We start from the raw sequence: 57,671 nt of genomic DNA, 5'->3' as shown, positions 1-57,671 counted from the left end.
TCGAAGCGCGACTTCAGGCCACGCAGGATCGCGATCGTCTGTTCGACGGTCGGCTCGTTGACGTCGACCTTCTGGAACCGGCGCGACAGCGCATGGTCTTTTTCGAACACGCCGCGGTACTCGGTGAAGGTGGTCGCACCGATGCACTTGAGCTGGCCATTGGCCAACGCGGGCTTGAGCAGGTTCGATGCGTCGAGCGTACCGCCCGATGCTGAACCGGCGCCGATGATCGTGTGGATCTCGTCGATGAACAGGATGCCGTTCGGCGTGTCCTTGATCTGCTTGAGCACGGCCTTCAGGCGCTGCTCGAAATCGCCGCGGTACTTGGTGCCGGCCAGCAGCGCGCCCATATCGAGCGAGAACACGACAGCGTTCTGCAGGATTTCAGGCACGTCTTCCTGGACGATGCGCCATGCCAGGCCCTCGGCGATCGCGGTCTTGCCCACGCCCGCCTCGCCCACCAGCAGCGGATTGTTCTTGCGGCGACGGCACAGGATCTGGATGACGCGGTCGACTTCTTCTTCGCGCCCGATCAGCGGATCGATCTTGCCATCGGCCGCAGCTTTGTTCAGGTTCTGCGTGAACTGGTCCAGCGGGCTTTCCTTGGCCTGGCCTTCGACCTGCGCTTCCTCGACGCCTTCCGGCGCCTTGGACGTGTCGACCTGCTGGTCCTTGCGCACGCCGTGCGAGATGAAATTGACCACGTCGAGACGGGTCACGCCCTGCTGGTGCAGGTAGTACACCGCATGCGAGTCTTTTTCGCCGAAGATGGCCACCAGCACGTTGGCGCCGGTGACTTCCTTCTTGCCATTGGACGCCGATTGCACGTGCATGATCGCACGCTGGATCACGCGCTGGAAACCAAGGGTCGGCTGTGTGTCGACCTCGCCCGTGCCAGGCACGGTCGGGGTGTTATCGCCGATGAAATTCGTCAGGGTCTTGCGCAGGTCTTCAATATTGACCGCGCATGCACGCAGGACTTCGGCGGCCGAAGGATTGTCGAGCAGTGCCAATAGCAGGTGTTCCACGGTGATGAACTCGTGGCGTGCCTGGCGTGCCTCGACAAAGGCCATGTGTAGGGATACTTCAAGTTCCTGCGCAATCATACTTCCTCCATCACGCACTGCAGGGGATGCCCTGCCTTGCGTGCATGCGTTAAGACAAACTCCACTTTGGTACACGCTATATCTTTGGAAAACACGCCGCACACTCCTTTGCCGTTCTGGTGTACCGACAGCATGATCTGCGTGGCCGTTTCCCGATCCTTGTTGAAATACTCCTGGATCACGGCCACGACAAACTCCATCGGCGTGTAATCATCGTTCAGTAGCGCCACCTGGTATAGCGGAGGCGGTTTGACGGTCTGCCGCTCTAGCAGTTGTTCAGTATCGTGCTTCGTTGCCATGGGGTATTCTAATACTTCCGAGGTTAGTGCCAAGCGTAAACATCAGCCCGTTTTTCTGTTGTTTCCATCTTACGCGTTTTCGGATAACTGCGCAGATGGCGTTTCGATTGCCGAAATCAAGTCCACTGCACAGGAATACGATGAAAAATTTGACAACCCCCGCCCCAAACCTCTTGACTTGCGTGATTATTCCACCAACAATGCAGTCATCGACTTTGTACTTATGTACTCGTTGATACGCAGTTAGCAGGCTGAGGAGGGCAAGAGGTTTCTTGCTTTTATGGCTCGTGTGATTTGTTAAATTTGAAAGTTCTTTTATGGCAACTGGTACTGTTAAGTGGTTCAATGATTCCAAAGGCTTTGGCTTCATCACGCCTGATGACGGCGGCGAGGATCTGTTCGCACACTTCTCCGCAATCAACATGAACGGTTTTAAGACCCTCAAAGAAGGTCAAAAAGTCCAATTCGAAGTCACGCAAGGCCCTAAAGGCAAGCAAGCTTCCAACATCCAGGGTAACTAATCATTCCCCTACCGGAAGTGAAAAGCCCCACTCTCGCAGTGGGGTTTTTTTTCGCCCGTCGGCACTGCGACGACGGGCTGCACGTCACATCTGTTCGATCAGCACTTCACCAAAGCCCGAGCACGACACCTGCGTTGCCCCTTCCATCAGGCGCGCGAAATCGTACGTCACTTTTTTCGACACAATGGCCTTGCCCATCGCTGCGATGATCAGGTCGGCCGCCTCGCTCCAGCCCATGTGACGCAGCATCATTTCGGCTGACAGGATCAGCGAGCCGGGATTCACGTAATCCTTGCCGGCGTATTTCGGTGCCGTGCCGTGGGTCGCTTCGAACATCGCCACCGAATCGGACATGTTCGCGCCCGGCGCGATGCCGATGCCGCCGACCTGGGCCGCCAGTGCATCGGAAATGTAATCGCCGTTCAGGTTCAGCGTGGCGATCACGCTGTATTCAGCCGGGCGCAGCAGGATCTGCTGCAGGAAGGCGTCGGCGATCGAGTCCTTGATCATGATGTCGCGCCCGGTCTTCGGATTTTTCAGCTTGCACCATGGGCCGCCGTCGAACAGCTCGGCGCCGAATTCCTTCTGCGCCAGCGCGTAACCCCAGTCGCGGAAGCCCCCTTCGGTGTACTTCATGATATTACCCTTGTGGACCAGGGTCACCGATGGCTTGTCGTGATCGATCGCGTACTGGATCGCCTTGCGCACGAGGCGTTCGGTGCCCTCGATCGAAACGGGCTTCAGGCCCAGGGCCGACGTGGCCGGAAAACGGATCTTCGACACGCCCAGCTCGGCTTTCAGAAACGCGATCAGCTTTTGCGCGCCTTCCGACCCGGCCTCCCATTCGATACCGGCATAGATGTCTTCGGAGTTTTCACGGAAGATCACCATGTCGGTCTTTTCCGGCTGCTTCAGTGGCGACGGCACGCCAGTGAAATAGCGCACCGGGCGCAGGCAGACATACAGGTCGAGTTCCTGGCGCAGCGCGACATTCAGCGAGCGGATGCCGCCGCCGACCGGCGTGGTCAGCGGACCCTTGATCGAGACGACGTACTCCTTCAGCACGTCCAGCGCTTCGGCGGGCAGCCAGACATCGGCGCCGTAGCGTTTGGTCGCCTTTTCACCGGCGAAGATCTCCATCCAGGCGATGCTGCGCTCGCCACCGTAGGCCTTGCGTACCGCCGCGTCGACCACCTTCTTCATCACCGGCGTGATATCCGCGCCCGTGCCGTCACCCTCGATATATGGAATGATCGGCGTGGCCGGCACATTCAGGCTGCAGTCGGCATTGACGGTGATCTTCTGGCCCGCAGGCGGGACGGTGATATGCTGGTACATCTAGTTCTCCAGGTAGGTGGCGAAAGGCGAAGCGAACGACGTTATGAACTACGTTACGAACTACGTTACAAACTCGCCTACAATGTCGCCGTGGCCAGCGTCAGCCGAGGGCTGCTCTTCATTATGCCCCAGTATTTTGCCATATTGCCACGCTACCGGCTGGCCGCCCTTTCATTCGTTTCTCTGCACCTTCATGTCCCTGATCCTCTTCAATAAACCGTTCCAGGTCCTGTGCCAGTTCTCGTCCCAGGAAGGCCGCGAATGCCTTGCTGACTATCTCAAGATTCCCGGCATCTACCCCGCCGGCCGGCTCGATGCCGACAGCGAAGGCCTGATGCTGCTGACCGACGACGGCCAGCTCCAGCACAAGATCGCCCATCCCGATCACAAGGAAGCCAAGACCTACCTGGTGCAAGTCGATGGCGTGCCCGATGCCGCCGCCATGGCGCGCCTGCAGGCGCCGCTTGACCTGGGCGACTTCGTCACCAAGCCGTGCCGCGCCGCGCGCATCGCCGAGCCCGAGTGGCTGTGGCCGCGTAATCCGCCGATCCGTGCGCGCCAGGACAAGCCCACCAGCTGGCTTGCCATCACGCTCGAAGAAGGCAAGAACCGCCAGGTGCGCCGGATGACGGCGGCCGTGGGCTTGCCGACGCTGCGCCTGGTGCGCAGCAGTATCGGCCCGTTTTCCCTGAGTACGCACCCATTGCTGCCAGGCGAATTCATCGACGTCCCAGCCTACTCGCGCCACGCGGACGAATAAAAAACCCGCCGACCTCTCGGTCGGCGGGTTTCAGTTACAGCAGCCGTTCAGATCAGGCGAACGAATCGATCGCCGCATTGAAGGTGGCGCTCGGACGCATCGCGGCCGTCACCTTGGCTTCATCCAGCTTGTAGTAACCACCGATATCGACCGGCTTGCCCTGCACTGCCAGCAGCTCGGCGACGATGGTCGCTTCGTCGTCGGCCAGTTTCTTGGCCAGTGGCGCGAACGTGGCGGCCAGTGCGGCGTCGTCAGTCTGCGCAGCCAGCTCCTGCGCCCAGAACAGCGACAGGTAGAACTGGCTGCCGCGGTTGTCGAGCTCGCCGGTCTTTGGCGATGGCGACTTGCGGTTGTCCAGCAGCTTGCCGGTGGCAGCGTCGAGCGTCTTGGCCAGTACCTTGGCCTTCTCGTTGCCGGTTTTCAGGCCCAGGTCTTCCAGCGACACGGCCAGCGCGAGGAACTCGCCCAGCGAATCCCAGCGCAGGTGGTTTTCTTCGACCAGCTGCTGCACGTGTTTCGGGGCCGAACCGCCGGCGCCCGTTTCGTACATGCCGCCACCGGCCATCAGCGGCACGATCGACAGCATCTTGGCGGACGTGCCCAGTTCCATGATCGGGAACAGGTCGGTCAGGTAATCGCGCAGGATATTGCCGGTCACCGAGATGGTGTCCAGGCCGCGCCAGACGCGCTCGAGCGTGAAGCGCATCGCGCGCACTTGCGACATGATCTGGATATCCAGGCCGCTCGTGTCGTGGTCCTTCAGGTAGACCTTGACCTTCTTGATCAGTTCATTTTCGTGCGGACGGTACGGGTCGAGCCAGAACACGGTCGGCATGCCCGAGTTGCGCGCGCGCGTCACGGCCAGCTTGACCCAGTCGCGGATCGGTGCATCCTTGACCTGGCACATGCGCCAGATATCGCCCTGCTCCACGTTTTGGCTCATCAGGACTTCGCCGGTGGCGAGGTCGGTGATGTTGGCCACGCCGTCTTCCTGGATCTCGAAGGTCTTGTCGTGCGAGCCGTATTCTTCGGCTTGCTGGGCCATCAGGCCGACGTTCGGGACGGTACCCATCGTCTTCGGATCGAAGGCGCCGTGCCATTTGCAGAAGTTGATGATCTCCTGATAAATGCGCGCGAACGTGCTCTCCGGGATGACAGCCTTGACTTCCTTCAGGCGGCCATCGGCGCCGTACATCTTGCCGCCGGCGCGGATCATCGCTGGCATCGACGCGTCGACGATCACGTCGTTCGGCGAATGGAAGTTGGTGATGCCCTTGGCCGAATCGACCATGGCCAGTTCAGGACGGTGTTCCTGGCAAGCGTGCAGGTCGCGGATGATTTCTTCGCGCTGCGACGACGGCAGGTCGGCGATCTTGTTGTACAGGTCGGCCATGCCGTTGTTGACGTTGATGCCGAGGCTCTCGAACAGCGCGCCGTGCTTCTCGAATGCTTCCTTGTAGAACATGCGCACGCAGTGACCGAAGACGATCGGGTGCGACACCTTCATCATCGTTGCCTTGACGTGCAGCGAGAACAGCATGCCGGTGGCGTGTGCGTCTTCGATCTGGGCTTCGTAGAAGGCCAGCAGCGACTTGCGGCTCATGAACATCGAATCGATGATTTCACCGGCCAGCAGCGAGACCTTTGGCTTGAGCACAATGGTCTGGCCGCTCTTGGTGACCAGTTCCATCTTGACGTCGCGCGCAGCCTCGACCGTCATCGACTTTTCGCCGTGGTAGAAGTCGCCTTCGGTCATGTGCGCCACGTGGGTGCGCGATGCTTGCGACCATGGTGCCATCGAGTGCGGGTTCTTGCGCGCGTATTCCTTGACGGCGCGCGGGGCGCGGCGATCCGAGTTACCTTCGCGCAGGACCGGGTTCACTGCCGAACCGATGCACTTGCCGTACTTGGCCTTGACGGTTTTTTCTTCGTCGGTCTTCGGGTCCGACGGGTAGTCAGGGATGTTGTAGCCCTTGTCCTGCAGTTCCTTGATCGCGGTGGTCAGCTGGCTGACCGAAGCGCTGATGTTCGGCAGCTTGATGATGTTGGCGCTCGCCTCGAGCGTCTTCTTGCCCAGCTCGACCAGCGAATCCGGCACGCGCTGCTCGGGGGTCAGGTTTTCAGGGAACGCTGCCAGGATACGGGCCGCGACCGAGATGTCGCTGGCCGTGACGGTGATGCCGGCCGGCTTCGTGAAGGTGCTGACCACAGGCAGGAAGGCGTGGGTCGCCAGCAGCGGCGCCTCGTCGGTCAGGGTGTAGATGATGGTCTGATCACTGCTCATGCACATTTTCCTCGGTAATCGCGACAACGTCGCGCGTAGTAAAAACTGACAATTGGCCACGGCCCATCAATAGATGAGCCGCGGGCACTGGGCGCCGATGCCGGACATTCTACCCCTGTCTGCGACGGGAGGGCCAGAGCGCACCGGCGTACATTCCGTTGGTTGGGCGGCCGCGCCGTGCAAGGCCGCGAAACCTGTCTTCAACACTAGTCTTCTATAAGACATAAGACGCGCCATATTATGCCCCACCTTTGCGGCGGACACCAGTTTTTACGTTATCGCTAACGCCGTCATGCATTCCGGATGGAAAAATGGGAGCGCCAAGCAAAAAAACCCGCCAGGACCGAAGTCGGGCGGGTCTTTCCACTGCACAGAACTTGCCTGCGCGGCCCGGAGGCCGCACGCACGCGGGCTTTACGCCGACAGTGCTTTCAGGGCTGCAGCCAGGCGGCTCTTGTGGCGCGCTGCTTTGTTCTTGTGGATGATTTTCTTGTCAGCGATGCTGTCGATTTTCGACACGGACTGCTGGAAGATCAGGGTCGCGGCTTCTTTGTCGCCAGCCTGGATGGCTTTGCGAGCTGCCTTGATTGCGGTACGCAGGGTCGAACGCTGCGACGAGTTGTGCGCGTTTTGCTTAACTGCTTGACGAGCGCGCTTGCGCGCTTGTGCGGTATTTGCCATGGAATTTCCTAAATCGGGGTCAAGTTGCGTTTGCAAACATTAGCGACTGTTAAACCGGCGCAGGAGCCTGCCCAACGATTAGTGTCTGCTAACAGAATTCAGTACAGCCCATGATTATAGCGAAGCTTTCAAGTCTGGGCAATTCAAAATTCAAAGATTGTCGGCCGGATGTCTGTACCGGTCGAGTTGCACCAGTATAATCTCGCGCCATGAACCTGCTCAGAACCCTCGCCGCCATCTCCAGCATGACGATGCTTTCGCGCGTCACCGGTCTCTTGCGTGAAAGCCTGTTTGCGCGCGCTTTCGGCGCCTCGGCGTATACCGATGCCTTCATCATCGCGTTCCGCCTGCCCAATCTGCTGCGGCGTCTGTTTGCCGAAGGGGCGTTCTCGCAAGCGTTCGTGCCGATCCTGTCCGAATACAAGACGCAGCATGGCGACGTGGCCACCAAGACGCTGGTCGACCATGTCGCCACGTCGCTGCTGTGGGCCACGGTGCTCACCAGCATCGTGGGCATCATCGGCGCCCCGCTCCTGATCATGGTCCTGGCCGGCGACCTGCGCGAAACGCCCGGCGCCTACAACGCGTCGGTCATCATGACGCAGATGATGTTCCCGTACATCGCCTGCATGTCGTTCGTCGCACTGGCCGGCGGCATCCTGAATACCTGGCGCCAGTTCAAGATCCCTGCGTTCACGCCGGTGCTGCTGAACCTGTCGTTCATCTTCGCGTCGCTCGTGCTGGTCAATTACCTCGAGCAGCCGATCTACGCGATGGCGATTGCGGTCTGCGTGGGCGGCCTGCTGCAGGTGGCGATCCAGATTCCGTCGCTCGTGAAAATCGGCATGTTGCCGCGCATCTCGTTCAATCCGATGACGGGCCTGCGCGACGCCGGCGTGCGCCGCATGCTCAAGAAGATGGGCCCGGCCGTGTTCGCCGTGTCCGCAGCGCAGATCAGCCTGTTGATCAATACCGGCATCGCCGCCAGCCTGGCCGCCGGCGCCGTCTCGGCGCTGCAATATGCCGATCGCCTGATGGAGTTCCCGACCGCGATGCTGGGCGTGGCCCTGGGCACGATCCTGTTGCCATCGCTGTCGAAAGCCAATAGCGAAGGCGACACCGCCGAATACGCGGCGCTGCTGAACTGGGGCCTGCGCCTGACCTTCCTGCTCGCGCTGCCGGCCGCCGTTGGCATGGCCACACTGGCCGTGCCGATGATCGCCACCCTCTTCCACTACGGTAAATTCGACGATGCGGCCTTGGTCAATTCTTCGATGCCGCTGATGGCGTACAGCGCCGGCCTGCTCGGCATCATCCTTGTCAAGATTCTGGCGCCAGCGTTCTACGCCCGCCAGGACGTCAAGACGCCGGTGCGCATCGCCGTTGGCGTGCTGGTCGCCACGCAGTTGATGAACCTGATCTTCGTGCCGCTGATGGGCGTGGCGGGCCTGGCGCTGTCGATCGGCCTGGGCGCCTGCATCAACGCGACCTGCCTGTACATCGGCCTGCGCCGGCGTGGCATCTACACGCCGCAACCGGGCTGGGGGAAATTCTTCCTGAAGCTTGCCATCGGCGTGGCGGTCATGGGCGCCGTGGCATGGTTCGGCCAGGCGCAGTTCGACTGGGCCGCCATGAAGGTGACGCCCGGCCTGCGCATCGGTGCGCTGTTCGGCATCATCGTGGCCAGTGCCGTGACGTATTTTGCGATGCTCGCGCTGCTGGGGTTCCGGCCACGCGACTTCCGGCGCCGCGCGGCCTGAACGCTGCTTAGCCTGCGCCACCCCGGCGCAGCGCCGCGATCCGCGCCACGGCGTTGCGCTGGTTCGGATCGGCCGCGACGGCTTTTTCGTACGCCGCAATGGCTGACCTGGTGTCACCGAGCGCTTCATACGCCTCGCCTTCACTGTCGAACGCGTTGGCGTACTTCGGCTCGAGGAACGTGGCCAGCTTGAAAAGCTCGACAGCGCCGCGCGCGTTCTTTGCCCGCAGCAGCTGGTAGCCCAGCGTATTCATGCTTAAGGGGCTGAGCTTGAAGTCGGGCGAGCGTGCCACCATCCCGGCATGGATCGACTGCGCATCCTTGTAGCCGGCCTTGGCGAACGCACGCAGGAAGTCGCCTTCGCCAAGGAGTGCATGCCGGGCCGGCGTGAATGCCATCGACATCACCTGCGGGCCGATACCATGGCGCGCCGGCGACTGCTTCAGCCATGCAAGGGCGTCGGTGTCCTGCTTCAGATACGCGTCCAGGAACCGGCGCACATACAACGCGCCGCTGCGATACGCCTGCAGCACATCGGCACGCGCATAGTCGCCGAACGCCGCATCATCGGCAAAGCGCACATGCCACGCGCTGAAATCCGGATGCGTCATCGGCGGCAGCGTCGCGACATACACGTCGGAATACGTCATCGTGTTAAGGTAACTCTTGCCGAGCATGTCCTTGCGCTCCATGACTTCCGCGGACGGCGCACGCGCGCCCAGGTACAGCATCGGCACCGCAGTGCGCGCTGGCTGCACATAACCCGCCGCGCCCCATACCTTCGGGTGATACCGGATGGAGCCATCCAGGCTGACCAGCGCCTTGATGCGGCTGGAACGCGCCGCGGCAAACACATTGGCCATACCGCCCCAGCTGAAACCTGCCGCCGCCACATTGCCGATGTCGGCCTGCGGCAGCGTCTGCGCGTAATTGGCAAGGAAGGCGATATCGGCAGCCTGCGCCTCGACGCCGTCGACGTCGTCGGTCATCATGACCGAGCGCGCGCCCAGGCTGCGGCTGGCAAGCACCACATAACCATGGCTGGCCAGGTATTCGCACAGGTCGATGTTTTCATGCGCTTGTGCGGCAAAGCTGGGCGCGTAGATCACCACCGGAAAGCGGCCTGCGGCAGCCGCCGCGTCACGCACGGCCAGCGTCGGCGCGCGGTACTGCGCGCGCTGCGGCCCTGACACCCAGTCTGCCCGCTGCCTCGTTGCTTCGGCGGCCGGCGCGGTGAAGTCGACATCATTCAGGCTGGTTTGCTGATAATCTGCGGCCAGCATCGGCGCGCCGCCACCACGCCTGGCTGGATACCAGACCAGCATCTGGATTGGCCGGCCAGGCGCAGCATTGCCGGCCTTGCCGAACGCATCGACCTGCGGCTCGAGCAGCCGGCTGTAATCGTATTGCTGGATGACGCGCAGGCCGACGGCATGCGGGCCAGCCTCAGGGATCAGATTTGGCGCGGCAGGCGCCGGCACGCCTGCGCTGACACTGACACTGACACTGACACTGGCGGCGATGGAGAACAAGATCAGGACGGGACGCAGGCTCATTGGCGATTTCATTGACGACTTCATTGGTTGTTCACTTGGCTGGTGCGGCCGATGGTCGGATCGGCGTGTAGTGCGCTGACACCAGCTTCCAGGCGCCGTCCTGCTGCAGCGCCACGAAACTCGAGCGCACCGCGGCTGTGCGGGTTTGCCCGCCAACCGTCATGACGTAAGACATCTTCGCGAGCACGATGGCGGTATTGCCCAGCACGCGCGGCATGATCTCGTCGACGGTGATTGCCGGCAGCGGCTTGTCGTCATGCTTGACATAGAACGACAGCATCTTCGCGCGCGGGTCGACCTCGCCGATTGGGGAAATCTCGGTATAGTTCTCTGCCGTCAGCGCTTCCAGCGTGGCGCGGTCGAACGTGCCTTGCGCCGTGGCAAAGCGCTGCACCAGCTCGCTGACCGACTGTTCGGGTGTGGCGGCGTGGGCGGGCGTGATCGACAGGCAGGCAAGCGCGCCCGCAATGCATAGCGTGTTGTTGCAACGGTGCGACAGGGAAAAGACCATGCGACTCCTCGTAAAGTTGGTCAACGCCGGCAGCGGCGTCACGGTGACGGTCGATCATAGCAATCCGCGTTATTGTTGCCTATTAAAAACGGATGCATATGACTGCTGGGTTACTGTGGCGTGCAAATGCAATTCGCCACCACACGGGAAAGTCCGCTACAGCAACTGCAGTCTGTCAGCGCTCGCGCAACTTGTTCCGGGGACGGCAGGAACGTACACTGAGCAATGCTGACGATCTGCTTTCGGCCAAAGCAGCCAGTCGCAGCAGTCAGTTGGACAAAAAGGTGCGCATATCGCCTGCCCCGATTCTCATATTTTTATTAGAGAGTAAACGATTTTATGGGGCCGATCCGCATCCGCACTCTGCAGCCAATTGATGCTGAGCCATTACTGAAACTTGAACTGGAAAATCGTCAATGGTTCGAACGTCACATTGACGCACGCAGCTCCGCCTTCTACTCACTCGAAGGTGTTACCGAACATATCGCCTCTTATTTGGCAGGTCTTGATAACGGAATCTGGCACCCGCTCGTTATCGAAGATTCTGAAGGAAAAATAGTGGGCCGAGCGAACCTGAAAGATATCAACGTTTTGGAAAGATCGGCAGAAGTCGGATATCGGATTGCCGAGAGCGCTTGCGGGCAAGGATTAGCAACACTGGCGGTCAGGCGGTTGATCCAGGAGGCGCGGTCACATTGGAACCTCACTCGTTTAGTCGCCAATGTATATGCTGGAAATATAGGTTCGGCAAAAGTGCTCCAACGGTGTGGATTCTCGCTCAAACACGTGATTCTCCAGCAAGAGATAGAGCGCGTTTATCAGTTTGTGCTTTCAATCAACGACTCCAGCCTGTACGAATCGGCAATGTCAGACCTACCCTGCCCCGCTTGACCCCGCCCTGCTACTGCGTGCGAGTCATCATTCCGCACTACGCAAAGCCCTTGTCGCGCATTCGATACCCCATGCTACCAAAAAGTAACTTCCCAATTCCAATTAATCTTTTTAATTACGACAAGTCTTGTAAATAATTGACGGAATTTGATATTTCGCGCATTTCTGCAGATATTGGAGTTGTAGACTGCTATTGCTTTCCCTGACAGGCCAGGCCTTCAATGGAGCGGCGATTAATGTTACAAAGCATTTAAAAAAAGTCGACCATACGACGATGTTTCAATTTGCGAGGAGTGATAATGGCTCTTGCAGTGGGAATTATCTTTCTTGTTGGAGGTGCTTTCGGCCTGTATTGGACTGGAAAGCGGGCGTTTTATCGGCGCAATTCTGCTGGAATTCAGGAGTTCAGTAGCTATAGCGGAGCGCTCGTAACCAACGCGTTAGAGGGCATCGTCAGGATAGGATCGCTGATTGGTATCGTGCTGGGCGTTATGATGATTTCTATGTGGTTCATGTTTGGACGCTAGTCTGTAAGTTTTGCCAAGAGTGCGGCCATCGGACTGCCCATCAGATCGCCCGCCTCGCCTGCCCGAAGACGCTTCAGCCACGAACAAAGTCTGGTACCGACTGCGGCGAGCGCCAAGCTGGAGTCCGGGCTTTAACCTGCAAGCACGGGCGCGCGCTATGGTAATTGTCGCCCACACCTACCCGTCTTCAGGCGGCTTTTCTGGCGAAGCTTCGGCTTCCGGTTCGGGGGCATTCACCGGCGCAGGTTCCGGGACGGTATCCGGCGCGGTATCCGGCACGGTATCCGGCGCGGTATCCGGCACGGGATTCGACTCCTCTGTCGCCTCTGCCGGCAGCACATCTGCGGGCGCCGCCGCAGGCAGGCCAAGCGGCGCTGGTTGCGCTGGTTGCGTAGTCGGCGTTGATGGCGCAGCAGACAGTGGCTGCCCAGGCGCCTGCCCCAGCGCCGGATCGCGCGCCTTGAACCGCCACGCCGAAATCGTATCCGCATTGTCCAGGCCCGCAAACCGGCTGTCGAAATTGGCGACCTTCAGCGGCCTGGCCGTCGACAGACTATGCACTGCAACGACGCCCGTCGTGCCATCCCCGAGATACACCACACCCCACTCGGCCTTGCCCGTCAGCGGGTCGACGAAGATCTTGCGCAGGTGCCGGCGCACGCCCGGCACGCGCGGGTCCTTCAGCAATTCCTTGAGCGATGGCGGATACGGCGACGCGCCTTGCGGCGTCGCGGCCGCGTAGCTGTCCAGCGCCGCGCTGAAGGCAGCGCCAATGTCCAGCAGTTCTTCTTCGGCCGCCGCCCGTTGCAGCAGCGCGCCGATCTTGAGCGTGGCCGCGCCTACCAGGCCGATGATGGTGACAAAGATGATCAGGCCCAGATAGGTGAACCCGGCCTGGCGCCTGCGGCGTATCCCTCCCCGAACTACCATTCCAGATAGGGCCGGCCGCGCCGGTCGTTGCCCGGCGCCCCGCTGCGCAGATTGGCAAAGCCGCCCTGCTCCCCTTCGTGCGGCGCTTCGAGGATCCACGTATCGCGCGCTTCGGTGACCGGGTCGAGCGGGATTTCGCGCAGGTAGCGCGCCTCCACCAGTTGCTCGAGCGACTCGGGATAGCGGCCGGTATCGGAGCGGTACTGATCGACCACCTGGCGCGTGTTGCGCAGGTTATCGGCCAGGATGGTCTCCTTCGCGCTGTCGATGCTGGGGAAAAAGCGCGGCAGCGCCACCGTCAGCAGCAGCGCGATGATCCCCAGCACCACCAGCAGTTCGATCAGCGTGAAGCCGCGGCCTTTTACATGCATGCGCATCGTGCTCACCTTGTTCTCACCATTTGTTGTAGGGGATGCCGTTCAGCCCCACGCGCGTGGAGCGCGAATACACATCATAGACATCGTCGCCTTCCTGCGGTTGATCCGGCTCGCTGGCATAACTGCGCTTGCCCCAGGTGGCGGCGTCATCGAGATCGCGCTCAGGCGTAAATGGGTCGCGCGGCAGGCGCCGCATGAAATAGATCCTGGCCTGCTTCGGGCTGCGCAGGTCGGGCACGCCCTGCACCAGCAATTCCAGCCGCGCCGGATAGCCGCTGGCGTCGGCGGCCTTGGCCACGCGGCCTTCGTCGGCGGCCTTCTTGTAGGCATCCAGGCCGGCGCGGATCTCGCGCAGGCCGCGCCGCAGTTCCTGTTCGTCACGGCGCTGCACCGTGACTTCGGCCACCGGTAGCACCAGGGTGCCGAGCAGGCCCAGGATCGCGAGCGTGACGAGCAGCTCGATCAGCGTGAAGCCGTGCCGCGCGCGCATGCCCGGCTGTGTCATCGCTGCGGCACTGGCGGCGACACGCCCGGCGGATAGGCGGCCGGCTGCGCCATGGCCTCTGGCGCAGATGCAGGCACGGATTCAGGCACCGCCACAGGCTGACCGGGCGGCGCCGATGGCGGCGAGCCCAGTTGTGGCGTGGCCGGCAAGGCCGACGGCGGCACCGAAAATGACGTCGCAGGTTCCTGCGCCGGTGGCGGCGCAACGGGCGTCGTGACCGTGGTCGTGGTGACCGTCACTGGCGGCGCCAGAGCCGGCGTGGCAGGCCGCACACCCGTCGTCGGCAGCGCTACCGGTGCGCGCACGGCATTGTCGGGCCGGCGGCGGAAGCTCGCCTCGGTGCCTGCGCCGAATTCGGACGCCGACGCGGGTGGGCGCTGCACCGCGCGCACGATGCGCGGCGTGATCGACAGCAGGATCTCGGTGCGTCCGTTGCTGTCGGTCTGGCTGCCGAACAGGCGCCCGACGATCGGCAGGTCGCCCACGCCCGGCACCTTGGTGCCACTGCTGCGGTCTTCATTGCTGATCAGGCCAGCGAGCACCTGGTTCTCGCCATCCTTCAGTTGCAGCATGGTGGTCGCCGAGCGGCTGCCGATGCGGTAGGCCACGGTGCCGTTACGGGTTTCGACGCGCTCGCCCAGCGTGCTGACCTCGAGGTTGATGCGGATCGCCACCTCGTTGTTGAGGTAGATGGTTGGCTCGACGTTCAGCGTCAGGCCCACGTCCAGGTACGTGATGTTATCGGACGCGAAGCCGCCGATCCCCGACGACACCGTTGCCGAGATATTCGGGATCTTGTCGCCGATGACGATCTTGGCCTTTTCCTTGTTGCGCACGCGGATGCGCGGATTGGCCAGCGTCGTCGTGTCGCCGTCGGTCTTGCTGGCGTTGAGCGTGGCGCTGATCGGGCCCGTCGTGATCGTGCTGCTGTTCAGGCCACGCAGCTGGTCGATGGTCAGCACATTGCCGTCGAACGACGTCAGTGGCGAGAACCCGAGCGATGTCGGCCAGTTGATCCCCAGGTCCATCACGCTGCTGCGGTTGATCTCCAGCACCTCGACGTCAAGCATCACTTCGGGCTCCGGCACGTCCTGCAGCGCGACCAGCTGCGTGGCGATGCGGATCGCTTCCGGATTGTCGCGCAGGATTACCAGGTTCAGTTTTTCATCGACCACCACGTCGCGGCTCTTGAGGATGGTCTTGAACGTGTTGGCGATCGACTTGGCGTCGGCATTCGCCAGGAAGAACGTCTTGACCGTCATTTCCTGGTACTCGCGCAGCTTGGCCGCGACGTTCGGGTAGATCAGGATCGTGTTGCCGTCCATGACCTGACGCTCGAGCTGGTTCGTCATCAAGAGGTAGTAGACGGCCGCTTCGACGGTGCTGTTCTTCAGGAAGATCGAGGTGCGGGTATCGGCCTTGACGTCCTTGTCGAAGATGAAGTTCAGGCCCGAGTGGCGGGCGATGATCTCGAATACCTGCTTGAGCGGGGCGTCGCGAAATTCGAGGCTGATGGGCTTGCGGTAGCTGGCCGCCAGCGCCGCCGGGCCGGACGGCGCAGCCGCTGCCTTCTCCTCAATCTCCAGCAGCAGCAGGCGCGCCGCCTCGTGCGCCGGGCGCTCGGTCAGCACGGCCGCGAGCTTGTTGCGCGCCGTGTCGATATCGTCCTTTTCAAAGGCGGCGCGCGCCTCGATCAGTGCGGCCGCATGGCGCCGGTCCGCCTCCACCTGGCGCAGGCCAGCGCGGGCGCGGTCGTTGCCCGGATCGATGGTCTGCACGCGCCGGTATTCGTTGCTGGCCACATCGATCTGGCCGGCGGCCAGCGCACGGTCGGCTGCTTCGACCATGCGCACGACGGCGCCGTCGCGCGCGCGCAGGTAGGCCGCCTTGTATTCGGGGTTGCCGGGGTCGGAGGCCAGCGCCTCCTGGTACTTGGCCAGGCCGGCGCCGACCTTGTCCTGGGCCACCAGTGCGTTGCCCTCCTGGTAGGCGCGCTGCGCCGCGCAACCCGCGAGAAGAAACGGCAACAGCAGCAGGGTCAACCCCTGCATCGGCAAACGAGCCATCAATCGAATACTCCAATATTGAGCTGCTGGACCTGGTCCAGCGGCAGGTAAGTCAGGGTCAGCGTGGGCGGACGGATCGCGTCGACGCGGTAGGCGCCGTCGATCGTCGCGCCGTCGCGCACGAGATAGGTACGGTCGTTGCGGGCCAGGTAGATTTCCCAGACGCCGTCCTGGAGCGACTTGCCGATGTACGTGAACGGCAGCGGTGGCGCCACGGGCGGCGGCGGTGGCGGCGGCGGTGCGTTCGATGGCGGTGGCGGTGGCGGCGTCCAGTCGTGGCGCGCGAACAGGCCCTGCCCGCCCTCGCCGAAGCGCTCGCCGTCGGCGCCGATCAACTCGTCGCGCGGGACGAGGCGCACGATCGCGGTGTCCGCGACCGGCTTGGCGACCACCGCGACCGTGCTGCGCGCAGGCGCAGTGGCGGCAGTCTTTGCCACGCGCTCGGCCGGTTCGGCCAGCGTATCGTCAGGCGTGTTGTCGCCAAAAACCACCAGGCCGGCGGCCAGCGCCAGCGCGCCACCCATGGCGATGTGACGGGGCTTCATCGTGCTTCTCCCGGTGTGGCGCTGCGCTCGGCGAGATAGAAGGTCAGGCGCAGCCGCGCATCAACGCCTGCCTCGCCAATCGCGTCGCGGCGAAACGCCACGTCGTCGAGCGAGGCATGCGGGACCGCGCGCAGCACGTCCATCGCGAACTGCCAGATCGCCGCGTAACTTCCCTTGACCGGCAGGTTGACCTGGTAGGCAACCAGCCGGGCATTGCGATCGACCGTGGTGCGGTACTCGCCCTGCTCCAGCGTCAAACCATGGCGGGCGGCCAGTGCGAACACCGCTTTCAACTGGCGCTCAACACTGCGTGCATCGCCCAGCGTCGCGTAGAACTGCGCCAGGTTCTGGTCGCTGCTCGGTGGCGGCGCGCTTGGTGCCGGGCGTGGTGGCAGCGGCGTGCGTGCAAGGCGGCGCGCGGCCTCGTAGTCTGCTTCGAGGCGGGCGCGCGCCGGCACCAGCGCGACCTGCACGGCTGCACCGGCCACGATCAGTATCAAGACAAGCGCCATCAGCGGATTGACGCGCGCGAGCAGCAGGCGGGCGCGCAATGGCAGGGTCGCGAGCGTCATGGCGTCCCCCATTGCACACTGACCTGGAAACGCAGTGGCCGGTTCGGGTCTTCCTGCATCACTTCATGGCGCATCAGTACCACACTCGTGAACCATTCCTCGGCCTGCAGGCGGGTGATGTAGGCCAGCATGTCGTCGCTGTTCTTGGCCTCGGCGCTGATGCGCAACGTACGCCGCTTCGCATCGGGTTCCAGCGCCAGCAGCGCGATCGAGGCTGGCGTGGCGTCGGCCAGCGCCGCCGCAAGGTCGCGCCATGGCAGGTTCAGTTGCTGCACGGCGGCGTTGACGGCGGTGACCTGCGCCGGCGCCAGGGTCACCTTGGGCGCGGCGGCCACCACGACGGGCGGCGGCGCACTGCGCACGGCCAGCGCCGCCTGCAAGTCGGTCAGCTCCTGCTGCTGCTCGACGTAGCGCTGGGTCATGAACCCTGCGGGCACGCACATCGCCAGCACGGCGGGCAGCATGAAGATCAGGCGCGGCGGCGTGCGAAACAGCGTGCGGCGCAGGCCCGGCGGGGCGAAATCGATGCGGGTGCGTTTCATGCCGGCGCTCCCGTGCGCGCCAGGCGCGCCAGGTCGGACCAGCCGTCGCCGGCGTTCTGCTCCAGCAGGCTGCACGCGAACTTCAGGCGCCCCGGGCTGCTGCCCCAGGCGGCCGGCGCGGCGCCGCACAGTTGCAGCCGTTCGGGCCGCCCCACGCCCACGCGCAGCGCTTCGCGCGCCACGTGCGATTCCAGCCAGTCGCGATCGGCGCCGGCCGGGATCGGGCTGCTGCGCACGGCCATCAGGAGCGCGCCGTCGTAGGCTGCAAGCGACAGCACGCCGCCATGCACCTGGCCGAACCACGCCCCTGCCCTGCGCGCCTGGCGCCATTGATTGAGCGCGGCGACAAATTGCGGCCGGATGTCGACCAGGTGAAAGCGGTGGGTCTCGGCGGCCAGCTGCAGGCCGTCGAGCAGATTGAGCGGCGCAGCGCTGGCCAGGAACGGCTTGGCGGCATCCCAGTCGGCGCGGATCACCCACTCGGCAGGCGGCGCCCCGAACAGGTGCTGGAAGCGCAGCGCGGCCGCCCCTTCGAGGTCGCCCATGCGCGTGGCGCCTTGCGGCGGCGTGACCTGCCACAGGCGGATCAATTCATCGGCCAGCACGACACTCACCGTCCAGCCGCCAGGCGCATGGTCGGCGAACAGCGCGGAGAGGCCCGTGGCCAGCGCATCGGGCGCGAACAGGTCGAGCCGCTGCTCGGCCAGCAGCACGGGCGCGCGGCCGAACAGGCGGTCGATCCTGACGAGGGCCAGGCCGTCGCTGGCAATGCCCAGGCGCAGGGTGTGTCCAAAGCGCAGATTGGTCCGCCTAAGCATGCAGGGTCACCCGCTTGATTTCATCGATGGTGGTGGCGCCGCGTCGCACCAGGTCGAGCGCAGCCAGGCGCAGGCTGCGCGTGCCGTTGGCGTGGGCCGCGGCCTTGATGCGGCGGATCGGCTGCTTGTCGACGATCAGTTCGCGGATCTCGTCGTTCAGGGTCAGGATTTCGGCAATCGAACGGCGGCCCTTGTAGCCGGTGCCGCGGCAATCGCCGCAGCCCTTCCCGCGCATGAACAGGTAGTCGCCCACCTCGGCACGCTCCAGGTGCACCGAGGCCAGTTCGAGATCCGTCGGATCGTGCTGCTCGCCGCAGCGCGGGCAATTCATGCGGATCAGGCGCTGGGCCCAGATGCCGTTCAGGGCCGAGACGAACGCATACGGATCGATGCCCATGTGCGTAAAGCGTCCGAACACGTCAAACACATTGTTGGCGTGGACGGTCGTCAGAACCAGGTGACCGGTCAGCGCCGACTGCACCGCGATTTCGGCGGTTTCGCGGTCACGGATCTCGCCCACCATGATCTTGTCCGGGTCATGCCGCAGGATCGAGCGAAGGCCCTTGGCAAACGTCAGGCCCTTCTTTTCGTTGACCGGGATTTGCAGGATGCCGGGCAGCTGGTACTCCACCGGGTCTTCGATCGTGATGATCTTTTCGCGGCCGTTGTGGATTTCGGTCAGCGCCGCGTACAGCGTCGTGGTCTTGCCCGAGCCGGTGGGGCCAGTCACCAGCAGCATGCCGTAGGCTTCCTGCGCCAGGTGGCGCAGCGTGACGAGCGATGGCGCATCGAATCCCAGCGCTTCGAGCGTGAGCGAGCCGTAGGCTTCGATCATCGCGCGCTTGTCGAGAATACGGATCACCGCATCTTCGCCGTGAATGCTCGGCATGATCGACACGCGCAAATCGATGTCGCGCCCGGCCGCTTCGACCCGGAAACTGCCGTCCTGCGGCACGCGGCGCTCGGCGATATCGAGTTCGGCCAGCACCTTCAGGCGCGAGATGATGTGCTCGGCCAGCTCGATGCCACCCACGGTCGTGGCGTGATCGAGCACGCCGTCGACGCGGTATTTCACGGCCAGGCCGCCGGCCGTGCTTTCCAGGTGAATGTCCGAGGCGCCGGCCTTGAGCGCGTCGTACAGCGTGGAGTTGACCAGCTTGACGGCCGGGCTGCCCGCTTCGGACACCGAGGCGAACGACAGCACGGTGCCGATCTTGCCGTCGCGCCGGCCGTCGGCTGCCCCACCCACGAGCGAATCGACGGCGCGCGCCGATTCTTCCTGCTTGGACAGGTAGGCCTGGATGTCGGCCTGCTGCGCCAGACACAGTTCGAGTGGCCGGCCAGGTGTGGCGCGCGCCTGGGCGCCGAGCCACGTCTGCAGATCGAGATCGAACGGGTCGGCCACCACGCCAACGAGGCGTCCGTCGGCGTGGCGCAGCAGCGCGCAGTGACGCGACAGCGCCTGCGCCAGCGGCAGCAGGTCGAACGCCGGCGCAAGCAGCAGCATCTCGCCCGTTTCCATGACGGGCAGCGCAAACAGCCCGGCCAGGTCGTCGACCAGTTCACGCGCGTCGCGCCCGGTCAGCGCTTCCAGCTCGGCCACGAGGCCCCGGCGCGATACGTTGGACGCTGCTCTGGCCTGCGCCAGGATGGCGGGATCGAACGGCGCGGCGGTCACGACATGTCTCCTGCCAGATCGAAGATCGGCATGTACAGCAGCACGACGATGGCGCCGACCACGAGGCCGATGGCCGCCATCAGCAGCGGCTCGAAGGTGCGCGTGAAGCGGTCGATCCAGCGCCCGATCTCGCCATCGTAGAACGCGGCCGACTGGGTCAGCATCGGCCCCATCTCGCCCGTGCGCTCGCCCACGCGCAGCATGCGCAGCGAGATCGGCGTGGTCAGGCCATGGGCTTCGAAGGCGTTCGACATCGGCTCGCCCGACTCGATCGCGGCGCGCGCCGCCGCCAGGTTTTTTGCCAGATGCGGCGAGACCATTTGCTGCACGGTTTCGATGGCGCCGACGATCGTGATGCCGCCTTCGGTCAGCATGCCGAGCGTCAGGTACAGGCGTGAGAGTTCATAGACGCGCGCACGCTCGCCGATGCCGGGCACGCGCCGCAGCAGCCGGCCCATGCCGCCGCTGCGGCGCAGATGGCGGATGCCGGCGACGATGCTGGCGACCACCAGCACGGCACCGATCAGGATCGCCGTCCCGTGGCCGGACGCGAACTGGCCCCAGTCGAGCAGCCGCTGCGACAGCCAAGGCAGGTCGCGCCCCGCGCCCTGGTAGACCTCGGCGAATTTGGGCACCACGTAGCCAATCAGGAAGCCGGACACGCCCCCGCCGACCATCAACAGAATCACCGGATAGATCGAGGCGCTGACGATTTTGGCGCGCACGGTGTCGATGCGCTGCTGGTAATCGATGTAGCGCGTCAGTGCGCGCGGCAGATCGCTGGTGCCTTCGGCGGCGCGCACGATGCCGATGTACAGCGGCGGGAACAGCGCTGGCTGCGCCGCCAGAACGGCCGAAAAACGCTTGCCTTCACGCAGGCCGCCGAGCAGGCGTTCGAGCACGGCGCGGGTGGGCGCGGCGCTTTCCTTTTCCAGCAGGGCTTCGAGACTTTCGACGATGCCGAGACCAGCGTTGAGCAGCGCGAGCAGCTCCTGGCTGAACAGGACCAGAGATAATTTGGCGCCGCGCGAACTGACCAGGCGTGCGCCGCGCGCCGGTTCGACGGCGCTGACGAACAGGCCGCGCGCCTCGATCTGGCGGCGTGCATCCTGCGCATCGAGCGCATCCACGACGAGGTTGGCGATCGACATGTCGGGCGCGAGGGTACGAACGGCAAACTGCATGGGCGGTGCTGTCAGGTGGGTGATGCAGACAATGAGGCGAACAACGTCGTTCAGTTCGACGTGATGTCGGCGTTCTCGCCAGCGCCGCCGGGCTGGCCGTCCTTGCCCAGCGAAAGCACTTCGTATTCGGCCCGGGCGCCGGGCGCGCGGTACTGGTACGCATTGCCCCACGGATCGAGCGGCACGGCTTTCTTCAGGTACGGGCCATTCCATTTGACGCCGGCGCTGGGTGGCGCCGTCATCAGGGCCGCCAGGCCTTCTTCGGTGGTCGGATAGCGCCCCACATCGAGCCGGTACGTATCGAGCGTTTTATCGAACGCGTCGATCTGGGCCTTGGCCGCGGTGACTTCGGATTTGCCGAGCTGGGAAAAATATTTCGGGCCGACATAGGCCGCAAGCAAACCGATGATGACGATCACCACCAGCAATTCCAGCAACGTGAACCCGGCGCTGCGACGCGCGGCGCCCCGTTTCATGGCAAAAAACATCAACCGACTCCTCATGTGCTTCTCGAAAAAAATACCTCTGAACGGTATCACGCGCTCTAGCAGAAGGACAACTCTTGTTTTGCGATACCACCCAGCGTCAAAGCTGTAGACCCGAAACAAACAGCACCTTGTTCAATTACCGTTACAAAAACACCACAATTCATACCGACGTCATAAAACCGTAAAACAAAGACTGGTCGCTGTAGAAACCGAATTTAATTAATCAATTGTTCGAAAACTCAAGATTTTTCCTGTTAAGAATTTTTACATTTTAATTATTTCCATTGATATATTTATTTACAACGCAACACATAGTTGCACTTTTACCGGTCTTGCCGTATCGCGGCAGGAACCAACCCAACGACAAAGGCACATCATGATTCGGCAAGCACGATTGGCATCACCGACCCTCGGCAGCACCCTTGCAATGTTATGCAGCGCCACGCTTGGCGCTGTCGTCCTGACCGCGTCGGCCCAGGCAGCCACCATCGGCTTCGAAAGCGGCTATGGGGCTGTCGCGCATGGCGAGACCTACCAGGAGTCGGGCTTCTCGATGCGGTTCGATGCCTACAACCCGCAAGCCGACAGCAGCACCGGCGTCGGCGCCTTTGTCGATGGCAGCGACCCATGGGCCTGTGACATGGCATGCCCGGTCAATAATTCGAGCATGTACTACGGCGCCTTCAACGACAGCGTCGTCTGGATCACTGCCGAGGACCGCAATCCATTCCGTATGCTCGGCGTGGACGCGAGTTTCATTGGCAATACGACCGAACTTGGCGGCTACCCGGCAATTTCAGGCCTGCTGCGCGTGCAGGGCTTTCGGGCCGACGGCACATCGTCTTTTATCAACCTGGCACTTGATGGTCCATCCGGGGCTGGATTCGAATTCGGCAGCTATGACATGGACACGTTCTCGCGACTGGAGTTCATGAGAATCGCTCTCTTTGGCTTCGTTTGCGATGCCGCGCGCGAATGCGGCTCCTTCAATACCAATCAGGGGCAGTTTGCGATCGATAACCTCAACCTGGAATCAGGCCCGGCCGCCGATGTGCCGGAACCGGCCACCGCCCTGCTGTTCGGCCTCGGCATCGCCGGCCTGGCCGCCAGCGCACGCCGCCGCCGCAGCAACAGCCTTGCCATCCGCGCCTGACCCCCACAACGTATCCCGGGAACGAATCACCATGAAACTCCGTCCGCTTTCTGCTGCAGTACTGCTGGTCTTGTCCAGCCTGACGATCACCGTCCAGGCCGACGACGTACGCCGCCCATACATCATTCAACTGGCCGACAAGCCAATCGCCGGCTACACCGGCGAGATCGCCGGCATGCCTGCGACCCAGCCGACCGCAGGCAGCCGCCTGAACCTGGAAACCCAGAATGTAGTTCTCTACAACAACTACCTGACCCGCAAGCAGGCAGCCGTGCGCGCCGTCGTCGCCAGCGCACCGGTGCTGCACGAATACAGCGTGGTCCTGAACGGCTTTGCCGCCATGCTGACCGATGCCGAAGTGCGCACGCTGATGGCGCGCACCGACGTGGTCACGGTCTCGCCGGACGTACCGCGCGAACTGGCCACCACCTACACCCCGACCTTCCTCGGCCTGGATCAACCCGGCGGCCTGTGGTCGCAGCTCGGTGGCCAGGGCGCCGCCGGCGAGGACATCATCATCGGCATCGTCGACGGCGGTATCTGGCCCGAGCATCCATCGTACGCCGACCGTGTCGACGCCAACGGCAAGCCGACCTTCGCCACCAGCGGCTCCATCGTGTACGATGCGCCGCCTTCGCGCTGGAAAGGCACGTGCCAGACCGGCGAAGGCTTTACCGCCGCCGATTGCAACAACAAGCTGATCGGCGCCCAGTATTTCGACGCCAGCTACCGCTCGAGCAACCGGGTGAGCCACTGGACCGAATTCAATTCGTCGCCGCGCGATTCGATCGGCGGCACCACCGGCGAAGGCGGCCACGGCACCCACACCTCCACCACGGCCGGCGGCAATGCCCGCTCGACCGCGATTGTCGGCGGCGTCGCCATCGGCGAAATGAGCGGCATCGCGCCCCGTGCGCGTATCGCTTCGTACAAGGTCTGCTGGACCTACCTGGATTCGGGCCAGGCCAGTGGCCGGCGCAATGCCTGCTTCACCGGCGACAGCGTGGCCGCCATTGAAAAAGCGGTCGTCGACGGCGTGCACGTGATCAACTTCTCGATCAGCGGTGGTGAGTCGATCATCGACCCGGTCGAGCAAGCCTTCTTCAATGCCTCGAACGCCGGCGTGTTCGTTGCTGCCTCAGCCGGCAACAGCGGCCCGGCAAACACGGTTGCCCACATCAGCCCATGGCAGGCAACGGTTGCCGCCTCGACCCACAACCGCGAACTGCAGGCCACCGTCACCCTCGGCAACGGCCGCAGCTTCCGCGGCGCCTCGATGAACTCGACGGCCGTGGGTCCGGCGCCAATGATCACCGCCGAATCGGCGGCGCTGCCTGGCGCCAATCCGACGCTGGTGGCACGGTGCTACAGCGCCAGCGAAAACGGCGGCCAGGCCGTGCTCGATCCGGCCAAGGTGGCCGGCAAGATCGTGACCTGTACCCGCGGCGGCAATGCGCGTGTCGACAAGAGTCTGGCCGTGAAGGACGCCGGCGGTGTCGGCATGGTGCAGATCGACAACGGCTCCGGCCTGGTTGCCGAAGTACATGCAGTCCCGTCGGTGCACGTCAACGCCAACGATGGCGCTCTCATCAAGGCGTATGCCGCAACGTCCGGCGCCACCGCGTCGATCTCGACCTTCGTGATCGGCACGTCGAGCGTGTCGGCACCGATGATGGCCAGCTTCTCGTCGCGCGGCCCGAACCGCTACGACCCGAACGTGCTCAAGCCTGACCTGACCGCACCTGGCGTGGACGTCATCGCCGGCGTCTCGCCGAACATGACCGAAGCGCAGCGCGCAGCGCTGCTGACCGGCACGCTCGATCCGGTGCCGGTGGCCTGGGCGTCGTACCAGGGCACGTCGATGTCGAGCCCGCACGTGGCCGGCCTGGCCGCCCTGCTGCGCCAGCAGCATCCGACCTGGTCGCCAGCCATGATCAAATCGGCACTGATGACGACCGCCACCGACACCTTTGCCGATGCGATCCAGTCCGGCGATACACGCGGGCGTCTGCCGTTCGGTCAGGGCGCAGGCCACGTGGCACCGAACGCTGCGGCCAATCCGGGCCTGGTGTATGACATCACCGAACTCGATTACCGCAAATACATGTGCGGCGCGGGCATCGCAGCGCAATGTAGCGGCGGTAGCATCGCCGGCTACAACCTGAACCTGCCATCGATCGCGGTTGGCAATGTTCTGGGCACCGTCACCGTCACCCGCTCGGTCACCAATGTCAGCGACAGCGAATCGACCTACACGCCGACAGTGGCGATCACGGGCTTTACCGCCACGGTCAGCCCGACCTCGCTCACCGTGCCGGCCGGCGAGACGCGCCAGTACAGCGTGACGCTGACCCGCACCAACGCCGTCGAGAATGTGTGGCAGTTCGGTTCGCTGACCTGGTCGGACGGCACCCACCGCGTGCGCAGCCCGATCGTGGCCCGCTCCGGCCGCCTGATCTCGGCGCCTGCCCTTGTGGAAAGCGACCGCGCCAGCGGCGGCAAGTCGCTCACCATCAGCACCGGGTTCGCCGGCAAGATGGGCGTGGCGGCCGGCGGCATGAAGGAAATCAACCGCATTGCCGGCACCGTGGGCACCGCCAACCCGGCGATCTTCAGCACCCGGGAAACGATGCGCCAGGCCTGCCTGGCCAGCGTACCAGGCGTGTTCGTGTCCAAGGTAGTGGTGCCAAGCAACACGATGGCGGCGAAGTTCGAACTGTTCGACCGTGACATCACGGGCGAAGGCACGAACGACCTCGACCTGCTCGTGCTCAACGGTGCGAATGCCGATGTGGGCTATTCGGGCAACGGTACGTCGGACGAAATGGTCACGCTGACCTCGCCGAGCGCCGGCACCTACACGGTCTGCGCCCTTGGCTACGACACCGTCAACGGCGGCGTGATCGGTTTCGGCCTGCATGCCGGCGTCGTCACCACGGCCGACCGCGCCTACAACTTCAAGGCGCTGGTGCCTGCCCAGGTGTACGTGGGCGGTACGGCAACGGTCACCACGAGCTGGTCGGGTCTGCCAACCGGCAAACGCTTCCTGGGCGCCATCCGCTTGCTTGAACCAAGCGGCGCGGTTGCCTCGACGACGCTGCTGCAGGTGGAAACCAACAGCCCGATTCCACGTGCGGCCTCGGGCGCACGCAAGAAGGACCTGGGCCGGTAAAGTGATGGTGTGGTAAACGACAAAGCGCGCCTCGGCGCGCTTTGTCATTGCAGGCGACTACAACCTTCGCCGGATAAGCGATTAATTGGCTGTGGACCCGGTGCCGAGCTGGCAGGTGCCGGCCACGCAGACCGCGCCCGGATCGGCTTTCAGCATGCAGGTCGACACCATGCCGCTGGCCGTGAGCGCGGCCTTGGTCTCGGCATACGAGCGTTCGGACAGTGCGCGCAGCGCATTGGCGTCGCTCTTTTGCGTGGAATACGGCAGGTATTCCTGCGGGCCGCCACAGGCCATGGCGCCCACCGGCAGCGTGCGGCATTGCGCGTTGTCGCTGCACGTCGGCGTGCCGATCTGGCGCCGGATGTCGGCCAGCGTAGTGGCAGGCGCCGTGCTGATCGAGGTTTCACCCTTGACCTGGGCGCGGACGGGACCTTGGGCCTGGCTCGTGCAGGCGGCGCAGCTGACGAGCAGCAAAAGTAAGAGTTTGTTCATGGGGCTATCTTCGCGTGCGTTCGGCGTGCGGTCAAGCGAATTGCGCCCGCCAAGCCGGCCACGATGTTCTTGCAGCGACGCTCAGAGCAGGCGCAGCGCCATGCAGCGCGCCACCGCGTGCGCGCGGTTCGCCACGCCCAGCACCCGGTAGCTGCGCTGCAGGTGGTTCTTCACCGTCAGCGCGCTGATGCCAAGCTGGCGCGCCACTTCTTCGTTGCTGTGCCCCGCCCGTATACGGTCGAGCACGGCCAGTTCGCGCCCGCTCAGGGCCCGCGCCGGCGCGCTGTCGGCACCCTGCCCGGCGCTGGCAGCGACCGGCATGCGCAGCAATCCCAGATGCAGATACGGCAGCAGCAACTGCAGAAAATAGACGTGGCGCGCATCCGGCCGCGATGGCATGCCCAGCAGCGCGAATACCGTGCCGGCTGTCCCCGGCTGCGCGCTGCCATGCACGAGCGCGTGGTCCATGCCCGTCGCGCGCAAGGCGGCGTCATTGCTATCGATCACGGTGGGCATGGCGCGCTCCGCCTGCCAGCGCGTGACCAGCGCCGGCGCCACATCGGCCTTGAGCTGCGCCAGCGCAGCGCGGTCGAGCACGGCGCGGTGCAGGCACTCGACATGGTCGACGACGCCGGTCGCATCCAGCGTCACGCACAGCATGATCTCGTGGGGCAGCAGCGCCTGGAACGCCCCCTGCGTCCACAGGAACAGCTGGCGCCGCTCGGTGAGTCCGACACCCGACTCGATCGTACGCAGCAGGTATTCCTGCTCCAGCTTGTCGAGGATCGTCATGCTGCCCGCACCAGCGCCGGCAGGCCGGCAGTGAAGCGGTAACCGGCGCCGCGCACGGTCTGGATGCGCTCGCCCTGCCCGTCCGGGCCCAGCGCCTGGCGCAGACGCCCGACATGGGTGTCGACGGTCCGTTCGTCGAGCACGGCATGACGGCCCCAGACACGGTCGAGCAACTGCGGCCGTGAATGCACGCGCTCGGGATGGCGCATCAGGAATGCCAGCAGGCGAAATTCGATGGGGCCGAGCAGGATCGGGCGACCGCCGGCACTGACTTGCAACGTGTCCGGATCGAGGTGCAGGCCACCGTCGCGCAGAGCGGCAGCGCCGGCCGGCGCCAGGCGGCGCAGCACGGACTGCGTGCGGGCAAGTAATTCGCGGGTGCTGAATGGCTTGGTGACGTAATCGTCGGCGCCCGATTCCAGCGCCAGCACCTTGTCGGCCTCGGCGCCGCGCTCTGTGAGCATGATCACGCCCATGTCGCGCGTGCTGGCGTGCGCGCGCAGACGGCGCACCAGGGTTTCGCCACTCTGGCCTGGCAATTCCCACTCGATCAGCACCAGATTCGGCAAACCGCGCACCATGCGTACCAGTGCGCTTTCCGCATCCGGACAACACTCCACCAGATAGCCGGCACTGACGAAATTGAGTCTCAATAATTGCTGGACAGCAGGGTCAGGATCGACCGCGAGAATCTGGACTGGCATGGAAGGCATATGTAATGTCTGCGCGACAATACAATGACTATGCCCCAAGGATCAAATGTTTATAAATACAATTTCTTTATCGTATTTATATGTTTATAAAATAAATACAGCACAGCGGCCTGTTGGTCGCTGCGCTGTATATACCTGCAGTGCAGGGTTTAGCCGCGCTGTTGCATCCGGCGGGTGGCGACGATCAGTAACAGGCCGGTGGCCAGCAGCAGCCATTCGCCTGGTTCCGGGACTTCGGCAACCTGGGCCACTTGCGCGACCCCTGGCGCATACACGATCAGTTCGTCTGCCAAGCCAGGCACCAGATCAATCGTGAACAGGTCGCCATCAGCGCCCAGGAAAGTGTCGAAGGTATCGTTCAAGAGCGCCACATTGAACAGCGTACCGAATACGTCGTTGCCCAGGTCGAAGCTCACATCGAACGACAACCACCCGCCGAAGTTAACCGCCTGGTCAAACAAGTTCAAGCCCGTCGAATTGCCCAGCGTTACGCCGCCAACGACATCGCCAGTGACATCACCCGTGGCTTGGGGCGCGCCCACGAAGTTGCCACTGAAGTTGCTTGCGTTGGCGAAGCTCTGCCCGGCGTCGCCGACAGCGTTGAAGCCCATCGACAGAAAGCCCGTGCTGCCGGCCAGGGACGACGTGTCAAGCGAGACGCGGTACAGCGGGCCGGCCAGCGCGGCCGGCGCACCAACTGCGATCGAGAGCGCCAGCAAGATGCGGAAGAACAGGGAATAAAGGTTGTTCATTTCATTTTCCTTTTAAAGCGCGCCGGAAACCAGCTGCGGCGTGTAAGTGATGGACCGTCGGTCGGTATTGGTGAACGTGGTCGTGAATGTGACGACAGCGCCTGGTGCAATGCTGGCTTGCGGCAGCGTCAGGTACGGCGCGCCATTGCGCACACCGCTGCGGTTGTCCAGCGTGACGCCTTCTGACAAGCCCGGCAACACGAAATGTAGCGGGCCGCTCAGCACCGTCGCGCCCGTGTTGGTGATGGTGATCTTGCCGCTGTACTTGCCGGTGACGCGGTTGAACGCAAGGCCGCCGACGGCAACCTTGACACTGCTCGTAACATCGCTGTACGCCGGCGTCAGGTTCAGGCTCACCACCAGCGGATCGTGATCCGATGCACGGTAGGCATTGTTGCGGAAAGGATCCTGCACGGTGTCGTTCAGGTTGTAGTCGATGGTTTCCGGCTCATCCGCATTGCTGTGCCATTCAGCGGCGCCCACCACTTGCGTTGCCAGCGAGCTGCTTGCCAGTGCGTGGTCGAGGTAGCCCGACAGGCCGTCGAACACATACGAGTACGGCATCGCGTTCGGGCGCACGAAACGCTCGAGCAGGTTGACCATGCCGGCCACGCCGGTCAGGTGGTTGATCGGGCTTTCGAAGGCGTAGGCGTTCAGGTCACCAATGACCAGCACGTCCGGGTCGCCAGCGGCCGCGATCACTTGCGGGATGAAGTACGACGTCAGGCGCTGGGCCTGTGCGGTACGGGTACGATCCCAGCAACCTGCGCCATTGCCCGGATCGGTATCGCCGGCGCCGGCGCCGCTGCAACCGCCCTTGGATTTCAGGTGGTTCACGACCACCGAGAACTTGCCCCCGCCATTGCTGGCCATGAAGGTCTGGGCCATCGGCGCACGGTTGTTGACGGCGTTGCCGTCCGACAGCGCACCGCCCACCAGCGACACGACCGATGGCTTGTAGATCATCGCCACGCGGATCGCATCGGTGCCCAGCGCGACCGGCTGCGGCACGACGGCGTACTTGCCCGGCGCCGTGGCCGCGTTGAGCTGCTCGACCAGGTAGCCAACTGCGATGTCACGGTTGTTCTGGATTTCCATCAGGCCCACCACATCGGCATCGAGCGCGGCCAGCGACTTGACGATCTTGTCGCGCTGGCGGATGAATTCGGCCGTGTTGTCGGCACCGCGGCAGTTGCCGGCGGACGTCGAGTTGCCGATCGTGCAGCCCTGGCCGGTGCGGCCCCAGGCGTCACGCCCGTCGGTGAAGGTCGTGAAGAAGTTGAGCACGTTGGCGCTGCCGACCTTGATGCCCGCAGGCAGGATCGGCGCAGCGGTGCGCTCATTGGTGCGGGCAAAGGTCGGGGCCATGGTCGGCTGCAGCTTGAAGCCGGCGCCGCCACCGCCCAGCGCGCCATAGTCGATCACGCCGGTCAGGTCGGTGACGGTGTCGCCGACGCGCACGGTGCCATCGTCGGCCAGGTACGGAATCACGGCTGGCGCGACGAAGATGCCGTCGTCCAGCACGATCTGGTTGGCCTGGTGTTCCTGGTACAGGGCCAGCGCTTCGGGCGAACCGAGGAGGAAGCGGTTGGTCGGATTTTCGCGGCGACCATTGGCAAGGATCAGTTCGCCACGGTCGCCGACGTTGCGGTTGCCATTCACCGTCAATGGCGACGTGAAGCGCACCAGCATGGCTTCGACACTGGCCAGATCGGTGTTCGGCAGCACGATATTGGTCGGCGTAACGGTCGGACCGGTACCCAGGCGCTGTACGCCGGTGACGTTGGAAAATTCGGTATAGCTGCGGGTGGCGCCGGTCGGACGGTATTCGATGATCGTTCCGGTCACGCGCACCAGTTCGCCGATCGGCGCATCGGTCGAGGCACCAAAGACATACAGGCCGTCCGACGTCGACGGGTCGCCATCGCCGGCGGCATCCTGGATGAAGAAGCCGCTGCCGACCTTGGCCGTGATCACGCCTTGCGTGGACTGGACCGTGCCGACATACGGGCTGGTTGCGCCCGAGCCCTGAATGGCAGGAATGCGCAATTCACCGGCGACATTGACGTTGACGGAGCAGGTTGCGGCGTCACCGGCGGCATTGCCGAACTGGATCTGGACCGGATAGCTGCCCGCGGCCAGCGTGTCGGCAATGACGAGCTGCGCCTGGGCACGTCCGCCAACGGCGCCGGCTGCTGCGAAGTCGAGCAGGCTGATGCCGGGACGGGCGCCGGCGATGATGCTGGCGCTGTTGACGATGCTGTCGCCGTCGATGGCCGACAGGACGGTCGACGAACTGCTGCCCTGCGCGACCTGGACCGCCGCCGGGCAGGTCAGCACGATCGGCTGCACGACCGGACCGCCGCATGCCTGGATGGCCGAGCCCGTGCTGCGTGGGCCAGTGACGGGCGCGGCGGCAAAGTCGTCACGGTTGTTGTCGGTGTCCTGGCAGCCCAGTGCGGCGCGCTGGATCGAATTGACGGTCGATGGGACCGGTGCTGGCGCGCCTTCGGCGTGGTTGGCGCTGCCGAAGCCCACCAGGTCGATCAGGTTCGTGCCATTGCCCGCCGGCATCTGCGTGATGCTACCGGACAGCGCCACCTTGCCCCCACCTGCCGCCATGTCAAAGCTGGCGCTGGTGACGTCGCCCGTGCCCACTGGCATGGCGTTGGCCTGGGTGCCGGTGCGGCCGACCATCAGGAAATACTGACCGGGCTTGAGTTCCACGGGTGGCAAACGCGTGACCGAATTCCAGGTAGTGCCGCCCGCGGATTGGTATTGCAAGCTCATGCCATCCAGACTGACCGGCGAGGAACTGCGATTGAACAGCTCGACGAAGTCGTGGCTCCACTGACCGCCGGCATTGTTCGAATGGGCGTACAGCTGGCTGATCACAACGTCGCCCGGAGCAGCCGAAGCTGTCGCAGCAAAGCCCGCGATCAAGGTCGCCAGCAGCGTGCGCCGTGGCATGAAAGATGCAAAGGTGGTCATGGATTCCCTGTTGGTTGTCGTGCAAGACATGCTTGCGGCATTCATTAACAAAAATCATAGTAAATGCGCAAATTGACAACATGATGACGCTGCATTAGTCCGAAGGAACTAATCTTCAGCATGCATACAACACAATTGGGAATTAAGTCGTAGGACGACCTCTAACAGACAAGCCCATTGCCACCAGCGCGCGGCAGGCAGCATTCGTCGGTGTGGAAAAAGCGTGGACCTGGCCGGGGTTGGACAGGTAATACAGGTTTTGGTCACCCAGTAGCGCGTGGCGCCACTGTCGCTGATACCCGATCGGTCAAGCCGACCGTCCAGGTATCAGCGTAGTACGGCCTGGTGAATCAGGCGCGCTTGTAGATATCTTCGAAGCGGACGATATCGTCTTCACCCAGATAGCTGCCGGACTGCACTTCGATGATGTGCAGCGGCAGTTTGCCCGGGTTTTCCAGACGGTGGTTCATGCCGATCGGGATGTACGTCGATTCGTTCTCGGACAGCAGGCTGACCGTATCGCCGCACGTCACGCGCGCCGTGCCCGACACCACGACCCAATGCTCGGCGCGATGGTGGTGCATCTGGAGCGACAGTTTCTCGCCCGGCTTCACCGTGATGCGCTTGACCTGGAAACGGTCGCCCGCATCGATGCCTTCGTAGTGGCCCCACGGACGATACACCTTGGTGTGGTGCAAGTGCTCGGTGCGCTCTTTCGACTTCAGGTGTTCGACCACCTGCTTGACGCGCTGCACCTGGCTCTTGCTCGTGACCAGCACGGCATCCTGCGTTTCCACGACAACGATGTCTTCGAGACCGACGACCGCCACGATGCGGCTTTCGGCGCGCACCAGCGAGTTCTTCACGCCATCCAGATACACGTCACCGCGCTGGGCATTGCCGTTGGTATCTTTCGGCTGGGTTTCCCACAGGGCCGACCACGAACCGACGTCATTCCAGCCGATGTCGGCCGGCACGACTGCCGCGTCACGCGTGTGCTCCATGACCGCGTAATCGATCGAATCGGACGGGCACGCCGAGAAGGCGGTTTCGTCGAGACGGCAAAAATCGAGGTCGCGGTAGGCAGCATGCATGGCCTGGTCGGCAGCGGCGGCGATGGCCGGCGCATGCTCTTCCAGTTCTTTCAGGTAACGGGCGGCGCCGAACATGAACATGCCGCTGTTCCAGTAATACGTGCCTTCGGCAACAAAGCCTTCGGCGGTGGCGGCATCCGGCTTTTCGACAAAGCGCGCCACGTTGTAGCAATCGCTGCAATCGGCCACCGGTTCGCCGCGGCGGATATAGCCGTAGCCGGTTTCCGGGGTCTTCGGCACGATGCCGAAAGTGGCCAGCTTGCCGGCCGCGACCAGGCGCGTCGCGCGCTCGACCGCTTCACGGAAGGCTGCAACGTTTTCGATGACGTGGTCGGCTGGCAGCACCAGCATGACGGCTTCCGGATCGATCTGTTGCAGATGGTGCGCAGCCGCCGCCACGGCTGGCGCCGTATTGCGACCAACTGGCTCGAGCAGGATGCCCAGCGGCGTGATGCCCACTTCGCGCAACTGCTCTGCCACCATGAAACGGTGGTCATTGCCGCATACCACCAGAGGAGCCATCAATCCAGGCCAGTTCGTCACGCGCAAGGCAGTGTCCTGCAGCATGGTTTTGTCGGCAACCAGTGGCAGCAACTGCTTTGGCAGAACGGCACGCGACAGGGGCCAGAGGCGGGTCCCGGCGCCGCCGGAGAGGATGACTGGATAGATTTTCATGCGCTGACTTTCTCTTTCTTTGACTCGTTGGTATCTGGGGTGTCCTTGCGACGCGAAGTGCGGCGATCGCGTGCATTGAGCCACTCTTCGGAAGAATACTCGGAAGTGTGCTTCATCTCGCCATTTCGGTCGACACTGTATTCCTTGAATACAATCATTTCATTCAATGTTACATCATGCAATACCCGGGTGTATTCAAACAACACGCTGCGAACGACTTCGGCGCCTTCGCAGATGTGGCTGCCGTGGCCGATCCAGGTCGGGCCCACGATGCGCGTACCCGCCTCGACTTTGCAGCCGGAGCCGATGTACACCGGGCCTTCGATCGTCGTGCCTTCCCAGTCGATGCTGGTGTTCAGGCCAACCCAGACGCCCGGCTTGATCTGGATGCCCGGCACGTGCATGTGGTTCACTTCGCCGGTCAGCACCGTCTGCAGCACTTCCCAGTAGTCGCTCATGGTGCCGATATCGAGCCAGTTGAACGGCCGGCCCTGCGCATAGAACGGCAGGCCGCGCTCGGCCAGCAGCGGGAACAGATCCGAGCCGATGTCGAACGAGACGCCCGACGGGATCAGGTCGATGACTTCTGGTTCGAAGATATAGATACCGGTCGAAATGAAGTTGGACTTGGCGTCGGCTTCGGCTGGCTTTTCCTGGAATTCCTGGATACGGCCTTCTTCATCGGTCACGACCACGCCGTACGACGAGACTTTGTCCCATGGCACTTCCTTGGTGATGACGGTGGCCATCGCGCCCTTGCGGCGGTGTTCCATCAGGGCTGCCTTCAGATCGAGGTCGATCAGCGCGTCGCCGCACAACACGACCGTGGTGTCGTCGAAGAAGCCGCCGAATTCCTGGATCTTTTTCATGCCGCCGGCCGAGCCGATCGGCATCGGCACGACTTCGCCGTCGTCCTTCGTGTAACCCTCGAACGAGTAGCCGATCTGGACGCCGAACTGCTCGCCTTCGCCGAAGTACTCTTCGATTTTTTCATGCAGCCAGCTGACGTTGACCATGATTTCGGACACGCCGTTTTTTCGGAGGTGGTCCACCAGGTAGGCCATCACGGGCCGGCCCAGCAACGGGATCATCGGTTTTGGCAGATCGTAGGTGAGTGGACGCACGCGCGTCCCTTTGCCTGCGGCGAGAATCATGGCTTTCATTCGATGTTCCTTTGAATTATTTGGCAGTGGTTTGGTAGCGCCATACATCGGCGCACATTTGAGCGACATCGCGTTCGGCGGTCCAGCCGAGTTCGTCGCGTGCCTTGGCCGGGTCGGCGTAGCATTTCGCCACGTCACCAGGGCGGCGGTCGACGATCTGGTAGGCGACCGTGCGGCCACTGGCCGCTTCGAATGCGCGAATCATTTCCAGGACGCTGTTGCCGCGCCCGGTACCAAGGTTGTAGGCGACGATGCCCGGCCCTTTGGCCAGGCGGTCCAGCGTCTTGACGTGGCCGATGGCCAGATCGACGACGTGGATGTAGTCACGCTGGCCGGTACCGTCGGGCGTGTTGTAATCGCCCCCGAAGACCGACAGTTTCTCGCGCTGGCCATTGGCAACCTGGGCAATGTAGGGCACGAGGTTGTTTGGAATGCCGCTTGGCTCTTCGCCGATCAGGCCGCTCTCGTGGGCGCCCACCGGATTGAAGTAGCGCAGCAGCGCAATGCGCCAGTCGGGCTGGGCCTTGGCCAGGTCTTGAAGGATCTCTTCGATCATCAGCTTGCTGCGGCCGTACGGGTTCGTGGCCGAGAGCGGGAAGTCTTCGCGGATTGGCACCGAGGCCGGATCGCCATACACGGTGGCTGACGACGAAAACACGAGCGACTTGCAACCGAACTTGGCCATCGTTTCAAACAGCACGACGCTGCCCGAAACATTGTTGTCGTAGTAACGCAGGGGCTCGGCCACGGATTCCCCTACCGCCTTCAGGCCAGCGAAGTGGATGACGGCTTCCGGCTTGTGCTCGGCGAACGCCGCTTCCATCGCCGCGCGATCGCGGATGTCCGCTTCGACAAAGGCGAATGGCTTGCCGCTGATGCGCTGCACGCGGTCGCGTACCGACAATTGGGCATTGGACAGGTTGTCGAGCACCACCACGTCGTACCCTGCGCTTTGCAGCTCAACGACGGTGTGCGAACCGATGTAACCGATACCGCCAGTAACGAGAATCTTCATGTGTTTGCTCTCTGCCTTCACTTTTTGTGATCGATTGTGTGCAATAGCCGTGATGCTTCCAGCCAGTGCTTGATGCCAGTTACTGCTGTTTGTTGCTGTTCTCTGCTGGTGCGCGCGTTCTCGGAACGTGGCAACCATTGTGCTTCGAACAACGGGACCGGCGCGATAGCCGGTTGCCGCGGTTGCGGCGCACCATGCCTAGAATACATCTGCCCGACCCGCGCACGATATCTTCGTGAGTACCCAACGAGAATTCGTGCCTGCCCGCCCCTTGCACGTGCCCGGCGCCGCAGTACGGATCGAGTTCACCGGATGTGGCTGGACCCTGTAAAAGAGGCGCAGCAACACGGTTCAGGATATACCGCAGCTAAAGCTTATCTATTTTACAATGCATTAACCGATTCTGTGCGCACGCACGCGTGTGCACGGGCAACACTCGTTCCCGTGCTCAAGATTGCACTGCAACATGAAGTTCAGAGCGCGCCCTGCTCCCGGGGTTTCGCAACAACATACCGTTCGTCAAGCAATCAGCGGGTGCAGCGAAGTGGAGCGAGGTGCAGCGACCAAACGCGTGCGCGGCATGCCTTTGCTACGGGCAGTGCGCTACTTTTCGTCGATGAACGTGATGGAAAACTTGCACTCCACCGGCACGGCAGACGACACGGTCGAGATCCGCAAGACGTCGCACGGCACCTTGGACTGGTATGTGGCCGAGTACCATCCGAGCGGCGGATTTTCGGCGCCGCGCACCAGCTCCAGATGCAAGTCCTCGCCACTGGCCTGCATCTGCAGCACGAAGCGGCGGCCCCTTACGGCCAGGCCGTTGCTGGTCAGGCGCACGTCCAGCCCGGGCGCGAAGTGCCAGAACAACTCGACCTTGTGTGGCTTCTTGCCGGACACCTCGTCGCGCACGGTCAGCGTGTTGCTGGCGCTCTCGAAGCGGACACTGCGTACATGGCGGACTGGATCGGGCAGACGCGCATAGCCGTCGTGCGACCCACGGAAATCGAATTCGTGGGGCGAGGCCGGCATGCGCTCGATGCTGGCGACGGCCTTGCGCAGCCACATGAAACGCCCACCCGAAACCGATTGATCAACACCGTCGATGCGCACCGTATTGTGGCTGGACGTGCCGCGAAAATAATCGCGCCATTTGTCGTCCTGGCCGTACGAATAGGTCCCGGGATCGACCAGGCAAGGTTCACCCGCGATCGACAGGGCCAGCGCCAGCGCATCGGCGTGACCGTGCGCAGCCACGCCCAGATAGCCCAGTGGGCCGCAGTCGAGCAAGCCCTTGATTTCGTCCGCTTCACCAAAGCGATTGCCGAACAGCAGATAGCCACCATCGGGAAAGGCCCAGCCCGTATCGACCTCGTGCGGATCGCAATCGGGCCGCCCGCCCGGCAACGTGTGCAGCAGCCAGCGCACGCCGGGGTGGCTGTCGGCATGGCCGCCGAAGACGGTGTCGCCCAGCGCCAGCAACTGCGCGGCGCGGTCCATGCCCGAGGCGTCCAGGCGGAACACACAGCCATCGTCGGCGTCGCCTACGGCCGGCACATTCCCACCGACGTCGCGTACCGAGCGCAAGAAGCGCAGCGCGCGCTGCAGACTACCCCAGTAAGCACGCGAAAACGGTCGCAGGCTGTGGCCGCCGGTCTGGGCCAGCAAGCCGGCCACAAACAGGAATTCGCAGACGAACAAGTGGTAGCCAAAGGCCTGCTCACGGTTGACACCATCGCGCGAGAATTGCGCCTGGGCTTCCACTTCCAACTCGTTCTGCGCCAGCGTCTGCCAATCGCGCGATTCTTTCCAGCACGGCCAGGTGACTGCGCCCATGTACAGGCCGGCCAGTTCACCGATCAGATGGTTGTTGGCTGACGAATGGCGCGACAGATGGCGCGCGATCGTACGGCAATGGGCGTGGATGCTGCCGAGCCAGTCCGCGCGCAGGCGCTGCCCGGCATCGCCCTCGAACAGCGCGCTGCGGTCCCCACCGATCAATTGCCAGATCAGACTCCAGTTGATGAGCCGGATGCCCAGTTCCCGCGAACTGGTCCAGTTGGGGCCGGTCAGCGGTGGACACTGCTCGAGCCAGCTGCGCAGGTTTTGCGCAAGCGCATCCATCCAGCGCGCATCGCGCGTGAGCGTCCAGGCCTGTGCCAGCCGCACGAGGTGCAAGTGACGATTCAGTTCCCAGACATGCTTGATGTCGCCCACCAGTTCGCGGTCGGTAATGGCGAGGTCGCCCCGGTACACGGCCGGCGCGGTCACACCGGTGTCGGGGTCGCGGTTCCATGCGGTTGGCACACCCACGTCAAAGCGGCCATCGGCAAACAGCACGACGTGCCCTGCGCAGATGCGCTCCGCGTCGAGCAGCAGCGCCTCGACCTCGCCTGGATCGAGCTCGGGCGCACCGCGCACGCCTAAATTAAGTGTCGGCACGGCCGGCGGCGCCGAGCGCGCCAGCGCCAACTGCGTGCGGCCCGCCAGGCTCCGCCCCAGCCGGATCGCAGTGGCCTGCTGGACCCGGTACCCCATCTCAGCCACCGACATGCAGCGCAAGCGGTTGACCAGCCACACCATGTTTGTTCCGTTCATTGCGCTTCCTTCATGCAGAATCTGCCTCATCAACCGATTGCCATCCGCCGCCAAGCGTCCGTGGATCGCAGCGTACCTCCGGTGTAGGGGCGATGAACGCCGCACCCTCGCGCTCAAGCACTTGGTAAAGGCACAATTTTTCCGATAATACATTCAAGTGTGTCGCGAGCTACGCACGATTCGGGGTGCGTATTCGCGGACGGGCAGCTTGCCACGATGGTACAAAATCGGGCAGTTTTGACCGGGTTTGAGAATGCCGCGTGGGTCGCCACGCTGTCATCTGGAAGAAGGCAAACGAGGTCACATTGCCATTGCCGCAGCAAGAAGTTGGCAAACAACAACAAGATAGCCGGTGCAACAGCGGGTCAGCGAATCGCATAATCAGGCAGTTGTCATCGGCGCTGATACTTTGAACCGCACATGAGACCTCGGCGCGCTGGCGCGTACACCCGGGTCACTGGCGTACGCAGCCGTCCCACTGTCAGTCAGCGTTGCGCTTGCTGGGCGAGCGAACAAACGCGAGGATCACCAGTCCAAACATTGCGCTCAGCACTGCCGTGCCTTCGCGCCCCATGCCGGCGGAAACGCCAATGGCCGCCGTCATCCAGACACTGGCGGCAGTGGTCAATCCCTTGATATCGTTCTGATCGCGCTGCTTGAGAATCGCGCCAGCGCCAAGGAAACCAATACCAGCCGTGACACCCTGCAACACGCGTGACAGGTCCTGGATCGTCATGCCGGCCTGCAATGGAATCAAGACGAACAATGCCGAGCCAACCGAGACCAGCATGTGCGTGCGCAACCCGGCCGAAGCCCCTTTCGTTTCGCGCTCATAGCCAAGCAAACCACCCAGCACCGCCGCCACCAGCAGACGCACGACGATGATCGTCACATCCTCGGCATCGCCCAGATCGGAAAATTCGTGTTGAATCGTCTCCCAGCTTTCTGTCCACCACGCTTGCATGCCTCTATCCTTGATCAATGTTTTCAAGGAAATGATGCCATCCATGCAAGAAGTGTGTCGCCACGCTGGCCCTGTTGGGCTGGTGGCAACGTCGAAGTAGGCGCGAAGGCGATGGACGTTTAGAACCAGCTTTCGCGCACGACGATCACGTCATCGACCTGGACGATGTCGCTGGCACGGGCGTCCAGGGAGATTGGCTGCCCGCCGTCTGCCTTGCGCGTGATGCGGATGCCATTGCTGCTGCCGCGCGGACTCAGGCCGCCGCCAGCCGACAAGGCTTGCTGGACCGTCATGCCGCGCTCGAGCCGGAATGGTCCCGGGCGGCTGACTTCGCCCGTGATATACGCCCGTGGCGCGCGTTCGACAAAGATGATGTCGCCGCCGGCCACTTCCACATCCCTGTCGAGTTCGCCTTTGCGCACCATGTCGACCACATCGATGGTCTCGCGCAGGGTCTTGCCATCGCGCGTGCGCACCAGGCTGATCATGTCGCCGCCATCGCCATGAATGCCGCCCGCTAGCGCCAGCATGTCGAGCACGCGCCGGCGGCCGTCTACCGGATAGCGCCCGGGCCGGTTTACATGGCCCAGCACCGAAATCTGCTGGCTCGCCAGGGTCGTCACCAGCATATTGACCTGGGCCTGCTTCAGGTAGCCACCCTTTTCGAGCAGGCTTGCGATGGTCTTCTCGGCTGTCGCCACCGGCATGCCGCCGACGGCCACCTGCCCCAGCCACGGAAACGTGAGATGGCCGCTTTCACTGACGCGGGTCTCGATTGACAGGTCGGGACTGCCATACACCGACAGCTTGACCACATCCCCCGGCCCCAGCAGCACCTCGGCCGCGCCAGCTGTGACCATGCCCATGCCCATGCCCAGCATCAACGCCAGGGCCACCATCCATGTGACGATACGTTTCATGATTCCTCCAGCATCGTTGATCGTTGCAACGGGGCGGCAAATACATGCCCGACATGCCATTCGATGCGTCAGCAACCCATCGGTTCCACTGAAAAGCCACTGGCCTGATTGCGCTAGCGCCAGCGCAACCAATCCGCGTTTTTCCGCAAAAAAAAACATCAACATCACGGCCGCAGGATCGGCATCAGAACAACACATTGGCGCTGACCTGCACCACGTTCGCATCGAACTTGCCAGTGCCGAGCCCGGACGCGGTGCGCGCCTGGTGGACAACCGCGGCAACGACCTTCACCCCGGGCCGGGCCTGCCACACGGCGCGCACGCTGGCCGACCGGATCGCGTCACGCAGCGCGTCGGCGCCGGTAAAGTCACCCCGCCCCGTGTAGCTGCGCCGCTCGTACGTCGCGCTGGCCTCGAGCGCCAGCCTGGCGCTGGCAGCCCAGTTGACGCCGACGCTGACGCCCTTGTTGAGCGTGTAACTGACCAACGGGCTTTCGATGGGCGCGAACTCGCGCCACACGCCCGCCTGATAGCTGACCTCACCGCGCGGCGTGTAGAACGCATTGATGCGGCCGTTGATGCCGCTCGTGACGCCTTCGCCGTACGACGGCTGCTCGCGCCGCACGTAACCGGCCAGACCCTGCACCGTGGTCGAGCCAGTGGCGAGCCAGTTCACGCGCAGCTTGAGTTCGTCCTGCGTGAAATCGTCTGTCAGCATCGTCGCGATGGCTGGCCGACGGTATGGATAACTGCCCTTGACGCGGCGTGCGACCAGGCCCAGTGCGCTGCCACCCCTGGGCTGGTACAGCAGTTCGGTTTCGAATGCCTTTTCGGTGCGGTTGTTGAAGCGCTGGATCGCCAGGTCGTAGCTTGCCTTGTCGCGCTCGGCGCCTGCGCGCAGTTTCCAGCTCGGGTGCAGCTGCCAGCCGGCATCGAATGCCTGGCGGCGCTGCTGGCGCAGGTTGCGCTGGTCGCTGTTGAAGTCGGTATACGGCGCGAGTGTGCGGATATCCAGCGCCTCGACGCGGCCGTCGAACTGGGTTCCGATGTGCCAGAACCACGTCGCTTGCAGGTCGTGGCCGGTGTAGTCGAGCTGCCTGAAGCGATCGAACGCATTCTTCGACACCTTGGCGGTGGCCGCGATACGCTGGCGGCTGATGTGTTGGTCGAGCGCCACACCCGCTTCGAACGTGCGGTAGCTGTCGCTGCGCCCGCCGCCGAACGCGGGCGCACCGTCAGCCTGGCGCAGGAGGTTGTCGTCGTGGGCCCAGCCGATGCCGGCGAGCAGTTGTATGCCTTCAGCTGGCGCCGTGGACGCCGCGCCTGCAGGAAAGCACCAGAGGGCACCGGCGCACAGCGCGACCGGAGAAAGGCGATGCAACGCTGAAGGGGCTGGCATGGTCATCGTCTTCCACGGGTCGTACTACCGGAGGAATCACCAGAATTGCCAGCCCCCTGTGTAGACGACCCAGACGCCCAGCAACCCATTCGTGACAGCGTGGGCCAGGATGGGCGACCACAGGTTGCGGTGCCTCATATACAACACGCCATACGCCACGCCGGCCACAATACCGGCCAGCCACAGCGTGTGCTCAAAGCCGAACAGCACGCATGGGATCACGAACGCCTTGAATCCGATACGCGCCGGATCAACGAGTGTGAAGTTGGCCTGTTCGATCCAGCGCATCAGGAACGAGCGCCAGAACAATTCTTCCATGACGGGCACGACCAGCGCCGCGCCGGCGATACGCAGCGTCACCATCAGCCAGTCGATCTCGCCATGCGTGCGTGGATCGTAGCCGGGCGAGCTGCCCAGCGTCATCCAGGGCAGCGTCAGATTGACCCATAGCACCAGCACGATCACGCCGACGACCATGGCAACGAGCGTGTGCGAGAGGCGCAAACTGAACCGGTGCAGCTCGTCGTACTGGCGCCAGAACACGGCCAGCAGCGCCACCACGGCGCCGGCCTGTACCGGATACAGCCAGCGCAGGTCGGCCCGGCTCATCCCCATGCGTTCGAGCAAGTCGCCAATCACCATGAACAGGATATAGGTGCCGAATGGCAGAATCCGCGCCCAGGCGGCGCGGGTCAGGAAGGGTTCGTCGGCCGCAGGGGCCGCAGACCCCGGGCCCGCTGGGCGGGCGGCGCGCGATTCGTTGTTGTCGATCATGAAAAGTCGCTCCGCCTGGTCATTGGCCGCCCCTGTTGCTTACACGCCGCGCGAGCGCGCTTCGATCGTTTCCCAGCGCTCGAGTGCGTCGAGCAGCAAATCTTCGATTTCGGCAAAGCGCGCATTGATGCGCTTGGCATCGGCCGGGTTCTGCTTGTAGAAGTCCGGGCCATTGAGCTGCGCGGTGATGGCCGACTGTTCGTCTTCCAGCGTCGCGATCAGCTTCGGCAACTCTTCCAGCTCGCGTTGCTCCTTGTAGCTCAGCTTGACTTTCTTGGCGGCCGGGGCCGCCGTGTCGTCCGCTTTCGGCGCGCTGGTCTTGACCGGCGCCTGGACCACCGGCGTGGCCGCCTTGACGCGTTCCCAGTCGGTATAACCACCGACGAATTCGCGCCACTTGCCGGCGCCTTCGGCCACGATCACCTGCGTGACGACGTTGTCGAGGAACGTGCGGTCGTGGCTGACCAGGAACACGGTGCCCGTGTATTCCTCGAGCAGTTCTTCGAGCAGCTCGAGCGTGTCGATGTCCAGATCGTTGGTCGGCTCATCGAGCACGAGGCAATTGGCCGGCTTGGCGAACAGACGCGCCAGCAGCAGGCGGTTGCGCTCGCCACCGGAGAGCGACTTGACCGGCGAACGTGCACGTTCCGGCGAGAACAGGAAGTCGTTCAGGTACGTCATCACGTGACGGCGCTGGCCATTGATCTCGACCCAGTCGCTGCCCGGTGCAATGGTGTCAGCCAGGCTGGCTTCTTCATTGAGCTGGGTGCGCATCTGGTCGAAGTACGCAACGTTCAGCTTGGTGCCCAGGCGGACCTTGCCGCTGTCGGCCGTTTCTTCGCCCAGGATGATCTTGAGCAGCGTCGTCTTGCCGGCGCCGTTCGGTCCGATCAGGCCGACCTTGTCACCGCGCATCAGCGTGCCGGTGAAGTTGTCGACGATGACCTTGTCGCCATACATCTTCGAGATGTTCTCGAGATCGGCAACGATCTTGCCCGAGCGTTCGCCCGTGGCGACGTCCAGCTTGATCTGGCCCTGCTGGTCGCGGCGCACCGCGCGCTGCGAACGCAGTGCTTCCAGGCGGCGCACGCGGCCTTCGTCGCGGGTGCGGCGTGCCTGCACGCCCTTGCGGATCCACACTTCTTCTTGCGCCAGGAATTTGTCGAACTTGGCGTTTTCGACTTCTTCATTGGCCAGCAGCTCTTGCTTGCGCGCCTGGTAAGTCGTGAAATTGCCCGGGAACGACAGCAGACGGCCGCGGTCGAGTTCAATGATGCGGGTAGCAACGTTGTCCAGGAAGCTACGATCGTGGGTAATGAACAGGACCGAGCCGCGGAATTCGCGCAGCAGGCTTTCGAGCCACTTGATCGACGTGAAGTCCAGGTGGTTGGTCGGCTCATCGAGCAGCAGGACGTCCGGCGCCGACACCAGCGCCACGGCCAGCGCGACGCGCTTTTGCATACCGCCCGAGAGCGTGCCCATCAGCGCGTCGCCCGACAGGTTCAGGCGATCGAGCGTGGTTTCGACCTTGTGCGCCAGGTTCCAGCCGTCGTTCGCATCGAGCTTGGTCTGGATCACATGCATGCGCTCCATCAGCGCGTCGTCGTCGCCCTGGCCGAACTTGCCGGTGAGTTCTTCGTATTCGGTCAGCATCGCCTGCTGGTCGCCCATGCCGCCGGCAACCACGGCAAACACCGTCATGCTCAGGTCAAACACCGGTTCCTGCTCGACATAGGCGATGGTGACGCCCTGCTGCATGACCAGCAAGCCATCGTCCAGACGCGAACGGCCCGAAATGACTTTCAGGAGCGAGGATTTGCCGGTGCCGTTGCGGCCGATGAGGCCGACGCGTTCGCCGGTCTCGAGGGAAAAATCAGCGTGGTCGAGCAGCGGCACGTGGCCGAAAGCAAGTTGAGCGGAACTAATGGAGATGACAGCCATGATCGGTATGCGTTTCGTCGCGCGAAAAATTCTTGGCGCGGGAAGAAAAGGTGCGTTGATTGATTAAGGGGCACATTGTACCGACTGCCGGGCATGAACCTGCATTTCTATTTCGATCCCGGCTATAATTGCAACCGGTTCACGGTACCAGCCCGCCCTGCGGGGCCTGCCCGCCGGACTGCAGGCTTGCCCTGCTTCGCGCCGTCAGCACCTGGCGGCGCGGGCGTCCTCCCCGTAGCACAATGGATAGTGCACATGCCTCCTAAGCGTGGGATACTGGTTCGATTCCAGTCGGGGGGACCAGCTACACGCCGTCATCTACCCGCAAACTGCGCTTCATCGTCGACAACAACGCGATCATCGTCGCCTTGTCTTCCGCCGCCACGTCGGCCAGCATTTCCTCGATCCAGCGCTCATGCACGGCCGCCATCTCGTCGAACGCCGCGCGCCCCGCTGGCGTCAGCTTGACCGCCGATGCGCGCCGGTCGTTCACATCCTGCACCCGCACCACGAGCTGCTCGCGCTCGAGCTGATCGGTAATCCCCGTGATATTGCCGCCGGTGACCATCATGCGCTTGGACAGTTCCCCCATGCGCAGGCCGTCCGGATGCCGCTGGAGCTGCGCCATCAGGTCGAAGCGCGGCAGCGTGATGTCGAACGTCGTGCGCAGGCGGCTGCGGATTTCGTTCTCGATGCGCGTCGTGCACGACAGCATGCGCAGCCACAGGCGCAGCGATTGGTGATGTTCGTCCGTCAGGCGGCTTTCCATGTCCAGCTCGGCTGCCCCGCCCATCGCTGGGTCTTGTTCACGTCCATCCACTTCCTGCATGCTGTCCTCAATCTGCGTTCGTGCGTAATTTAAAGCGTTGTAGTTTACCGGTTTCGGTGCGAGGCAGTTTTTCCTTGAACAAAATGGCCCTTGGGTACTTGTACGGCGCGATCTGCGCCTTCACGAATTCCTGCAGTTCGCAGGCCAGATCCGCCGACCCCACCTGCCCTGCGCGCAGCACGACGTGGGCCTCAACCACCTGCCCGCGCTCGGGGTCGAGCCGCCCGACGACGGCGCACTCGGCCACCGCCGGATGGTGCAGCAGCACTTCTTCGACTTCAGCGCCGGCGATGTTGTAGCCGGCCGAGATGATCATGTCGTCCGTGCGTGAGCGGTAGTAGAAATAGCCGTCGGCGTCCATTTCGTAGGCGTCGCCCGTGATGTTCCAGCCATCCTGCACGTAGTCGAGCTGGCGCTCGTCGTCCAGGTAGCGGCAGCCGGTCGGGCCTTTCACGGCCAGACGGCCGATCACGCCTGGGCCGACAGGTACGCCGTCGGCATCGAGGATGCAGGCCTGGTAGCCCGGCACCGGCTTGCCGGTCGCGCCTGGCCGGATGGCCGCGCCCGCGCTGGCAATGAAAATGTGCAGCAGTTCGGTCGCGCCGATCCCATCGATCATCGCCAGCCCGGTGGCCGTCTGCCAGGCCGCGCGCGTGGCCAGCGGCAGCGGCTCGCCGGCCGACACGCTGGCGCGCAGGCTGGTCAGGTCGAAACGGTCCGCCTGCGCCGCCATCAGGCGATAGAAGGTGGGCGCCGTGAAGCACACGGTGGCGCGGTAGTCGGCGATGGCCGCCAGCAGCGCCTCGGGGCTCAGGCGTTCGAGCAACACGCCCGCGCCACCGACACGCAGCGGGAACAGCAGCAGGCCGCCCAGCCCGAACGTGAACGCCAGCGGCGGTGTGCCGATGAAGATATCGTCGGCGCGCGCCTCCAGCATGTGGCGCGGGAAGCAGTCGCACACGGCCAGCACGTCGCGGTGGAAGTGCATGGTCCCTTTCGGGATGCCGGTGGTGCCGGAGGTGAAACTGATCAGGCAGACGTCGTCGCGCGCAGTGTCGGCAGCGATGAACGGGGCGTCGTGGCGGGCCATGCGTTCTTCCAGCGCATCGGGTGCAGCGGGCGCCGGCGTGCCGAACACCACGACCGGCACCTTCAGGCCGAGCGCATCGACTTCGTCCACCAGACCATCGGCGCACAGTACCGCATTGATGCGCGCCTTGTCGGCGATGGCGCCCAGTTCGCGTGCGCGCAGCAGCGGCATGGTGGGCAGCACGATGCAGCCGGCCTTGATCACGCCCAGGATGCAGGCCGCCATCATCGGACAGTTCGCGCCGCGCACCAGCACGCGGCTGCCGGTGACCAGCCCAAGATCGTGGCGCAGCACGTGAGCGATGCGGTCGGCCTGCGCCAGCAATTCGGCGTAGGTCAGGCGTTCGCGCGCGCCGATCAGCGCCGTGCGCGCGCCCCAGCCGCGCGCGATGGCGTCATCGAGCAGCGCACTCGCGCAGTTCAGGCGCTCCGGGTACTGCAGCTCGGGGAGATCGAACAGGAAGTCGGGCCAGGTGTCCCGCGGCGGCAAGTGCGCGCGCGCGAAGCCATCGGTGTGGCCGGAGGGGCACAGCGCTGCACTGGTGACGTCGTTCATGGCGTGATCCCCGGCTGACAACGAAGCAGTCGACCGGCAGCGCCGGTCAGGCAACACCCGCAGGATACTGTAAGTCCAAAGCACACCGGCAGCAAGGAACTTTGTCAGGCAGGCAGGCCGTCGGCATCATGCACGCGCCGCGCGCTCGATCTGGCGCATCACCGCTGCCTGCGCCTGCGCCAGGCCTGCCGCCAGCGGCGCCCGGCCCAACGCTTCGGCGGCGCCGTGCAGGCCGAGCATGGTACAGCCGGCGCGCAGGCGCGCAAGCTGTTCGGCGCCCTCTGCGCCTTCGGCCAAACCACCCTGCGCCGCCTGCACCTGGCGCGCCAGGCCATCCAGATACACACGTAGACGCTCGATGTCGATGCCAAGCCGGCGCACGACGGCGTCCGGAGCCTCGTCATTCGCGTCGTTTGCATCGGCCGGCGGGAACAGGCGCTCGAACTGGACGCGCACGTCGTCGTGGCGGAATGGCTTGACGATGTAGCCGCTGGCGCCGGCCTGCGCCGCCTCGTCCATCGTGGCGCTGTCGGACGCCGCCGAGACCAGCACGAACGGCAGCGCGGCCAGCAGCGGGTCGTGACGCACGCGCTGCAGCAGTTCGAGGCCCGACAGGTGCGGCATGCGCAGGTCGCAGAACACGATATCGGGCCGCAGGCCCGCTTCGAGCTGACGCCAGGCATCGGCGCCATCGTCGGCTTCGACGATCGCATGGCTGCCGCAGCTGTCCACCAGATGCATCAGCATCATGCGCGCCACCACGTCATCGTCGACCACCAGCACGTTCATCACGTCTCCACCAGATTCGTCAGAACCTGCATTATAAGCAGGTGTCAGGACGGGGCGCCCGTTTCGAAGGCATCGAGGAAACTGGCCAGGACCGGCAAGCCCGCGCGCAGGCGCTGCGCGTCGCGCCCGTCGGCGGCCGCTTCCAGTTCGGCGCACAGCGTTTCCAGCACCGGCTCGGCCAGATAGGTGGCGCTGCCGCGCAGCCCGTGCAGGACCCGGCCCGCGGCCTCGAAATCGTCGCTTGCCAGCGCGGCGTCCAGCTCGGCGCGCCGGCGCGGCAGGTCGTTGCAGAATGCAGCGCGCAGGCGCAGCCCCAGAGTGTCGGCGCGCGCGGCAGGCGGCGCCGGCGCCGCCACACCGAACAGCGCATCGAGGGCAGCCGGCGTAGGTGCGGCCGGCGCAGGTGCAGGTACAGGCCCGTCCTCGATCAGCGGCAGCACGAACCCGCGCTGCAACTGACGTTCGATCGCGCGCGCCAGTTGCAGGTGCAGCGCCGCTTCGTCGATCGGCTTGGTCAAAAACGCGTCCATGCCGCAGGCCAGATAACGTGCGCGGTCTTCGCCGCTGGCGTTGGCAGTAAGCGCCACGATCATCACGTGCTGGTCTAGCACCGGCGCATCGTGCGGGCCGCCGGCGCGGATCAGGCGCGTGGCGCTGGCGCCGTCCATCTCGGGCATGCGGCCATCCATCAGGATCAAATCGTAGCGCTTGCGGGCGCACGCTGCCACCGCTTCGACGCCGTTGTCGACGATGTCGATCGCATGCCCCATCTCCTCGACCATCAGGCGCGCGATGATCTGGTTGGTCGGGAAATCCTCGGCGCATAAAATCGCCAGCCGGTGGCTGTGCGGCGCGCGCGTCACGTGCGGAACGTGGGCCGGCGCGACGCCGTCGCGCAGCGGCAGCAGCACGGAGAACACACTGCCCTCGCCTTCGACGCTGCTCACGCCGATGGTCCCGCCCATCAGCTCGACCAGCTGGCGGCAGATCGCCAGGCCCAGGCCCGTGCCGCCGTAGCGGCGCGTGGTGGTGGTGTCGGCCTGCTCGAATTTCTGGAACAGGCGCGGCAAGGCCGCTGCCGGAATGCCGATGCCGGTATCGCGCACCGTGAAGCGGATCATGTGGTGGTTGCTCACCCCATGCTGGTCGCTGGGCCGGCATTCGACATGGATCGTCACACCGCCCCGGTTGGTGAATTTGAAGGCATTGCCCACCAGGTTGACCAGCACCTGGCGCACGCGGGTCGGATCGCCCGCCAGGTAGCGCGGCACGTTGTCATCGACCAGCACCGAAAACGCCAGGTCCATCATGGCCGCCTGCTCGTCGAACAGGCTGGCCACATTGCGTATCTTGGCGTGCAGGTCGAAGTCGATCCGTTCCAGGGTCAGCTTGCCGGCCTCGATCTTGGAAAAATCGAGCAGGTCGTTGATGATCCCCAGCAGGGCCTGGGCATTGGCCTGGCCGCGCAGGATCTGCTCGCGCGTGTTCTCGCGCAGCGCCAGGTCGCGCAGCGCAAAGCCCAGCATGCCGATCACGCCGGCCAGCGGCGTACGCATCTCGTGGCTCATATTGGCCAGAAATTCGGACTTCTGGCGCGTCGCATCCTCGGCGCGCTCCTTGGCCTGGCGCAGCACTTCCTCGTTGTCCTGCAAGGCGCGGTAGGCGCGCGCCAGCTCGTTGCTCTGGTGGCGGCCACGCCGCTCCTGCTCGCGCAGTTCCTCCGTCTGGAGTTCGAGCATGCGGTTCTGCTGCTCGACCTGCTCGGTGCGCGCGCTCACCTGGTGCTCGAGACGCTCCTTCTGGTGGCGCAGGCTCGCAAAGCGGATGCGCATGCCCAGATAGATTGCGCCGCATATCAGGATGATCATTCCGATCCGGAACCACGCCGTACCCCACGGCGGTGGCTCGATCGTGATCGCCAGCGCGGCCACGTCTTCGCTCCAGACATCGTCCTTGTTGGCCGCGCGCACCCGGAACACATAGGTGCCCGGATCGAGATTGGTGTAAGTGGCAAAGCGCTTGTCAGCGCCGGCATTGACCCAGCCCGCATCGAAACCGTCGAGACGGTAGGCGAAGCGGTTGCGCTCGGGCGCGGCGAAATGCAGCGCCGCGAATTCGACCGTGATCACGGCGGCGTCGGACGGCAGCGTGATGGCGCTCGCGTGCTCGATCGGTCCCGGCAACAGGCCCGGGAATACCTTCTCTACCGGCTGGTTGAATACCTGCAGCCCGGTGATGGTCGGGCGCGGCGGGATGCGGTTGTCGTGAATCGCGCGTGGATCGAACGCGGTCAGGCCATTGAAGCCGCCGAAATACAGCGTGCCGTCGCTCGTCCTGAGCGCCGCCGTGTCGAAGAATGCGCCCTCGCTGATGCCGTCGGCGGCCGTGTAGCTGCGCCAGCGCCCACTGGCCGGGTCGAAGCTCGAGATGCCGCTCGACGTGCTGGTCCAGATGCGGCCGTCCGCATCTTCCAGGATGGCCGACACCGAATCGTCGACCAGGCCATCGCGCGTGGTATAGCGCGTGAAACTCAGAGCGCCGTCCGGTCCGGTGGCCATGCGATTCAGGCCCACGCCGGTGCCGATCCAGATGTCTCCGCGGCTGTCTTCGAACAGCGACTGCACTTCGTTGTGGCTGAGGCTATTCGGGTCGAATGGATCGTGGCGGAAGTGGCGGAACCGCCCGCTGGTGCGATCGAGCAATTCCAGGCCCGAGACCGTGCCGACCCAGAAGCGTCCGCGGCGGTCTTCCAGCAGCGGCCGCACGGTATCGTCCGACAGGCTGGTCGCCTTGGCCGGGTCATGCCGCAGACTCGTGAGTGCGCGGGTGCCGGCCGCCATGCGATGCATGCCGCCGCGCGTGCCGATCCAGATCACATCGTCGCGATCGACCAGCATCGAGCGCACTTGGTTGGCGTCGGCGTCGCCCGGCAGCATGTAGCGCCGGAAGCGCCGCGTGGCAGGATCGAAGCTCGTCACGCCCGAGCGGCTGCCGATCCACAACAGGCCGGCGCGATCGCGCACGATGGCCGCTGCCGGCACGTCGATCAGGCTGTTGGGATTGTCCTTCTCGTGCCGGTACACGTCGGCCTTGCCGGTGGCCGGATCGAACCGGTGCAGCGCCGTGGACGAACCGAGCCACAGATGGTCGCCGTCCTGCAGCAGCGCGCGGATCTTGTTGTCGGCCAGCGAATGGGCATCGCCGGGACGGCCGACGATGCGGGCAAATCCACCGCCGCCCAGGTCGACACGCGAGACGCCGCCATACCAGGTGCCGGCCCAGAACGTACCGACGTCGTCGCGGTACAACGCCGAGACATAATTGTCGCCCAGGCTGTGGCGATCGGCGACCGCATGGCGAAACACGTCGAAGCGGTCGCTCTGCGCACGCCAGCGATACAGCCCGTCGTCATGCGTGCCCGCCCACACCGTGCCGTCGGCATCCTGGCGCAGGGTCGTGATCCATTCGTTGCCGACGCCGTCGCCTGCCCCGAAGCGGCGCGGCGCGCCCTTGCCCGGCCCGCCCGGGCCGTGGCGTTCGAGCCCGCCATAGCGGCCTACCCACAGCCGCTGCTGGCTGTCGACCAGCAGTGCGTGTACGGGAACCGCACGCCCGGCCAGGTCCGACGCATGGTGCTCGATGCGCTGGCGATCCGCGCTCAAACTGTCCAGTCCTGCCGCGCTGCCGATCCAGAGGCGCCCGTCGCCGCCCAGCGCCAGCGCCTGGATCCCGTCGCCGCGCAGCGTGCGCGGATCGTTCGGGACATGGTGCCAGACGGTGAACTTGCCGGTGTCGATGTCGAAATACTGCAACCCGTCGGCGGTGCCGATCCACAGGCCATCCTGGCCATCGCTGATCATCGTCTTGATCTGGCGGTTGCCGGCCCCGCGCCGCGCCGGCTCGTTGGGCGCATACAGCGTGAAGCTGCGGGTGGCCGGATCGTAGCGATTCAGGCCGCCGTCGGTGCCCACCCACATGCGTCCGTGGCGATCGAGCAGCATCGCGCGCACCCAGTTGCTGGCCAGGCTGCGCGGGTTGCCGATCTCGGTGCGGTAGTTGACGAAGCGGTAACCGTCGTAGCGCGACAGGCCGGACTGGGTGCCGAACCACATGAAGCCGTCCGCATCCTGCAGGATCGACAGCACCGACTCCTGCGCCAGACCGTGCTGCACCGACAGGTGCTCGAAACGCAGCGTCGGTTCGGGCGCCGCAGCGCGCGTGAGGGGTGCGCACAGCGCGGTCAGCGCCAGCAGCGCCAGGAGCAGGAACGTGCGCAGCATCGTCACGCCGCAAACAAGGCCAGCACATCGCCGCGCCGCGCGGCGTGCAGAATCCCGCCCCGGCAGGCGTCGCGCGCACCTTCTTCTGTCACGCCCGGTCTGGTTTTCTGTTTGTTCGTCACGCCAGCAGGTTAGCAAATTCTGCTTGTCTTGAGGCAAATATGGGATGGAAATGGCAAGAATTTGTCGCAGATTGTCGCTTGTGTGCCCCAACCGCGCTGGATCGCTGCCACCTGACGCCTGGTCTTGCGAAACGCCAATATCGTGACGCTTGTACCGGCCGAGAATCCCGTCTTTCATCCAACCTTGGAGTGGGATGGACGAATCTGGATCTGGATACGCTGCCGCGAACGCTTCGCTACGCGTTCGGAACCCTGCGTCTCACAAAATAAAAAAAGCCGGCACATTCAAGCCGGCTTTCTCTCGAGCGCTACGTCAATCGCCTCTGGCAACACCTTCGCGGCGCGGATCGGCGCCGCCGAACCACATCGGCACGCCTTTTACCATCACACGCTCGATGCCGTGCAGGCCCGATGTCTGCTCGCTGACCCGGATCGCGTGGCCCCGTGCGCGCAGCACGTCGAGCGTGGCGTCGGGGAAGCGGCCCCGCTCCAGTTCGGTAGGACCGTTGCGGCTGCCGAAGTTCGGCAGCGCGATCGCCTGCTGCACGTTCAGGTCCCAGTCGAGCGTACCCACCAGCACCTTGGCCACATAATTGATGATGGCCGGGCCGCCCGGCGAGCCGATGGCGAGCACCAGCTTGCCGCTGGCGCGGTCGAACACGATCGTCGGCGACATCGCACTGCGCGGCCGCTTGTTCGCTTCGACGCGGTTGGCCACCGGGCCATCGGCGTCGCGCGCGCTGAACGAGAAGTCGGTCAACTGGTTATTCAGCATGAAGCCGTCGACCATCTGGCGTGAGCCGAACGCGTCTTCGATCGTCGTCGTCATGGCCAGGCCGGCGCCATTGCCGTCGACGACCGAGACGTGCGAGGTCGACGGCGTCTCGATCGCGTTGTCGGTGCCCCACGCTACTTCCATCCCGGGCGGCTTGCCGGCCTTGGCCTCGCCCATCGAGCGTGCGCCCACCATCCCGGCGCGCGCCGTCAGGTAGCCCTTGTCGATCAGGCTCGGGATGCCACGGCCTGGCAGCGGCACGAAGTCGGCGTCGGCCGCGTAGCGGTTGCGGTCGGCGTAGGCCAGGCGCCCTACTTCCGAAAACACGTGCACGGCGTCTGCGCCGGGCACGCCATCCTTCGGCGCGAGCGCCTTCATGTCGAAGGTCTCGAACATGCCCAGCATCTGGGCCACGGCGATCCCGCCCGACGACGGTGGCGGCATGCCGCACACGGTGTAGGTGCGGTAGTCGCTGCAAACCGGCGTGCGGACCTTGGGGCGGTAATCGGCGATGTCCTTGGCCGTCAGCAGCCCTGGATTGGTCGGGTGCGCAGCCACTTTGGCTGCAATGTCGCGCGCGAAGCGGCCCGTGTAGAACACGTCGGCGCCGCCGGCGGCAATCTCGCGCAGCGTGGCGGCCAGCGCCGGGTTCTTCAGGACGTGGCCAACCGGCCATGGCTTGCCGGCCGCGTCATAAAAATAGGCAGCGGCAACCGGGTCCTTGATCAGGAAGGTCTCGCCAGCGAGCATCTTGTGCATGCGCGGGCTGACCTTGAAGCCTTGCTCGGACAGGCGGATCGCCGGCGCGAACAGCGCCTTCCATGGCAGCTTACCGTGCTGGCGATGCGCCAGTTCCAGCATGCGCAGCACGCCCGGCGCGCCGACCGAGCGCCCGCCGACCACGCCTTCGGTGCGCGACAGCGGCGTGCCGTCGGGCCGTTCGAACAGGTGCTCGTCGGCCTTGCTCGGCGCGGTTTCGCGGCCATCGAACGCCTGCGTCTGCTTGCCATCGTAATGGACCATGAACGCGCCGCCGCCGATGCCCGACGATTGCGGCTCGACCAGCGTCAGCACCAGTTGCGTGGCAATCGCGGCATCGATGGCGGCCCCGCCCTGGCGCAGGATCTGGTAGCCGGCCTCGACCGCCAGCGGATTGGCGGCGGTGACCATGTACTTCTTGGCCTGCCAGCCATTTTTCTCGGTGTAGCCGGTCGCCGCTTCGGGCGCGGCCTGCAGTGAATCCTGGGCCCACAGGGGCGGCGTCGTCGCGCCGGCCAATGCCAGGGCGAGCGCAAGCTTGCTGAGTGTGTTCAAACGGTTCTCCAAAATAGCAAACGGGCGCGTGACCTTAGGCCAGGCGCCCGACATCGAAGACATGCTACAGCATCTTCGACATGCTTTCAGGACACGTCCCCGAAGAACTACTTTGGCTGCATGCGGATCGCGCCATCCAGGCGGATCGTCTCGCCGTTGAGCATCACGTTTTCGATGATGGCGCGGGCCAGGTGGGCGAACTCCGTTGGCAAACCAAGGCGCGGTGGGAACGGCACCATCTTGCCCAGCGAATCACGGACTTCCTGCGGCATGTTCATCAGCATTGGCGTCTCAAAAATGCCCGGCGCGATCGTCATCACGCGGATGCCGTTGCGCGACAGGTCGCGCGCCATCGGCAGCGTCAGGCCGGCCACGGCCGCCTTGGACGACGCGTAGGCTGCCTGCCCCATCTGGCCGTCAAAGGCGGCAACCGATGCGGTGTTGATGATGATGCCGCGCTCGCCGTACTCGGCCGGCTCGGTCTTGCCCATGGCCTCGGCAGCCAGGCGCGCCATATTGAAGGTACCGACCAGATTGATGTTCACGGCGCGCTGGAACACGTCCAGCGGGTGCGCGCCATCCTTGCCGACGGTCTTGACGGCCGGCGCAACGCCGGCGCAGTTGACCAGGCCGCGCAGCGTGCCCAGACCAATAGCCGCATCGATGACAGCCTGCGCATCGGCTTCCTGGGTGACGTCGCAGCGGACAAACTGGCCTTTCAGCTCGGTAGCCAGTGCCTGGCCCGCTTCGGCCTGGACGTCGGCGATGACGACGGTCGCGCCATTCGCGGCGAGCATACGCGCGGTGGCCGCGCCAAGACCGGACGCGCCGCCGGTGACAATGAAAACGTTATCCTGGATGTGCATGGTTGTCCCTTGTGAAAATTCTTGTACCGCTATTTTGCCCGGCTTTAACGTTTACGTAAACGTAAAGTGGGCACATCAAGAACGTTCGGGACGACGAGTGCAGTCAGTTCAGAAGCACTGCACCGTGGTGCCACTGCGGTTGCACAGGCGACCGGCGCTGTTCACGCTCGAGCTGCCCACGGCGCCGGCAGTAGTGGCGCCGGTGGTATCGGTGCAGGTTGCGCCGATGCACGGGGCGACCTGGCTGGTCGTTGGCACGACCGGCGTCGGCGCGCCCGTGGCTGGAGCGACAACCGTCGGGGCATTCGGCGACGCCAAGCGCCCCGCACTATCGATCTGCTGCTGGACCGAGCGGCGCGCGACCGGTTGCACGCCCTGCTCCTGCTGCGTCTTCGGTGCTGGCGTTGGCTGTGGACGCACGTTCTGCGGCGCCGGATGCGTGGCCGGGTCGATGTCCTTCAGGCGCGATGGCTCCTGGCGGCCCGTGGCTTTTTCTTCCTGGGTTTTCGGCTGCATGTCGATCGGCGCAGCCGGCGTCGAGGTTTGCTGGCCGTCGAGAGATGGACGGTACGTCTCGCCCGTGGCGGGCTGACCCTGGGTTGCACCTGTCGTCTGGGCGCCGGCGCTGGCAGCGGCAAACGCCAGCAGCATGGCGAGGATGGTGTTGTTCTTGTTCATGGGAGATCTCTCAGGGTTGTAGACAGATAACTTATTATCGTCTTGCCAACCCGCACACGGCGCACGGGAAACAATTGCTCACAATTGTACGGCGTAATGACAATCACAGGCCCGAAATGCAGCGATCCCGCGCAGGCAGGGCCGGCGCGGGATCGCTGGGGTGGTACTGGACGGACGACTTATTCGGCCAGCGCGGCAAACGCGTTGTCACGCACCTGCTCGACCGGGCCGACGCCCGAGATGCGGCGGTATTTTGGCGCGCCTGGCAGGCCCGACTCGGCCCACTTGCCGTAGTAACCGAGCAGCACCTTGGTCTGGTTGTGGTACACCTCGAGGCGCTTCGAGACGGTTTCTGCCTTGTCGTCGTCGCGCTGGATCAGCGGCTCGCCCGTGATGTCATCGGTATCGTCGACTTTTGGCGGGTTGAACTTGACGTGGTACACGCGACCCGACGCAGCGTGCGAGCGGCGGCCGGTCATGCGTTCAAGGATCATGTCGTCCGGGACATCGATCTCGAGAACGTAATCGATGTTCACGCCGCTGTCCTTCATCGCTTCGGCCTGCGCAATGGTGCGCGGGAAGCCGTCGAACAGATAGCCGTTCTGGCAGTCTGCGTCCTTCAGGCGCTCTTTGACCAGGCCGATGATGATGTCGTCCGACACGAGCTGGCCGGCATCCATCACTTTTTTGGCGGCCAGGCCCAGTTCAGTCCCTGCCTTGATCGCCGCGCGCAGCATGTCGCCGGTCGAGATTTGGGGGATGCCGAACTTTTCCTTGATGAAGTTGGCCTGGGTGCCCTTGCCGGCACCGGGTGCTCCTAACAGAATGAGACGCATGAGTTTCCTGAGATTCTAGAAAATAGAGAAAAGTAAAATGGCGAATACGGTGATCTTTTTGATATGGCGCAGACTTCGTTGAGACGGAAGTTACCACAAAAGTTGGCGTAAAAGCCAGCCGCAAGCCGTTGCAGTGAGGATATTTGATCCTGCGCAGACGGCCCGGCTATACGCTTGCGACGTGCGTCAAGACGTGTAATGCAGGCGTACGCGCGCCAGATCGTCGGGGGTGTCGACGCCCGCTGGCGGTGCGCTATCCGTGATATGCACGGCGATCGGCACACCGTGCCACAGCACGCGCAGCTGCTCCAGCGCCTCGATCGACTCGAGCGGCGACACTGCCATGGCGGGATACGCCTGCAAGAACGCATTGCTGTAGGCATACAGGCCAATGTGACGCAGCGGCGCATAGCCGGCAGGCAGCGACTCGAGCGTCTGGGCGAACGCATCGCGGTGCCAGGGAATCGTGGCGCGCGAGAAATACAGTGCGCGCCCGTTCTTGTCGAGCACGACCTTGACGACGTTCGGGTTGAACACGTCGGCCGCATCGAGAATCGGATGCGCGCAGGTGGCCATCGGGATGTCGGCGCTGATCCGGGCGGCACAGGCCGCCAACAGGCGCGGGTCGATCAATGGTTCGTCACCCTGCAGGTTGACGACGACGTCATCCGGCGCCAGGCCCAGCACGTGCGCCACTTCGGCGATGCGGTCGGTGCCCGACGGGTGATCGGCGCGCGTGAGCACGGCGCTCACGCCATGCTCGGCGCAGGCGGCGGCAATATCCGCGTGGTCGGTGGCGACGATGATCCGGGTTGCGCCCGATTCACGCGCCCGTTCGGCCACGCGCACCACCATCGGCTTGCCGCCCAGGTCGGCCAGCGGCTTGTTCGGCAGGCGGGTCGATGCCAGGCGCGCCGGGATGATGACGGTAAAGTTCATGCAGGCCGATCAGACAGGCGCGATCTTGCGCGCCTGGTCGGCCCACATGATC

General features: G+C 64.1%; 49 protein-coding genes and 1 tRNA gene (2 of these 50 cut by a window edge). 8 read left to right on the top strand and 42 right to left on the bottom strand.

From position 1 onward, the window contains the following. Both clpA and clpS read right to left on the bottom strand, forming a co-directional pair. On the bottom strand, positions 1-1,106 hold the start of the coding sequence (clpA, locus tag IFU00_16165) for an ATP-dependent Clp protease ATP-binding subunit ClpA (protein ID MBD8543820.1). It extends 1,195 nt beyond the left edge of the window; the window shows 1,106 of its 2,301 coding nt (coding positions 1-1,106); its start codon is at positions 1,104-1,106; the stop codon falls past the left edge of the window. Further along, a complete protein-coding gene (clpS, locus tag IFU00_16160) occupies positions 1,103-1,405 on the bottom strand; it encodes an ATP-dependent Clp protease adapter ClpS (protein ID MBD8543819.1) in 303 nt (100 codons plus the stop codon). Before clpS ends, clpA begins: the two co-directional genes overlap by 4 nt. Before the next feature lie 317 nt (positions 1,406-1,722). On the opposite strand from clpS, the gene IFU00_16155 reads away from it, so the two are divergent. Further along, on the top strand, positions 1,723-1,926 hold the full coding sequence (locus IFU00_16155) for a cold-shock protein (protein MBD8543818.1): 204 nt from the start codon (positions 1,723-1,725) through the stop codon (positions 1,924-1,926). A gap of 84 nt (positions 1,927-2,010) precedes the next feature. Here IFU00_16155 and icd read toward each other — a convergent pair whose 3' ends face one another. After that, positions 2,011-3,264, bottom strand: coding sequence for an NADP-dependent isocitrate dehydrogenase (gene icd, locus IFU00_16150; GenBank protein ID MBD8543817.1), 1,254 nt, complete (start codon positions 3,262-3,264; stop codon positions 2,011-2,013). Positions 3,265-3,457: 193 nt separating this feature from the next. Between icd and IFU00_16145 the strand changes: the two genes are divergently transcribed. Then, complete coding sequence (locus IFU00_16145; protein MBD8543816.1) at positions 3,458-4,024, top strand: pseudouridine synthase; 567 nt, start codon at positions 3,458-3,460, stop codon at positions 4,022-4,024. Between the two features lie 52 nt (positions 4,025-4,076). On the opposite strand, the gene IFU00_16140 is transcribed toward IFU00_16145, so the two are convergent. Together IFU00_16140 and rpsT are read right to left on the bottom strand one after the other, a co-directional pair. Beyond that, positions 4,077-6,308: an NADP-dependent isocitrate dehydrogenase gene (locus IFU00_16140; protein ID MBD8543815.1), complete on the bottom strand. Its 2,232-nt coding sequence runs from the start codon at positions 6,306-6,308 to the stop codon at positions 4,077-4,079. Between the two features lie 414 nt (positions 6,309-6,722). Continuing rightward, a complete protein-coding gene (gene rpsT, locus IFU00_16135) occupies positions 6,723-6,989 on the bottom strand; it encodes a 30S ribosomal protein S20 (GenBank protein ID MBD8543814.1) in 267 nt (88 codons plus the stop codon). 209 nt (positions 6,990-7,198) lie between these two features. On the opposite strand from rpsT, the gene murJ reads away from it, so the two are divergent. Next, positions 7,199-8,749 (top strand): murein biosynthesis integral membrane protein MurJ, encoded by a 1,551-nt coding sequence (murJ, locus tag IFU00_16130; GenBank protein ID MBD8543813.1) that lies wholly within the window; start codon positions 7,199-7,201, stop codon positions 8,747-8,749. Positions 8,750-8,756: 7 nt separating this feature from the next. Here the strand turns inward: murJ and IFU00_16125 are convergent, their stop codons facing one another. Together IFU00_16125 and IFU00_16120 are read right to left on the bottom strand one after the other, a co-directional pair. Next, complete coding sequence (locus tag IFU00_16125; protein MBD8543812.1) at positions 8,757-10,316, bottom strand: dienelactone hydrolase family protein; 1,560 nt, start codon at positions 10,314-10,316, stop codon at positions 8,757-8,759. A 19-nt stretch (positions 10,317-10,335) separates the two neighbouring features. Then, entirely contained in the window at positions 10,336-10,815 is a 480-nt protein-coding gene (locus IFU00_16120; protein ID MBD8543811.1) for a nuclear transport factor 2 family protein, read from the bottom strand. A gap of 339 nt (positions 10,816-11,154) precedes the next feature. Between IFU00_16120 and IFU00_16115 the strand changes: the two genes are divergently transcribed. Then, a complete protein-coding gene (locus IFU00_16115; GenBank protein ID MBD8543810.1) occupies positions 11,155-11,706 on the top strand; it encodes a GNAT family N-acetyltransferase in 552 nt (183 codons plus the stop codon). Between the two features lie 299 nt (positions 11,707-12,005). Next, positions 12,006-12,233 (top strand): hypothetical protein, encoded by a 228-nt coding sequence (locus IFU00_16110; protein ID MBD8543809.1) that lies wholly within the window; start codon positions 12,006-12,008, stop codon positions 12,231-12,233. Between the two features lie 177 nt (positions 12,234-12,410). Here the strand turns inward: IFU00_16110 and IFU00_16105 are convergent, their stop codons facing one another. Genes IFU00_16105 through gspG form a run of 11 tightly spaced genes read right to left on the bottom strand, consistent with a single transcriptional unit; the run spans position 12,411 to position 21,938 of the window. Next, complete coding sequence (locus IFU00_16105) at positions 12,411-13,163, bottom strand: type II secretion system protein (GenBank protein ID MBD8543808.1); 753 nt, start codon at positions 13,161-13,163, stop codon at positions 12,411-12,413. Next, a complete protein-coding gene (locus tag IFU00_16100) occupies positions 13,157-13,540 on the bottom strand; it encodes a type II secretion system protein (GenBank protein MBD8543807.1) in 384 nt (127 codons plus the stop codon). Before IFU00_16100 ends, IFU00_16105 begins: the two co-directional genes overlap by 7 nt. A 16-nt stretch (positions 13,541-13,556) precedes the next feature. Beyond that, the gene (locus IFU00_16095; protein ID MBD8543806.1) at positions 13,557-14,030 is read right to left on the bottom strand and encodes a type II secretion system protein; all 474 of its coding nucleotides are present in this window, start codon (positions 14,028-14,030) and stop codon (positions 13,557-13,559) included. A gap of 11 nt (positions 14,031-14,041) precedes the next feature. Next, positions 14,042-16,111 carry a general secretion pathway protein GspD gene (locus tag IFU00_16090; protein ID MBD8543805.1) on the bottom strand — a complete coding sequence of 690 codons (2,070 nt, stop codon included), beginning with the start codon at positions 16,109-16,111 and terminating at the stop codon, positions 14,042-14,044. Beyond that, positions 16,111-16,656: a hypothetical protein gene (locus tag IFU00_16085; protein MBD8543804.1), complete on the bottom strand. Its 546-nt coding sequence runs from the start codon at positions 16,654-16,656 to the stop codon at positions 16,111-16,113. The genes IFU00_16090 and IFU00_16085 overlap by 1 nt, the downstream gene beginning before the upstream one ends. Next, a complete protein-coding gene (locus IFU00_16080) occupies positions 16,653-17,228 on the bottom strand; it encodes a hypothetical protein (GenBank protein ID MBD8543803.1) in 576 nt (191 codons plus the stop codon). The genes IFU00_16085 and IFU00_16080 overlap by 4 nt, the downstream gene beginning before the upstream one ends. After that, the gene (locus IFU00_16075; protein MBD8543802.1) at positions 17,225-17,770 is read right to left on the bottom strand and encodes a PilN domain-containing protein; all 546 of its coding nucleotides are present in this window, start codon (positions 17,768-17,770) and stop codon (positions 17,225-17,227) included. The genes IFU00_16080 and IFU00_16075 overlap by 4 nt, the downstream gene beginning before the upstream one ends. Next, positions 17,767-18,552, bottom strand: a complete 786-nt coding sequence (locus IFU00_16070; protein ID MBD8543801.1) for a hypothetical protein — start codon at positions 18,550-18,552, stop codon at positions 17,767-17,769. Before IFU00_16070 ends, IFU00_16075 begins: the two co-directional genes overlap by 4 nt. A 28-nt stretch (positions 18,553-18,580) precedes the next feature. Then, on the bottom strand, positions 18,581-20,266 hold the full coding sequence (locus tag IFU00_16065; GenBank protein ID MBD8543800.1) for a type II/IV secretion system protein: 1,686 nt from the start codon (positions 20,264-20,266) through the stop codon (positions 18,581-18,583). Beyond that, positions 20,263-21,450 carry a type II secretion system F family protein gene (locus IFU00_16060; GenBank protein MBD8543799.1) on the bottom strand — a complete coding sequence of 396 codons (1,188 nt, stop codon included), beginning with the start codon at positions 21,448-21,450 and terminating at the stop codon, positions 20,263-20,265. The genes IFU00_16065 and IFU00_16060 overlap by 4 nt, the downstream gene beginning before the upstream one ends. A 50-nt stretch (positions 21,451-21,500) precedes the next feature. After that, the gene (gspG, locus tag IFU00_16055; protein ID MBD8543798.1) at positions 21,501-21,938 is read right to left on the bottom strand and encodes a type II secretion system major pseudopilin GspG; all 438 of its coding nucleotides are present in this window, start codon (positions 21,936-21,938) and stop codon (positions 21,501-21,503) included. Between the two features lie 427 nt (positions 21,939-22,365). Between gspG and IFU00_16050 the strand changes: the two genes are divergently transcribed. Together IFU00_16050 and IFU00_16045 are read left to right on the top strand one after the other, a co-directional pair. Further along, positions 22,366-23,091: a PEP-CTERM sorting domain-containing protein gene (locus IFU00_16050; protein ID MBD8543797.1), complete on the top strand. Its 726-nt coding sequence runs from the start codon at positions 22,366-22,368 to the stop codon at positions 23,089-23,091. A gap of 31 nt (positions 23,092-23,122) precedes the next feature. Continuing rightward, a complete protein-coding gene (locus IFU00_16045; protein MBD8543796.1) occupies positions 23,123-26,263 on the top strand; it encodes a S8 family serine peptidase in 3,141 nt (1,046 codons plus the stop codon). Between the two features lie 81 nt (positions 26,264-26,344). Here IFU00_16045 and IFU00_16040 read toward each other — a convergent pair whose 3' ends face one another. From IFU00_16040 to IFU00_15975, 14 genes are all read right to left on the bottom strand, one after another. Next, positions 26,345-26,755 (bottom strand): hypothetical protein, encoded by a 411-nt coding sequence (locus IFU00_16040; GenBank protein MBD8543795.1) that lies wholly within the window; start codon positions 26,753-26,755, stop codon positions 26,345-26,347. Positions 26,756-26,836: 81 nt separating this feature from the next. Then, entirely contained in the window at positions 26,837-27,547 is a 711-nt protein-coding gene (locus tag IFU00_16035; GenBank protein ID MBD8543794.1) for a helix-turn-helix transcriptional regulator, read from the bottom strand. Continuing rightward, complete coding sequence (locus tag IFU00_16030; protein MBD8543793.1) at positions 27,544-28,251, bottom strand: winged helix-turn-helix domain-containing protein; 708 nt, start codon at positions 28,249-28,251, stop codon at positions 27,544-27,546. The genes IFU00_16035 and IFU00_16030 overlap by 4 nt, the downstream gene beginning before the upstream one ends. 158 nt (positions 28,252-28,409) lie before the next feature. Beyond that, positions 28,410-29,012: an NF038129 family PEP-CTERM protein gene (locus IFU00_16025; GenBank protein MBD8543792.1), complete on the bottom strand. Its 603-nt coding sequence runs from the start codon at positions 29,010-29,012 to the stop codon at positions 28,410-28,412. Between the two features lie 12 nt (positions 29,013-29,024). Next, on the bottom strand, positions 29,025-32,003 hold the full coding sequence (locus tag IFU00_16020; GenBank protein ID MBD8543791.1) for an ExeM/NucH family extracellular endonuclease: 2,979 nt from the start codon (positions 32,001-32,003) through the stop codon (positions 29,025-29,027). A 350-nt stretch (positions 32,004-32,353) separates the two neighbouring features. Next, the gene (locus IFU00_16015) at positions 32,354-33,772 is read right to left on the bottom strand and encodes a mannose-1-phosphate guanylyltransferase/mannose-6-phosphate isomerase (protein MBD8543790.1); all 1,419 of its coding nucleotides are present in this window, start codon (positions 33,770-33,772) and stop codon (positions 32,354-32,356) included. Further along, positions 33,769-34,935, bottom strand: a complete 1,167-nt coding sequence (locus IFU00_16010) for an NDP-sugar synthase (GenBank protein ID MBD8543789.1) — start codon at positions 34,933-34,935, stop codon at positions 33,769-33,771. Before IFU00_16010 ends, IFU00_16015 begins: the two co-directional genes overlap by 4 nt. A gap of 16 nt (positions 34,936-34,951) precedes the next feature. Then, positions 34,952-35,950, bottom strand: coding sequence for a UDP-glucose 4-epimerase GalE (gene galE / locus IFU00_16005; GenBank protein ID MBD8543788.1), 999 nt, complete (start codon positions 35,948-35,950; stop codon positions 34,952-34,954). 603 nt (positions 35,951-36,553) lie between these two features. Beyond that, positions 36,554-38,548, bottom strand: a complete 1,995-nt coding sequence (locus tag IFU00_16000) for an alginate lyase family protein (protein ID MBD8543787.1) — start codon at positions 38,546-38,548, stop codon at positions 36,554-36,556. Positions 38,549-39,029: 481 nt separating this feature from the next. Next, complete coding sequence (locus IFU00_15995) at positions 39,030-39,512, bottom strand: MgtC/SapB family protein (GenBank protein ID MBD8543786.1); 483 nt, start codon at positions 39,510-39,512, stop codon at positions 39,030-39,032. 119 nt (positions 39,513-39,631) lie between these two features. Further along, complete coding sequence (gene epsE, locus IFU00_15990; protein MBD8543785.1) at positions 39,632-40,432, bottom strand: polysaccharide export protein EpsE; 801 nt, start codon at positions 40,430-40,432, stop codon at positions 39,632-39,634. Between the two features lie 184 nt (positions 40,433-40,616). Continuing rightward, positions 40,617-41,831 carry an exopolysaccharide biosynthesis protein EpsL gene (locus tag IFU00_15985; protein ID MBD8543784.1) on the bottom strand — a complete coding sequence of 405 codons (1,215 nt, stop codon included), beginning with the start codon at positions 41,829-41,831 and terminating at the stop codon, positions 40,617-40,619. Between the two features lie 36 nt (positions 41,832-41,867). After that, positions 41,868-42,605 carry a CAAX prenyl protease-related protein gene (locus IFU00_15980; GenBank protein ID MBD8543783.1) on the bottom strand — a complete coding sequence of 246 codons (738 nt, stop codon included), beginning with the start codon at positions 42,603-42,605 and terminating at the stop codon, positions 41,868-41,870. A gap of 39 nt (positions 42,606-42,644) precedes the next feature. Continuing rightward, a complete protein-coding gene (locus IFU00_15975; GenBank protein MBD8543782.1) occupies positions 42,645-44,546 on the bottom strand; it encodes an ATP-binding cassette domain-containing protein in 1,902 nt (633 codons plus the stop codon). A gap of 228 nt (positions 44,547-44,774) precedes the next feature. Between IFU00_15975 and IFU00_15970 the strand changes: the two genes are divergently transcribed. Further along, a tRNA-Arg gene (locus IFU00_15970) sits at positions 44,775-44,849 on the top strand. A 1-nt stretch (position 44,850) separates the two neighbouring features. Here IFU00_15970 and IFU00_15965 read toward each other — a convergent pair. The 10 genes from IFU00_15965 to IFU00_15920 form a co-directional block, all read right to left on the bottom strand. Further along, positions 44,851-45,375, bottom strand: coding sequence for a MarR family transcriptional regulator (locus IFU00_15965; protein ID MBD8543781.1), 525 nt, complete (start codon positions 45,373-45,375; stop codon positions 44,851-44,853). Positions 45,376-45,382: 7 nt separating this feature from the next. Then, the gene (locus IFU00_15960) at positions 45,383-47,020 is read right to left on the bottom strand and encodes an AMP-binding protein (protein ID MBD8543780.1); all 1,638 of its coding nucleotides are present in this window, start codon (positions 47,018-47,020) and stop codon (positions 45,383-45,385) included. Positions 47,021-47,146: 126 nt separating this feature from the next. Beyond that, positions 47,147-47,809: a response regulator gene (locus tag IFU00_15955; GenBank protein ID MBD8543779.1), complete on the bottom strand. Its 663-nt coding sequence runs from the start codon at positions 47,807-47,809 to the stop codon at positions 47,147-47,149. Positions 47,810-47,853: 44 nt separating this feature from the next. Continuing rightward, positions 47,854-52,089, bottom strand: a complete 4,236-nt coding sequence (locus IFU00_15950; GenBank protein ID MBD8543778.1) for a response regulator — start codon at positions 52,087-52,089, stop codon at positions 47,854-47,856. Positions 52,090-52,524: 435 nt separating this feature from the next. Continuing rightward, on the bottom strand, positions 52,525-54,300 hold the full coding sequence (ggt, locus tag IFU00_15945) for a gamma-glutamyltransferase (GenBank protein ID MBD8543777.1): 1,776 nt from the start codon (positions 54,298-54,300) through the stop codon (positions 52,525-52,527). Between the two features lie 107 nt (positions 54,301-54,407). Continuing rightward, a complete protein-coding gene (locus IFU00_15940; GenBank protein ID MBD8543776.1) occupies positions 54,408-55,166 on the bottom strand; it encodes a 3-hydroxyacyl-CoA dehydrogenase in 759 nt (252 codons plus the stop codon). 108 nt (positions 55,167-55,274) lie between these two features. After that, positions 55,275-55,844 (bottom strand): hypothetical protein, encoded by a 570-nt coding sequence (locus tag IFU00_15935; protein ID MBD8543775.1) that lies wholly within the window; start codon positions 55,842-55,844, stop codon positions 55,275-55,277. Positions 55,845-56,023: 179 nt separating this feature from the next. Then, complete coding sequence (gene adk / locus IFU00_15930) at positions 56,024-56,680, bottom strand: adenylate kinase (GenBank protein MBD8543774.1); 657 nt, start codon at positions 56,678-56,680, stop codon at positions 56,024-56,026. Between the two features lie 186 nt (positions 56,681-56,866). Next, positions 56,867-57,619 carry a 3-deoxy-manno-octulosonate cytidylyltransferase gene (kdsB, locus tag IFU00_15925; GenBank protein MBD8543773.1) on the bottom strand — a complete coding sequence of 251 codons (753 nt, stop codon included), beginning with the start codon at positions 57,617-57,619 and terminating at the stop codon, positions 56,867-56,869. A 9-nt stretch (positions 57,620-57,628) separates the two neighbouring features. After that, on the bottom strand, positions 57,629-57,671 hold the 3' portion of the coding sequence (locus tag IFU00_15920) for a Trm112 family protein (GenBank protein MBD8543772.1). It continues 128 nt past the right edge of the window; the window shows 43 of its 171 coding nt (coding positions 129-171); the start codon falls outside the window, past its right edge; it ends in the stop codon at positions 57,629-57,631.

The sequence above is a fragment of the Oxalobacteraceae sp. CFBP 8761 genome (assembly GCA_014841595.1).
In the GTDB taxonomy this organism is placed as follows: Bacteria; Pseudomonadota; Gammaproteobacteria; order Burkholderiales; family Burkholderiaceae_D; genus Telluria.
Note: the sequence above shows the minus strand (reverse complement) of the source record. Positions and strands in the feature narration are given on the sequence as shown.

Bases quoted from the DNA above. Each gene is read 5' to 3' on its own strand.
- clpS (MBD8543819.1), bottom strand. From the start codon at position 1,405: ATGGCAACGAAGCACGATACTGAACAACTGCTAGAGCGGCAGACCGTC.
- IFU00_16155 (MBD8543818.1), top strand. From the start codon at position 1,723: ATGGCAACTGGTACTGTTAAGTGGTTCAATGATTCCAAAGGCTTTGGC.
- icd (MBD8543817.1), bottom strand. From the start codon at position 3,264: ATGTACCAGCATATCACCGTCCCGCCTGCGGGCCAGAAGATCACCGTC.
- IFU00_16145 (MBD8543816.1), top strand. From the start codon at position 3,458: ATGTCCCTGATCCTCTTCAATAAACCGTTCCAGGTCCTGTGCCAGTTC.
- IFU00_16140 (MBD8543815.1), bottom strand. From the start codon at position 6,308: ATGAGCAGTGATCAGACCATCATCTACACCCTGACCGACGAGGCGCCG.
- rpsT (MBD8543814.1), bottom strand. From the start codon at position 6,989: ATGGCAAATACCGCACAAGCGCGCAAGCGCGCTCGTCAAGCAGTTAAG.
- murJ (MBD8543813.1), top strand. From the start codon at position 7,199: ATGAACCTGCTCAGAACCCTCGCCGCCATCTCCAGCATGACGATGCTT.
- IFU00_16125 (MBD8543812.1), bottom strand. From the start codon at position 10,316: ATGAAATCGCCAATGAGCCTGCGTCCCGTCCTGATCTTGTTCTCCATC.
- IFU00_16120 (MBD8543811.1), bottom strand. From the start codon at position 10,815: ATGGTCTTTTCCCTGTCGCACCGTTGCAACAACACGCTATGCATTGCG.
- IFU00_16115 (MBD8543810.1), top strand. From the start codon at position 11,155: ATGGGGCCGATCCGCATCCGCACTCTGCAGCCAATTGATGCTGAGCCA.
- IFU00_16110 (MBD8543809.1), top strand. From the start codon at position 12,006: ATGGCTCTTGCAGTGGGAATTATCTTTCTTGTTGGAGGTGCTTTCGGC.
- IFU00_16105 (MBD8543808.1), bottom strand. From the start codon at position 13,163: ATGGTAGTTCGGGGAGGGATACGCCGCAGGCGCCAGGCCGGGTTCACC.
- IFU00_16100 (MBD8543807.1), bottom strand. From the start codon at position 13,540: ATGCGCATGCATGTAAAAGGCCGCGGCTTCACGCTGATCGAACTGCTG.
- IFU00_16095 (MBD8543806.1), bottom strand. From the start codon at position 14,030: ATGCGCGCGCGGCACGGCTTCACGCTGATCGAGCTGCTCGTCACGCTC.
- IFU00_16090 (MBD8543805.1), bottom strand. From the start codon at position 16,111: ATGGCTCGTTTGCCGATGCAGGGGTTGACCCTGCTGCTGTTGCCGTTT.
- IFU00_16085 (MBD8543804.1), bottom strand. From the start codon at position 16,656: ATGAAGCCCCGTCACATCGCCATGGGTGGCGCGCTGGCGCTGGCCGCC.
- IFU00_16080 (MBD8543803.1), bottom strand. From the start codon at position 17,228: ATGACGCTCGCGACCCTGCCATTGCGCGCCCGCCTGCTGCTCGCGCGC.
- IFU00_16075 (MBD8543802.1), bottom strand. From the start codon at position 17,770: ATGAAACGCACCCGCATCGATTTCGCCCCGCCGGGCCTGCGCCGCACG.
- IFU00_16060 (MBD8543799.1), bottom strand. From the start codon at position 21,450: ATGCAGTTTGCCGTTCGTACCCTCGCGCCCGACATGTCGATCGCCAAC.
- gspG (MBD8543798.1), bottom strand. From the start codon at position 21,938: ATGTTTTTTGCCATGAAACGGGGCGCCGCGCGTCGCAGCGCCGGGTTC.
- IFU00_16050 (MBD8543797.1), top strand. From the start codon at position 22,366: ATGTTATGCAGCGCCACGCTTGGCGCTGTCGTCCTGACCGCGTCGGCC.
- IFU00_16045 (MBD8543796.1), top strand. From the start codon at position 23,123: ATGAAACTCCGTCCGCTTTCTGCTGCAGTACTGCTGGTCTTGTCCAGC.
- IFU00_16040 (MBD8543795.1), bottom strand. From the start codon at position 26,755: ATGAACAAACTCTTACTTTTGCTGCTCGTCAGCTGCGCCGCCTGCACG.
- IFU00_16035 (MBD8543794.1), bottom strand. From the start codon at position 27,547: ATGACGATCCTCGACAAGCTGGAGCAGGAATACCTGCTGCGTACGATC.
- IFU00_16030 (MBD8543793.1), bottom strand. From the start codon at position 28,251: ATGCCAGTCCAGATTCTCGCGGTCGATCCTGACCCTGCTGTCCAGCAA.
- IFU00_16025 (MBD8543792.1), bottom strand. From the start codon at position 29,012: ATGAACAACCTTTATTCCCTGTTCTTCCGCATCTTGCTGGCGCTCTCG.
- IFU00_16020 (MBD8543791.1), bottom strand. From the start codon at position 32,003: ATGACCACCTTTGCATCTTTCATGCCACGGCGCACGCTGCTGGCGACC.
- IFU00_16015 (MBD8543790.1), bottom strand. From the start codon at position 33,772: ATGAAAATCTATCCAGTCATCCTCTCCGGCGGCGCCGGGACCCGCCTC.
- IFU00_16010 (MBD8543789.1), bottom strand. From the start codon at position 34,935: ATGAAAGCCATGATTCTCGCCGCAGGCAAAGGGACGCGCGTGCGTCCA.
- galE (MBD8543788.1), bottom strand. From the start codon at position 35,950: ATGAAGATTCTCGTTACTGGCGGTATCGGTTACATCGGTTCGCACACC.
- IFU00_16000 (MBD8543787.1), bottom strand. From the start codon at position 38,548: ATGAACGGAACAAACATGGTGTGGCTGGTCAACCGCTTGCGCTGCATG.
- IFU00_15995 (MBD8543786.1), bottom strand. From the start codon at position 39,512: ATGCAAGCGTGGTGGACAGAAAGCTGGGAGACGATTCAACACGAATTT.
- epsE (MBD8543785.1), bottom strand. From the start codon at position 40,432: ATGAAACGTATCGTCACATGGATGGTGGCCCTGGCGTTGATGCTGGGC.
- IFU00_15985 (MBD8543784.1), bottom strand. From the start codon at position 41,831: ATGCCAGCCCCTTCAGCGTTGCATCGCCTTTCTCCGGTCGCGCTGTGC.
- IFU00_15980 (MBD8543783.1), bottom strand. From the start codon at position 42,605: ATGATCGACAACAACGAATCGCGCGCCGCCCGCCCAGCGGGCCCGGGG.
- IFU00_15975 (MBD8543782.1), bottom strand. From the start codon at position 44,546: ATGGCTGTCATCTCCATTAGTTCCGCTCAACTTGCTTTCGGCCACGTG.
- IFU00_15965 (MBD8543781.1), bottom strand. From the start codon at position 45,375: ATGCAGGAAGTGGATGGACGTGAACAAGACCCAGCGATGGGCGGGGCA.
- IFU00_15960 (MBD8543780.1), bottom strand. From the start codon at position 47,020: ATGAACGACGTCACCAGTGCAGCGCTGTGCCCCTCCGGCCACACCGAT.
- IFU00_15955 (MBD8543779.1), bottom strand. From the start codon at position 47,809: ATGAACGTGCTGGTGGTCGACGATGACGTGGTGGCGCGCATGATGCTG.
- IFU00_15950 (MBD8543778.1), bottom strand. From the start codon at position 52,089: ATGCTGCGCACGTTCCTGCTCCTGGCGCTGCTGGCGCTGACCGCGCTG.
- IFU00_15940 (MBD8543776.1), bottom strand. From the start codon at position 55,166: ATGCACATCCAGGATAACGTTTTCATTGTCACCGGCGGCGCGTCCGGT.
- IFU00_15935 (MBD8543775.1), bottom strand. From the start codon at position 55,844: ATGAACAAGAACAACACCATCCTCGCCATGCTGCTGGCGTTTGCCGCT.
- adk (MBD8543774.1), bottom strand. From the start codon at position 56,680: ATGCGTCTCATTCTGTTAGGAGCACCCGGTGCCGGCAAGGGCACCCAG.
- kdsB (MBD8543773.1), bottom strand. From the start codon at position 57,619: ATGAACTTTACCGTCATCATCCCGGCGCGCCTGGCATCGACCCGCCTG.